The organism is Lentzea cavernae (genome assembly GCF_014653695.1).
In the GTDB taxonomy this organism is placed as follows: domain Bacteria; phylum Actinomycetota; class Actinomycetes; order Mycobacteriales; family Pseudonocardiaceae; genus Lentzea; species Lentzea cavernae.
On sequence record NZ_BNAR01000017.1, the window covers coordinates 115,343 to 167,446 of the forward strand.

Annotated in this window: 55 protein-coding genes and 1 pseudogene (1 of these 56 running past the window's edge); 16 read left to right on the top strand and 40 right to left on the bottom strand. The window is 69.0% G+C overall.

All coding sequences use genetic code 11. The annotated features are described in order from the left end of the window. Together IE307_RS37630 and IE307_RS37635 are read right to left on the bottom strand one after the other, a co-directional pair. Positions 1–823 carry the 5' portion of a putative bifunctional diguanylate cyclase/phosphodiesterase gene (locus IE307_RS37630; protein ID WP_229905476.1) on the bottom strand. Its footprint begins 1,190 nt before the window's first position, so the window shows 823 of its 2,013 coding nt (coding positions 1–823); its start codon is at positions 821–823; its stop codon lies beyond the left edge, outside the window. 174 nt (positions 824–997) lie between these two features. Further along, positions 998–1,816, bottom strand: coding sequence for an SAM-dependent methyltransferase (locus IE307_RS37635; protein ID WP_191304232.1), 819 nt, complete (start codon positions 1,814–1,816; stop codon positions 998–1,000). Positions 1,817–1,998: 182 nt separating this feature from the next. On the opposite strand from IE307_RS37635, the gene IE307_RS37640 reads away from it, so the two are divergent. Genes IE307_RS37640 through IE307_RS37650 form a run of 3 tightly spaced genes read left to right on the top strand, consistent with a single transcriptional unit; the run spans position 1,999 to position 4,657 of the window. Further along, a complete protein-coding gene (locus tag IE307_RS37640) occupies positions 1,999–3,321 on the top strand; it encodes a cytochrome P450 (RefSeq protein WP_191304233.1) in 1,323 nt (440 codons plus the stop codon). Positions 3,322–3,327: 6 nt separating this feature from the next. Continuing rightward, entirely contained in the window at positions 3,328–4,317 is a 990-nt protein-coding gene (locus IE307_RS37645; protein ID WP_191304234.1) for an alpha/beta hydrolase, read from the top strand. Between the two features lie 13 nt (positions 4,318–4,330). Then, a complete protein-coding gene (locus tag IE307_RS37650; protein WP_191304235.1) occupies positions 4,331–4,657 on the top strand; it encodes an MGMT family protein in 327 nt (108 codons plus the stop codon). 448 nt (positions 4,658–5,105) lie between these two features. On the opposite strand, the gene IE307_RS37655 is transcribed toward IE307_RS37650, so the two are convergent. The 11 genes from IE307_RS37655 to IE307_RS37705 all read right to left on the bottom strand — a co-directional run bounded on the left by IE307_RS37655 (position 5,106) and on the right by IE307_RS37705 (position 18,835). After that, positions 5,106–5,744, bottom strand: a complete 639-nt coding sequence (locus IE307_RS37655) for a sirohydrochlorin chelatase (RefSeq protein ID WP_191304236.1) — start codon at positions 5,742–5,744, stop codon at positions 5,106–5,108. After that, on the bottom strand, positions 5,741–6,832 hold the full coding sequence (locus IE307_RS37660; protein WP_191304237.1) for a uroporphyrinogen-III synthase: 1,092 nt from the start codon (positions 6,830–6,832) through the stop codon (positions 5,741–5,743). Before IE307_RS37660 ends, IE307_RS37655 begins: the two co-directional genes overlap by 4 nt. Further along, complete coding sequence (nirD, locus tag IE307_RS37665) at positions 6,829–7,140, bottom strand: nitrite reductase small subunit NirD (protein WP_191304238.1); 312 nt, start codon at positions 7,138–7,140, stop codon at positions 6,829–6,831. Before nirD ends, IE307_RS37660 begins: the two co-directional genes overlap by 4 nt. Further along, on the bottom strand, positions 7,137–9,593 hold the full coding sequence (gene nirB / locus IE307_RS37670) for a nitrite reductase large subunit NirB (protein WP_191304239.1): 2,457 nt from the start codon (positions 9,591–9,593) through the stop codon (positions 7,137–7,139). The genes nirD and nirB overlap by 4 nt, the downstream gene beginning before the upstream one ends. A 73-nt stretch (positions 9,594–9,666) precedes the next feature. Next, complete coding sequence (locus IE307_RS37675) at positions 9,667–10,968, bottom strand: MFS transporter (protein WP_191304240.1); 1,302 nt, start codon at positions 10,966–10,968, stop codon at positions 9,667–9,669. Between the two features lie 98 nt (positions 10,969–11,066). Next, a complete protein-coding gene (locus IE307_RS37680; protein ID WP_191304241.1) occupies positions 11,067–12,638 on the bottom strand; it encodes an FAD-dependent oxidoreductase in 1,572 nt (523 codons plus the stop codon). Beyond that, positions 12,635–14,554 (bottom strand): molybdopterin oxidoreductase family protein, encoded by a 1,920-nt coding sequence (locus tag IE307_RS37685; protein WP_191304288.1) that lies wholly within the window; start codon positions 14,552–14,554, stop codon positions 12,635–12,637. Before IE307_RS37685 ends, IE307_RS37680 begins: the two co-directional genes overlap by 4 nt. Before the next feature lie 105 nt (positions 14,555–14,659). Then, on the bottom strand, positions 14,660–15,457 hold the full coding sequence (locus IE307_RS37690; RefSeq protein WP_191304242.1) for a TIGR02569 family protein: 798 nt from the start codon (positions 15,455–15,457) through the stop codon (positions 14,660–14,662). A 133-nt stretch (positions 15,458–15,590) separates the two neighbouring features. Next, positions 15,591–16,763, bottom strand: a complete 1,173-nt coding sequence (gene moeZ / locus IE307_RS37695) for an adenylyltransferase/sulfurtransferase MoeZ (RefSeq protein WP_191304243.1) — start codon at positions 16,761–16,763, stop codon at positions 15,591–15,593. 79 nt (positions 16,764–16,842) lie between these two features. Then, complete coding sequence (locus tag IE307_RS37700) at positions 16,843–17,841, bottom strand: DUF3152 domain-containing protein (protein ID WP_229905477.1); 999 nt, start codon at positions 17,839–17,841, stop codon at positions 16,843–16,845. Between the two features lie 40 nt (positions 17,842–17,881). Then, complete coding sequence (locus tag IE307_RS37705; RefSeq protein WP_373306071.1) at positions 17,882–18,835, bottom strand: alpha/beta fold hydrolase; 954 nt, start codon at positions 18,833–18,835, stop codon at positions 17,882–17,884. Between the two features lie 127 nt (positions 18,836–18,962). Here IE307_RS37705 and IE307_RS37710 point away from each other — a divergent pair, with 127 nt between their 5' ends. Next, positions 18,963–19,592: a TetR/AcrR family transcriptional regulator gene (locus tag IE307_RS37710; RefSeq protein ID WP_191304245.1), complete on the top strand. Its 630-nt coding sequence runs from the start codon at positions 18,963–18,965 to the stop codon at positions 19,590–19,592. A 59-nt stretch (positions 19,593–19,651) separates the two neighbouring features. Here the strand turns inward: IE307_RS37710 and IE307_RS37715 are convergent, their stop codons facing one another. Together IE307_RS37715 and IE307_RS37720 are read right to left on the bottom strand one after the other, a co-directional pair. Beyond that, positions 19,652–20,437, bottom strand: a complete 786-nt coding sequence (locus IE307_RS37715) for an alpha/beta fold hydrolase (RefSeq protein WP_191304246.1) — start codon at positions 20,435–20,437, stop codon at positions 19,652–19,654. Continuing rightward, positions 20,410–21,297, bottom strand: coding sequence for an AurF N-oxygenase family protein (locus tag IE307_RS37720; protein ID WP_191304247.1), 888 nt, complete (start codon positions 21,295–21,297; stop codon positions 20,410–20,412). Before IE307_RS37720 ends, IE307_RS37715 begins: the two co-directional genes overlap by 28 nt. Before the next feature lie 62 nt (positions 21,298–21,359). Here IE307_RS37720 and IE307_RS37725 point away from each other — a divergent pair, with 62 nt between their 5' ends. Continuing rightward, positions 21,360–22,043, top strand: coding sequence for a TetR/AcrR family transcriptional regulator (locus tag IE307_RS37725; protein ID WP_191304248.1), 684 nt, complete (start codon positions 21,360–21,362; stop codon positions 22,041–22,043). A gap of 94 nt (positions 22,044–22,137) precedes the next feature. Here IE307_RS37725 and IE307_RS37730 read toward each other — a convergent pair whose 3' ends face one another. Further along, positions 22,138–23,304: an RNA-guided endonuclease InsQ/TnpB family protein gene (locus IE307_RS37730; RefSeq protein WP_229905478.1), complete on the bottom strand. Its 1,167-nt coding sequence runs from the start codon at positions 23,302–23,304 to the stop codon at positions 22,138–22,140. A gap of 112 nt (positions 23,305–23,416) precedes the next feature. Here IE307_RS37730 and IE307_RS37735 point away from each other — a divergent pair, with 112 nt between their 5' ends. Continuing rightward, positions 23,417–23,749: a DUF4873 domain-containing protein gene (locus IE307_RS37735; protein WP_191304249.1), complete on the top strand. Its 333-nt coding sequence runs from the start codon at positions 23,417–23,419 to the stop codon at positions 23,747–23,749. 57 nt (positions 23,750–23,806) lie between these two features. Here the strand turns inward: IE307_RS37735 and IE307_RS37740 are convergent, their stop codons facing one another. Then, complete coding sequence (locus tag IE307_RS37740; protein ID WP_191304291.1) at positions 23,807–24,031, bottom strand: DUF3107 domain-containing protein; 225 nt, start codon at positions 24,029–24,031, stop codon at positions 23,807–23,809. A gap of 43 nt (positions 24,032–24,074) precedes the next feature. Continuing rightward, positions 24,075–24,719 carry a ferritin-like fold-containing protein gene (locus IE307_RS37745; RefSeq protein WP_191304250.1) on the bottom strand — a complete coding sequence of 215 codons (645 nt, stop codon included), beginning with the start codon at positions 24,717–24,719 and terminating at the stop codon, positions 24,075–24,077. A 206-nt stretch (positions 24,720–24,925) separates the two neighbouring features. On the opposite strand from IE307_RS37745, the gene IE307_RS37750 reads away from it, so the two are divergent. Genes IE307_RS37750 through IE307_RS37760 form a run of 3 tightly spaced genes read left to right on the top strand, consistent with a single transcriptional unit; the run spans position 24,926 to position 28,783 of the window. Then, on the top strand, positions 24,926–26,557 hold the full coding sequence (locus tag IE307_RS37750; protein WP_373306075.1) for a DEAD/DEAH box helicase: 1,632 nt from the start codon (positions 24,926–24,928) through the stop codon (positions 26,555–26,557). 5 nt (positions 26,558–26,562) lie between these two features. After that, positions 26,563–27,897, top strand: coding sequence for an Rv3212 family protein (locus IE307_RS37755; RefSeq protein ID WP_191304251.1), 1,335 nt, complete (start codon positions 26,563–26,565; stop codon positions 27,895–27,897). 7 nt (positions 27,898–27,904) lie between these two features. Continuing rightward, positions 27,905–28,783 carry an alpha/beta fold hydrolase gene (locus IE307_RS37760; RefSeq protein WP_191304252.1) on the top strand — a complete coding sequence of 293 codons (879 nt, stop codon included), beginning with the start codon at positions 27,905–27,907 and terminating at the stop codon, positions 28,781–28,783. 241 nt (positions 28,784–29,024) lie between these two features. Here IE307_RS37760 and IE307_RS37765 read toward each other — a convergent pair whose 3' ends face one another. Then, a complete protein-coding gene (locus tag IE307_RS37765; protein WP_191304253.1) occupies positions 29,025–29,321 on the bottom strand; it encodes a hypothetical protein in 297 nt (98 codons plus the stop codon). An 854-nt stretch (positions 29,322–30,175) separates the two neighbouring features. Then, positions 30,176–31,015, bottom strand: coding sequence for a RecB family exonuclease (locus tag IE307_RS37770; protein ID WP_191304254.1), 840 nt, complete (start codon positions 31,013–31,015; stop codon positions 30,176–30,178). A gap of 42 nt (positions 31,016–31,057) precedes the next feature. Here IE307_RS37770 and IE307_RS37775 point away from each other — a divergent pair, with 42 nt between their 5' ends. Continuing rightward, positions 31,058–31,360 carry an ArsC/Spx/MgsR family protein gene (locus IE307_RS37775; RefSeq protein ID WP_191304255.1) on the top strand — a complete coding sequence of 101 codons (303 nt, stop codon included), beginning with the start codon at positions 31,058–31,060 and terminating at the stop codon, positions 31,358–31,360. On the opposite strand, the gene IE307_RS37780 is transcribed toward IE307_RS37775, so the two are convergent. The 4 genes from IE307_RS37780 to IE307_RS37795 all read right to left on the bottom strand — a co-directional run bounded on the left by IE307_RS37780 (position 31,357) and on the right by IE307_RS37795 (position 33,660). Further along, positions 31,357–32,028, bottom strand: coding sequence for a MarC family protein (locus IE307_RS37780; protein WP_373306072.1), 672 nt, complete (start codon positions 32,026–32,028; stop codon positions 31,357–31,359). The genes IE307_RS37775 and IE307_RS37780 overlap by 4 nt on opposite strands. Next, positions 31,982–32,839: a PHP domain-containing protein gene (locus IE307_RS37785; RefSeq protein ID WP_373306073.1), complete on the bottom strand. Its 858-nt coding sequence runs from the start codon at positions 32,837–32,839 to the stop codon at positions 31,982–31,984. The genes IE307_RS37780 and IE307_RS37785 overlap by 47 nt, the downstream gene beginning before the upstream one ends. Positions 32,840–32,875: 36 nt before the next feature. Next, positions 32,876–33,436: a PH domain-containing protein gene (locus IE307_RS37790; protein ID WP_191304257.1), complete on the bottom strand. Its 561-nt coding sequence runs from the start codon at positions 33,434–33,436 to the stop codon at positions 32,876–32,878. 65 nt (positions 33,437–33,501) lie between these two features. Beyond that, the gene (locus IE307_RS37795; protein ID WP_170067890.1) at positions 33,502–33,660 is read right to left on the bottom strand and encodes a hypothetical protein; all 159 of its coding nucleotides are present in this window, start codon (positions 33,658–33,660) and stop codon (positions 33,502–33,504) included. Positions 33,661–33,800: 140 nt separating this feature from the next. On the opposite strand from IE307_RS37795, the gene IE307_RS37800 reads away from it, so the two are divergent. After that, positions 33,801–34,214 (top strand): NUDIX hydrolase, encoded by a 414-nt coding sequence (locus IE307_RS37800; RefSeq protein ID WP_191304258.1) that lies wholly within the window; start codon positions 33,801–33,803, stop codon positions 34,212–34,214. Positions 34,215–34,242: 28 nt separating this feature from the next. Here IE307_RS37800 and IE307_RS37805 read toward each other — a convergent pair whose 3' ends face one another. Together IE307_RS37805 and IE307_RS37810 are read right to left on the bottom strand one after the other, a co-directional pair. Beyond that, positions 34,243–35,238 carry a DUF2332 domain-containing protein gene (locus tag IE307_RS37805; protein WP_191304259.1) on the bottom strand — a complete coding sequence of 332 codons (996 nt, stop codon included), beginning with the start codon at positions 35,236–35,238 and terminating at the stop codon, positions 34,243–34,245. A 1-nt stretch (position 35,239) separates the two neighbouring features. After that, complete coding sequence (locus tag IE307_RS37810) at positions 35,240–35,743, bottom strand: MaoC family dehydratase (protein ID WP_191304260.1); 504 nt, start codon at positions 35,741–35,743, stop codon at positions 35,240–35,242. A gap of 287 nt (positions 35,744–36,030) precedes the next feature. Between IE307_RS37810 and corA the strand changes: the two genes are divergently transcribed. Continuing rightward, a complete protein-coding gene (gene corA, locus IE307_RS37815; protein ID WP_191304261.1) occupies positions 36,031–37,110 on the top strand; it encodes a magnesium/cobalt transporter CorA in 1,080 nt (359 codons plus the stop codon). A gap of 139 nt (positions 37,111–37,249) precedes the next feature. Next, positions 37,250–37,627 (top strand): hypothetical protein, encoded by a 378-nt coding sequence (locus IE307_RS37820; RefSeq protein WP_191304262.1) that lies wholly within the window; start codon positions 37,250–37,252, stop codon positions 37,625–37,627. Here the strand turns inward: IE307_RS37820 and IE307_RS37825 are convergent. Beyond that, entirely contained in the window at positions 37,611–38,690 is a 1,080-nt protein-coding gene (locus IE307_RS37825; RefSeq protein ID WP_191304263.1) for a DUF2332 domain-containing protein, read from the bottom strand. The two genes, IE307_RS37820 and IE307_RS37825, sit on opposite strands and share 17 nt — an antisense overlap. Before the next feature lie 65 nt (positions 38,691–38,755). Between IE307_RS37825 and IE307_RS37830 the strand changes: the two genes are divergently transcribed. Beyond that, the gene (locus IE307_RS37830) at positions 38,756–39,427 is read left to right on the top strand and encodes a metallophosphoesterase family protein (RefSeq protein WP_191304264.1); all 672 of its coding nucleotides are present in this window, start codon (positions 38,756–38,758) and stop codon (positions 39,425–39,427) included. Next, positions 39,417–40,283: a ParB N-terminal domain-containing protein gene (locus tag IE307_RS37835; protein ID WP_191304265.1), complete on the top strand. Its 867-nt coding sequence runs from the start codon at positions 39,417–39,419 to the stop codon at positions 40,281–40,283. The genes IE307_RS37830 and IE307_RS37835 overlap by 11 nt, the downstream gene beginning before the upstream one ends. A 9-nt stretch (positions 40,284–40,292) precedes the next feature. Here the strand turns inward: IE307_RS37835 and IE307_RS37840 are convergent, their stop codons facing one another. Continuing rightward, complete coding sequence (locus IE307_RS37840) at positions 40,293–40,436, bottom strand: hypothetical protein (RefSeq protein WP_191304266.1); 144 nt, start codon at positions 40,434–40,436, stop codon at positions 40,293–40,295. Positions 40,437–40,453: 17 nt separating this feature from the next. Here IE307_RS37840 and IE307_RS37845 point away from each other — a divergent pair, with 17 nt between their 5' ends. After that, complete coding sequence (locus tag IE307_RS37845; protein WP_191304267.1) at positions 40,454–40,927, top strand: GNAT family N-acetyltransferase; 474 nt, start codon at positions 40,454–40,456, stop codon at positions 40,925–40,927. Between the two features lie 4 nt (positions 40,928–40,931). Here IE307_RS37845 and IE307_RS37850 read toward each other — a convergent pair whose 3' ends face one another. The 12 genes and pseudogenes from IE307_RS37850 to IE307_RS37900 all read right to left on the bottom strand — a co-directional run bounded on the left by IE307_RS37850 (position 40,932) and on the right by IE307_RS37900 (position 51,898). Then, positions 40,932–41,924, bottom strand: a complete 993-nt coding sequence (locus IE307_RS37850) for a hypothetical protein (protein ID WP_191304268.1) — start codon at positions 41,922–41,924, stop codon at positions 40,932–40,934. A 162-nt stretch (positions 41,925–42,086) separates the two neighbouring features. Beyond that, complete coding sequence (locus IE307_RS37855; protein ID WP_191304269.1) at positions 42,087–43,043, bottom strand: hypothetical protein; 957 nt, start codon at positions 43,041–43,043, stop codon at positions 42,087–42,089. A 95-nt stretch (positions 43,044–43,138) separates the two neighbouring features. Then, positions 43,139–44,026: an SDR family NAD(P)-dependent oxidoreductase gene (locus tag IE307_RS37860; RefSeq protein ID WP_191304270.1), complete on the bottom strand. Its 888-nt coding sequence runs from the start codon at positions 44,024–44,026 to the stop codon at positions 43,139–43,141. A 270-nt stretch (positions 44,027–44,296) separates the two neighbouring features. After that, positions 44,297–45,481: an ABC transporter ATP-binding protein gene (locus IE307_RS37865; RefSeq protein WP_191304271.1), complete on the bottom strand. Its 1,185-nt coding sequence runs from the start codon at positions 45,479–45,481 to the stop codon at positions 44,297–44,299. 8 nt (positions 45,482–45,489) lie between these two features. Continuing rightward, positions 45,490–46,335, bottom strand: a complete 846-nt coding sequence (locus tag IE307_RS37870; protein ID WP_191304272.1) for a carbohydrate ABC transporter permease — start codon at positions 46,333–46,335, stop codon at positions 45,490–45,492. After that, positions 46,335–47,291, bottom strand: coding sequence for a carbohydrate ABC transporter permease (locus tag IE307_RS37875; RefSeq protein ID WP_373306074.1), 957 nt, complete (start codon positions 47,289–47,291; stop codon positions 46,335–46,337). The genes IE307_RS37870 and IE307_RS37875 overlap by 1 nt, the downstream gene beginning before the upstream one ends. Continuing rightward, entirely contained in the window at positions 47,288–48,541 is a 1,254-nt protein-coding gene (locus IE307_RS37880; RefSeq protein WP_191304273.1) for an ABC transporter substrate-binding protein, read from the bottom strand. Before IE307_RS37880 ends, IE307_RS37875 begins: the two co-directional genes overlap by 4 nt. 167 nt (positions 48,542–48,708) lie before the next feature. Then, positions 48,709–49,269, bottom strand: coding sequence for a YflT domain-containing protein (locus IE307_RS47120; RefSeq protein ID WP_229905480.1), 561 nt, complete (start codon positions 49,267–49,269; stop codon positions 48,709–48,711). 204 nt (positions 49,270–49,473) lie between these two features. After that, positions 49,474–49,713, bottom strand: a pseudogene (locus tag IE307_RS47690) (barstar family protein); the annotation flags it as partial. Positions 49,714–49,724: 11 nt separating this feature from the next. Next, positions 49,725–50,432: a LamG domain-containing protein gene (locus tag IE307_RS37890; RefSeq protein ID WP_191304275.1), complete on the bottom strand. Its 708-nt coding sequence runs from the start codon at positions 50,430–50,432 to the stop codon at positions 49,725–49,727. A 58-nt stretch (positions 50,433–50,490) separates the two neighbouring features. After that, complete coding sequence (locus tag IE307_RS37895; RefSeq protein WP_191304276.1) at positions 50,491–51,093, bottom strand: hypothetical protein; 603 nt, start codon at positions 51,091–51,093, stop codon at positions 50,491–50,493. Positions 51,094–51,130: 37 nt separating this feature from the next. Beyond that, on the bottom strand, positions 51,131–51,898 hold the full coding sequence (locus IE307_RS37900) for a hypothetical protein (protein WP_191304277.1): 768 nt from the start codon (positions 51,896–51,898) through the stop codon (positions 51,131–51,133). Positions 51,899–52,104: the final 206 nt, after the last annotated feature.

The window sequence follows — 52,104 nt, forward strand, 5'->3', positions numbered from 1 at the left end:
ACTGCCTGTTCGGCAGGCCGGTCAGCACGTCGTGCAGCGACTGCCTGCGCAGTTCTCCTTGCAAGAGAGCAAGTTCCGTGTCGTCGTCCACCATCACGAGGACGTGGCTGGCCTTGCCGTCGTCGTCGCGCAGCAGCGACGCCGTCAGCGTGACCTTGGCGAGCTCGCCGTCGCCGCGCATGAGCTGCATCGGTTCGCGCTCGAACTCGCCGCGTTCGGAGAGAACGCGTTCCATCATCTCGCGGAACACGACGATCGAGGCCGGGGCGATGATCTCGACCAGGCGGGTGCCCGCGTCCGGCGGTCGTCCGATGATCGCGCCGATCGACTCGTTGCCCCACGCGAGGCGCCCGTCGAGGCCGACGATCAGGACGCCGTTGGTGGACGAGGACGCGATGCCCTCGAACTTCGCCTCGCTCTGGCGCCGGTCCCGTTGCGCGTCGTGGGCGGCCTTGAGCAGCGAGCGCTGCATGCTCTCCTGCTGGTCGAGGACCGCGCGGGCCCTGGCCGCGCTGAAACCGCACGTCAGCGCGCCCATGCCGCCGACGACGCGGACCGTGTGCTGGTCGCTCTCGCGGAACTCCGCCAGCGTGAGCAAGCCCTTTCCCAGCACGTCGACCGTGCGCTTGAGACCGGGCTCGTTCACGTAGCCGAGAGCGACGAGCCGTTCGCCGATCTCCTCGAAAGGAGCAGGGTCGAACGGTTCGCTGTGCAGCGCCGCGCACAATGCGTCGAGCTGGGCGCCCAGTTCGGCGTCCAGTTCATCCCTGCTCAGCGCGACTACGACAACGCTGCTGAGCAGGTAGCTCCACTTGCGCGACAAGGCTTCTCGCGCTCGGACGGCGGCGGTGTCCGATGGTGGAGCGGCATCGGGTCTTCGGCTCGGTTTCGTCATTCCCGTTGCCCTGTATGGGTTGGAGAGTGTTCGGCAGTCTACCTACCGGCAGTCGACGCCCACTGCGCCAACCGTGTGATCCTCCGACACTACAGCGTGGTTTCAGTCCTTACGACCGACCCCAGCGTACAAGAACATGTTCATCGACGCCTCGTCGGTGAAATCCCCTGGTCCGTCCGGGCGCCACTCCCCGCAGCCGACCAGACCGGGCTCCACCAGCGAGAACCCGTCGAACAACGCGCTGACCTGCGCGTGCGTGCGCATGTGCATCTGGTCGGCGCTCTTGCTGCGGTTCACCACCGCGGCGGCCTGACCGACGTTGTCACCGGTCTGGTCCTTCGCGACGTGCGTCATCACGAGGAAGCTGCCGGCGGGCAGCGCGTCGCGGTAGTGGGCGACGAGCTTCTCCGGACTGTCCTCGTCGGGCACCCAGTGCATCATGAGCAGCATCAGCAGCCCGACCGGTTCGTCGAGGCGCAGCAACCGCCGCACCTCGGGACTCGACAGCACGACCTCCGGATCGCGCATGTCGGCCTGCACGATGGCGGCGTTTTCGTTGTCGGACAACATCAATCGGCTGTGCGCGACGGCGACCGGGTCCTTGTCGACGTAGACGACGCGCGCCGCCGGGTCCCGTTCCTGCGCGACCTCGTGCACGTTCGCGACGGTCGGGATGCCGGAACCGATGTCGAGGAACTGCCGAATTCCGTGTTCTGCCAGGAAGTTCACCGCGCGGCCGAGGAACCGGCGGTTGAGCCGCGCGACGCTGGGCAGTCCCGGCACGAGCTTCTCGATCTGGGAGCCGACCTGCCGGTCGGCGGCGAAGTTGTGGGCGCCGCCGAGGATGTAGTCGTAGACGCGAGCCATGCTCGGGACGTTCGTGTCGATGCCTGTCGGAACCCAGTTCTGGGTCTCTGCCACGGGGAACACCTCTTCGGTCTTCGTGGCTGATCGGGGAAGACGCACGAGCTTAGTCACCCGGGCGGCCCGCGCACTGCACCATCAGAGTGACGCCGAACCACCCGATCAGGCACTGTCGTCTTCGCCCAAACGGCTCCTAGGGTGGTCCCCTTCCCATTCGGCCCAACTCCTCAGGAGTCCGAATGCCCGTCCCGGTGGCTCCCCACCGATGGCCGTTGCTCGGGCACACCCCGGCGATGCTCACCCGGCGCGCCAGGTTCACCGACACCCTGCACGAACGCGGTGACGTGGTGCGGCTCGACCTCGGTCCGCTGCACGCGCACTTCGTCACGAGTCCTTCGCTGACTCACGAAGTGCTGGTGTCGCAGGGGTCGAAGTTCCGCAAGGGCGCCATGTTCGACAAGTTCCAGCCGTACCTGGGGACAGGACTGCTGCTGTCGAACGGCGAGCACCACCTGCGCCAGCGCCGGCTGGTGCAGCCGGCGTTCCACCGCGAACGGATTGAAGCCTATGCCTCGACGATGGCTCGTGCTGCTGCTTCGTTGGCTGCGCGGTGGCGCCCCGGCGAGGTCCGCGTCATCGAGGACGACATGCAGGAGCTCGCGGTCACGATCGTCGGTGAGACGCTCTTCTCGACGGAGATCGGCAAACGCGCGGTCGCGGAGGTCCGCCGGTCCATCTTCACGGTCATCCAACAGGGCATGATCCGCGCGCTGTCCCCGTCGTTCGTGGAGAAGCTCCCGCTTCCGGGCAACAGGGAGTTCGACGCGGCCATCGCCCGCATGAAAGCCGTTGTGCTGCAGGTGATCGAGAGCTGGCGCGCGGACGGCATCGATCACGGCGACGTCCTCTCCATGCTGCTGCTCGCCAGCGAGGACGGCGCGGGCATGACCGACCAGCAGGCCTACGACGAGGTCCTGACCCTGCTGACCGCGGGCATCGAGACCACGGCGATCGCACTGGCCTGGGCCCTCTACGAGGTCGGCAACGACCCGGAGGTCGAACGCCGATTGCACGCCGAGGTCGACGCCGTCGTCGGCGACCGCGAGGTGACGTTCGCCGACGTGCCCTCCCTCACCTACACAACGCGGGTCGTGCAGGAAACCCTGCGCATGTACCCGATCTGGTTCGTCATGCGCCGCACCCTGACCGAGGTGCAACTCGGCGAAGCCACCCTCCCCGCCGGCGCCGAGGTGATCGTCAGCCCGCACGCGCTGCACCACGACGAGCGCAACTTCCCGTCCCCCGAACGCTTCTGGCCCGACCGCTGGACCCCCGAGTTCACCGCCGGCCTGCCCCGCGGCGCGTTCATCCCGTTCGGCGGCGGCAACCGCCAGTGCCTGGGCAACACCTTCGCGCAGACCGAACTCGTCATCACCCTCGCCACCATCGCCACCCGCTGGCGACTGGTCCCCACCCGTCCGGCGCGCGTGAAGTTCACCTCCGCGCCGTACCCGAACGGCCTGCTCATGAAGGCCGTCCCCCGCAACCAGCACGAGAGGTAGTCCCTCATGCGTCTCCGCCGGCTGTGCGCCGTCGCGCTGATCGCCACCGGAACCCTGTTAGCCCCGCCCGCGGCCTCCGCGGCCACGTCCTGCCAAGACGTCACGTACCCCGTGCGAATCGGCCTCACCCCGTTGGTGACGACGCAGGAAACCGTGGCAGGCAGGCTCTGCGTCCCCACCGGCGCCAAGACCGTGCAGGTCCTCATCCCCGGCGGCACCTACGACAGGACGTACTGGGACGTCGGCTTCGAACCGTCCACCCACTCGTTCACCCAGGCCCAGAACAAGGCGGGCTTCGCCACCCTCGCCCTGGACCGCCTCGGCACCGGCAGGAGCTCCAAACCCCTGAGCGCCCTAGTCACCGCCTCCACCCAGGCCAGCGCGGTCCACCAGGTCATCACCACTCTGAAACCCCGCTTCACCAAGGTGGTCGTCGCGGGCCACTCCATCGGCTCCGCGATGGCCCTGATCGAAGCGGCCACCTACCGCGACGTGGACGGCGTCCTGGTCACCGGCTTCACGCACAAGATGAACTACATAACCGTCGTCCCGGTGCTCGCCAACATGGTCCCCGCAGGCCTGGACCTCGGCTACCTCACCACGGCCCCGAACACCCGCTACAACGCGTTCCACAAACCGGGCCCGCTAGTCCCGGGCTCCATCACGTTCGACGAAACCACCAAAACCGTCTTCGCCGCAACGGAAGCAGTGGACACCATCCTGCTCAACACGGTGATCATCCCGGTCTCCCGCACCATCACCGTCCCGGTCATGCTCGTCGTGGGCAACGACACCCACTTCTGCAGCTCCGGCGTCCCCCTCATGGGCAGCGACTGCTCCTCCCCCGCCGCCCTCAAGGCGGACGAGGCCCCGTTCTTCCCGGCAACCCGCCGCCTCGACACCTACGTCCTCAACGGCTACGGCCACTCCATCAACTACGCCCCGAACGCCCCCGACTACCACTCCGCGGTCTCCCAATGGGCGAAGACCATCTAGCTAGACTCACGGGATGGACGAAGAGATCCACGAGCGAGTCCGCGACCTGATCAAGGCCATCCCCCGCGGACGAGTCGCGACGTACGGCGACATCGCAGATCTCGCGAAGGCCCCGTCACCCCGGCTGGTCGGCCGCATCCTCAACGAGGACGGCCACGACCTGCCGTGGCAACGAGTCCTCAAGGCCGACGGCACCTGCGCCCCGCACCTCCGCGAGACTCAACTCCAAATGTTGCACGAGGAGGGCGTGCCCAACCTCGACGGCAAGGTGAACCTGCGGGACTACCGCTGGGAGGCCGCCCGCAAGGAGGAGGCCGCCGAGCCACCCGGCCTCTGGTAGCCCCGGAGGCGAGCTCGACGCAGGCTCGCGGGCGTTCTCGGCGCAGCAAGGCGCTCCTACGCTGGAACCACAACCAGCCATCGCAACGGCACCCGCGCGGTGCCAACCGGTCAGCCGACAACGCAAAGGCAACCTCGGACGAAACCTGGCGTGGCGATGCGCAGCGAGCCGTCCGAACCTGCTGCCGACTGGGCAGCGGTGCACCCCGCTCATGGCGATTGGGGCTTGACCTTGAGGGGCGAGGTGCTACCCCTCATCGGGCACGGCCGGGCGCTTTTCAGCCCGGCTTTTCCGGCCGTCTCAGCGCCCCGCCGGAGGCTCAAGGTCAAGCCCCAATCGCCACCCCGTGATTCGTCCCGACCTGCAGGACCACCCTCGCAAGGCGACCCAGCCCCAGCGAACGCGACCAACCCCGCTGGAACCGGCGACAAACCAACACAAACCGGCTTCAAGCAGTCCTCAACACCCCACCCCGAGCCTCCCAATACCTCCGAACCAACGCCTCCACCACCAACGGATGCGCCCCCACAGGCTCAGCCACAACCTCCGCCCCGCACCGTTCCACAACCCCCTGAAACACCCCAGGCGCCAACAACCAGGAAGCAACCGCCACCCGCCCCCGAATCCCAGCCACCACCTCCCCCACCCGAGGCGAAGCAGTAGCCACGAACCCGACCCCAACAGCCCCCACCAACTCAGCCGCCCGCCGAACAGTCGCCAGCGCCCGAGCATCAGAAGATCCCGCCGCGGCAAGCACGACTGCATCACCGCGGCGGACACCTGCCTCCCGCAACCGATCCCGGACAGCGGGCACCGCGTCCAGCCCCAGGGGCGGCGTCAGCACCACACCATCTCGCCCCCCGATCTGCGCGGGAATGTCCACCCGAACGTGATACCCGGCAGCCAGGAACACCGGCACCACGACACAAGGCCCGTCTACAACAGACCGAACGTCAGGCTGCACCACATCGGCATAACCAACAACCACCGGTACATCCACAAAGGACTGAACCGCAGCAGCGATCGAAGAACACACAGCAAGCCCACGAGGATCACGCGTCCCGTGGAACGCCAGCACCAGCTTCATGCGGGCTCCATGGCCAGCCGGTACCCGCGCTTCACCACGGTGCACACCATCTGCGGCGACCCGAGAGCGGTCCGCAACCGCCCGATCGCCGTCTCGACCGCGTGCTCCTCCCCACCGGAAGGCAAGGCGGCCAACAGGTCCTGCCGGGACACCACACGCCCACGAGCAGCCACCAGAGTCCGCAAAACAGCCATCGGAGCGGGCGCAACGGGCCGGAGCTCACCGTCGATCACCACGGCCTGAGCTCGCATCTCCATGTCACGGGAAGCGATCCGCAACCGCAACGCCCGGGAAGGCAACTCCAAAGCCAACTCCCGCACCATCGACCCGATCCGCGACCGGGCAGGCTGCACCACAGGAATCCCGGCGGCCACCAACGGTCCGGCGGTGATCGCCCCGACCCCGACCACCAGCACGTCCCGCCGCAGAGCAGCGACCAAGGCACCAAAATCCGGCGCCGTCCGCAACACCGACGAAGCCGCGGGCGCCGAGGTGAACGTCAAGGCGTCCACCTGCCCGGCCACCACGGCGTCGATCAACCGCTGCAACGGCCCGAGATCAGCTGGCGGCTCCCACCGGTAGACAGGAATCTCGACAACGCAAGCCCCAGCAGCCGCAAGGGTGTTCACGAAGTCCGGCAACGGCTCACCGTGCAGCTGAACGGCGACCCGCTTGCCAGCAACACCCATCCGCAGCAGGTACTGCAGCAACTCGGCGTTCGACTCCGACGAAGGCGACCAGGTCTCGGTCAGCCCGGCCGCCCGCACCGCACCCTTCGCCTTGGGCCCGCGCGGCAGCACCACGGCGCCCTCCAGCGCGCGGTGCAACCGCGAAGCCAGCCCCCACCCCTCGGCGGCCTCGAACCAGCCGCGAAACCCAATGGCCGTCGTGGCCACCACGACGTCGACGGGGGACGAGACGAGTTCCAGCGTCGCGGCGTGCAGGGTCGCGTCGTCGGGCAGGGGGACGATGCGCAGGGCGGGGCCGTGCAGCACCGCGGCGCCCTTGCGTTCCAGCAGGGCGATGAGCTCGTCGGCGCGGCGGGCCGCGGTGACGCCGATGGTGAAGCCCGCCAGCGGTCCCGTCACGTCAGCTCCACGACACCGTCGCGCACGCGCACACCATGCACGGTGACGGAGACGTCCGGCTGGTCCAGGCACTTGCCGGTCGCCAGTTCGAACGCCTGCTTGTAGACCGGTGACACCACGACGGGAACACCGCCGCGGTCGCCCACGATGCCGCGGGACAGCACGGCGGCGCCGCTGAAGGGGTCGATGTTGTCCAGGGCGTGCAGGGCGCCGTCCGCGGTCAGGAACACCGCCACCTGCGAGCCGTCGGGCAGCAACGCGGCGACGCCCTGTTCGGGACGCAGCACGTCGAAGTCGCAGACGATCACCTGACTACCTCCGGGATGCCCAGGGAGACGGGGACGCGCTGACCGCGTTCCGCGCGGAACGAGATCGTGGGGTCGGGGACGCCCGGCGCGTTGACGAACGAGGTGAAGCGCGCCAGCTTCTCCGGGTCCTCCAGCACACCGCGCCACTCGTCGGCGTAGTCGGAGACGTGCGACGCCATCGCGGCCTCCAGGTCGGCGCAGATGCCGAGCTTGTCGTCCACGACGACCTCGCGCAGGTGGTCGAGGCCTCCGTCGAGCCCTTCCAGCCACGCCGCGGTGCGCTGCAGGCGGTCGGCGGTGCGGATGTAGAACATCAGGAACCGGTCGATCACGCGGATCAGCGTCTCGGTGTCCACATCGGACACGAGCAGGTCGGCGTGCCGGGGTGTGAAGCCGCCGTTGCCGGCCACGTACAGGTTCCAGCCGTTCTCGGTGGCGATGACGCCGAAGTCCTTGCTGCGCGCCTCGGCGCACTCCCGCGCGCACCCGGACACGGCCGACTTGAGCTTGTGCGGCGACCGCAGACCCCGGTAGCGCAGCTCCAGCTCGATCGCCAGGCCGACGGAGTCCTGCACGCCGTAACGGCACCAGGTCGTGCCGACGCAGGACTTCACCGTGCGCAACGACTTGCCGTAGGCGTGCCCGGACTCGAACCCGGCGTCGACCAGGCGGCGCCAGATCTCCGGCAACTGGTCGACGGTCGCGCCGAACAGGTCGATGCGCTGACCACCGGTGATCTTGGTGTAAAGCCCGTAGTCGCGGGCCACCTCGCCGATGACGATCAGCTTCTCCGGCGTGATCTCCCCGCCGGGGATGCGCGGCACGACCGAGTAGGTGCCGTTGCGCTGCAGGTTCGCCAGGAACTTGTCGTTGGTGTCCTGCAACGACACCTGCGCCTCGCCGAGGATGTGCCCGTTGCCGAGCGACGCGAGGATCGAGGCCACCGCGGGCTTGCAGATGTCGCACCCGCGTCCGGTGCCGTGCTTCGAGACCAGGTCCGAGAACGTCGTGATGCGCGTCGCCTGGACGATCTCGAACAGCTCCGCACGGGAGTGCGTGAAGTGCTCGCACAGCGCCTTGGACTGCTCGACACCGCACTCCGTCAGCAGCTTCTTCAGCATCGGCACGCACGAACCACAACCGGTGCCGGCCTTCGTGCACGCCTTGAGCTCGGCCACGTCGCACGCCACACCGGACTGGATGGCGTCCGTGATCGTCTGCTTGGTCACCGCGAGACACGAGCAGACCTGCGCGTCGGCAGGCATCTCCACGTCCACGGCACCGCCGGGCTGCAGCAGTGCGGCCGGAACCTCCTTGCCCACCAACGGCCGCAACGACAGGTAGGAGGAGGCGTCGCCGACGAGCACGCCGCCCAGCAGGATCCGGGCGTCGTCCGAGACCACGAGCTTGCTGTAGGTCCCGGCGACCGCGTTGTTCACGACGACTTCCAGTGCGCCTTCAGTGACAGCGTGCGCGTCGCCGAACGACGCCACGTCGACCCCGAGCAGCTTCAGCTTCGTGGACACGTCGGCGCCGGGGAACACCCGCGCACCACCGGAGAGCTGGTCCGCGACCACCTCGGCCATCGAGTAACCGGGAGCGACGAGCCCGTAGGTCACGCCCTCGACCGCCGCGCACTCGCCGATCGCGAACACGTGCGGGTCGGACGTCCGGCAGGCCGCGTCGACCAGGTAACCCCCGCGGGGCCCCAGCTCCAGGCCCAGGTCGAGGTCGGTGCGCGGCCGGATGCCGGCGCTGAACACCACCACGTCCAGGTCGAGCTCGAGACCGGAGGCGAGCTTGGCGATCAACCGCGTCCCGTCGCGTTCGATCGAGGAGGCGGAGGTGCCGGTGTGCACGGTCAGGTCGAGCTTCTCGACCAGCCGCTTCAACAGGCCGGCGCCGCCGTCGTCCACCTGGATCGGCATCAGCCGCGGCGCCAGCTCCACGACGTGCGGCGACACCCCCATGCCGCGCAACGCGTTGGCGGCCTCCAGTCCGAGCAGGCCGCCGCCGAGCACCATCCCGGACTTGCGGCCCGGCCGGTCGGCCGCCTCGACCGTCGCCCGGATGTCGTCCAGGTCGTCGATCGTGCGGTAGACGTGGCAACCGGGCAGGTCGCGGCCCGGCACCGGCGGCACGAACGGCACCGAGCCCGTCGCCAGCACCAGAGCGTCGTAGGAGATCTCGACACCGGAGGCGCCGACCACGACCCGGCGGTCGCGGTCTACCGAGACGACCTTCTCGCCGAGGCGGAGCTCACACCCGCTCAGCGCGGGCAGTTCCAGGTCGGCGGAGCTCCAGGTGTCCACATAGGACGAGAGTGCGACCCGGTCGTACGCGGGGCGGGATTCCTCGCCGAACACGACGATCCTCCACCCGGAGTCGCGCAGGAGGTCGGTGAGCCGGTGGCCGACCATGCCGTGGCCGATCACGACCAGGGTTCGAGTCATCGGAGTCCCTCCTTCCGCCCGGAATCGTCACCGGGCGGTGTGTCGTGCCAAGGTCAGCTGTGTGTCCGCGCTGTTAAACGCCCGCGTAGGCCAGTGACGGCCGCGCCGCGAAGACGGTGCGCCGCAGGTAGAACCACCAGGTCGTGACCAGGCACAGCCCGTAGAACACGAGGATCGCGGTCAGCGCGGGGGTCAGGGTCTTCGAGCCCTCCAGCGAGAACTTGAAGACCAGGTTCACCAGCACGCCACCGGCCGCGCCGATCGCGCCCGCGATGCCGACCACGGCGGCGGCCTGGCGCTTGGCGGACTTGTCGTCGTCGGACTGCGTGCGGAAGATCGCCGGGATCATCCGGTACGTCGAGCCGTTGCCCACACCCGCCAGCACGAACAACGCGATGAACGAACCGAAGAACAGCGCGAAGTTCCGCGAGTCCACGCTCACGATCACACCGACGGTGCCCACGGCGAGCCCGAGGAACGTCCAGAGCGTCACCTTCGCGCCCCCGACCCGGTCGGCCAGCCACCCGCCGAACGGACGGGCCACCGAGCCGATCAGCGCGCCGAGGAACGCGAGCGCCACCCATCCCTTGTGGTCCACGAAGCTCAGCTTGATCAGCGACGGGAACGCGAACGAGTACCCGATGAACGACCCGAACGTGCCGATGTACAGGAACGACATCACCCACGTGTGCCGGTTGGACAGAGCCAGCCGGTACGACTGCCCGTCCGGTTTGGCCTGTGTGAGGCTGTTCATGAAGAACCACGCGAAAGCCGTGGCCACCACGATGAACGGCATCCAGATCACCGCCGCGTAGGCCAGGTTGATGCCGGTGCCCCACGAGATCACGAACGGCACGACGAGCTGCGTGATCGCGACGCCGAGGTTGCCGCCGGCGGCGTTCATCCCGAGCGCCAGGCCCTTCTTGCCCTCCGGGTAGAAGAACGAGATGTTCGCCATCGACGACGAGAAGTTGCCGCCGCCCAGGCCCATCGCGGCCGAGGTGAGCAGGAAGAACCAGTACGGCGTGCCCGGCGTCGAGACGGCGTAGGCGAGCATCGTGCACGGGATCAGCAGCAACCCGGCGCTGATCGTCGTCCACAACCGCCCGCCGAACTTCGGCACCGCGAACGTGTACGGCACCCGCAGCACCGCGCCGACCAGGTTCGGCACGATCAGCAACCAGAACTGCTCGCCGACGCTGAAGTCGAAGCCTGCGGAGCCGAGGCTCACCACCACGATGCTCATCAGCACCCACACGCTGAACCCGAGGTTCTCCGCGAAGATGCTCAGCGCCAGGTTCTTGCGGGCGATCCGCTTGCCGGTGGACTCCCAGAACTCGGGCTTCTCCGGTTCCCAGTGGTCGATCCAGCTCATCAACGTCCTCCACGGGGTTCTACGACTGCGAAGAACCTAAGAACCGGGCATTACCAGGGCGTTCTGGCCGATGACGGCGGAGACAACTCCACCGCACATCACGCCGTGGCGGGCTGTGAGGCCCCGAGCCAGTCGAGCAGCCCGCACACCGCGTCCTTGCACCCACCACAGCCCGTCGTCGCCCTGGTCGCCTCCGCGAGCTGCGGCAACGACTCCGCGCCCGCCCGCCAGGCCGACACGATCTGTCCTTTGGAGACGGTGTTGCACCGGCAGATCACCGCGCTGGACGGCAGATCGGCGGGCGACGCGGCCTCGGCGGGCAGCGCGCGGCCGAGCAGGAGCGCCAGCCGGTCGGTCGGCGCGGGGATGCCGCGGTCGTAGAGCTGGGTGATCGTGGCGGCCGCGTCCGGTGCGCCGAGCACGATCGCGCCCGTCACCCGGTCGTCGCGCAGCACGAGCTTGGCGTACCGGCCGCGCGAGGGTTCCTGGAAGCACAGGACTTCCGAGTCCGGGCAGTCGACGTCGGTGTGCACGTCCCCCAACGCCGCGAGGTCCACGTCCCGTGCCTTCAACCGCGTGACCACGGAAGTCCCCCGGTATCGGGCGGCGGGATTCGCGCCGGTCAGGCGGTCCGCGAGCACGGCGGCCTGGTCCCACGCGGGCTGCACCAGGCCCGACACGGTGCCGGGGTGCTGGGCGCAGTCGCCGATCGCGTGGATGCGCGGGTCGCTGGTGCGCAACGCGTCGTCCACGACGATGCCGCGATCCACCGTCAGGCCCGCCGCGACCGCGAGCGACGTCTCCGCGCGCACACCAGCGGAGACCACGACGAGCTCGGCGGGCACGTGCGAACCGTCGTCGAGGATCAGGCCGTCACCGGGGAGGTACTTGGCGGCCAGGGCGTTCAGCCGGAACTCGATGCCGAGCCGGCCGAGCGTGCGGGCCAGGACGCCGCCGGCGCCGGGGTCGAGCTGGCGTTCCATCAGGTGGCCGACGGGGTGGACGACGGTGACCAGGCAGCCGCGTCCGGCCAGGCCGCGGGCGGCCTCGATGCCGAGCAGGCCGCCGCCGAGGACGGCGACCGGCATGCCCTTCTGGGCCCTGGTCTCGATCTGGGCGCAGTCGTCGAGGGTGCGGAAGGCGACGACACCGGGGGCGAGCTCGCCGTCCTCGGTGAGGCCCTCGGCGGGCGGGACCCAGGGGGTGCTGCCGGTGGCGAGGACGAGGGCGTCGTAGGGGATGGACTCGGTGGCGGGGCCGGGCGCGGAGGCAGCCGGAGCTTGGTCGGCGGTGGCAGGGGTGGCGGCCGGAGCGGCGGCAGCGACGGCGGGAGTGGCAGCTGCGACGGTTGCGGCGGCGGAAGGCGTTGCCGGCGTGCCGGGAGCGGGCTTCCGCGCAACTGTCACGGAGCGCGAGGCGCGGTCGATCTCCACCACCTCCCACCCCACCCGCAGGTCGACGTCGTGCTCCGCGGCCCACCCGTCGTCGTGCAGCCGCGTGGACTCCGGTGTCATCGCCCCCGCCACCACGGTCGACAGCAGCACCCGGTTGTACGCGGCGTGCGGCTCGGCGCCCACCACCGTCACCGACACGTCCGGGTCGCGGCGGCGCAGCTCGTCCGCCAGCCGTGCCCCTGCCATGCCGTACCCGACGATCACGACTCGCCTCATGCCGGCTCCAATCGCACAGCGCAGACCTTGAACTCGGGCATCCGGCTCGTGGGGTCGAGCGCGGGGTTGGTGAGCAGGTTCGCCCGGCCGTCACCGGGGAAGTGGAACGGCAGGAACACGGCGTCGGGGCGCATGCTGGGCACGCACCGGACCACCGCCGTGACCGTTCCCCTCCGGGACACGACGTGTGCGGGGCCACCGGCCACCAAGCCCGCCCGCGTCGCCGTGTCGGGGTGCACCTCGACGTACATCTCGGGCACGGCGGCGAGCAGTTCGCCGATCAGCCTCGTCTGCGCGCCCGACTGGTAGTGCTGCAACACCCGTCCGGTGGTGGCCTGCAACGGGAACTCCTCGTCGGGAGGCTCGGCGGGGCCGCGGTGGTCGACCGGGACGAACCGCGCCAGCCCGTCGGCGTGCGCGAACCGGTCGAGGAAGAGCCTCGGCGTGCCGGGGTGGTCGACCGACGGCACCGGCCAGTGCAGCTGCTCGGACTCCAGCCGCTCGTAGGTGATGCCGGAGTAGTCGGAGGGCCCGCCCGCGGACGCGCGGCGCAGCTCCTCGAAGACCTCCTGCGGCACAACGGGAAAACCGTTCGGGACACCGAGCCGCGTGGCAAGGCCGTGCAGCAGCTCCAGATCGCTGCGCACACCCGGTGGCGGGTCGAGTGCCTTGCGGCGCCTGATGATCCGGCCTTCGAGGTTGGTCATGGTGCCGTCCTCCTCGGCCCACTGCGTGACCGGGAACACGACGTCGGCCATCGCGGCGGTCTCCGACATCACGAAGTCCGCCACCACCAACAGGTCCAGCGCCTTGAACCGATCGACCACACCGGACGCGCGGGGCGCCGACACCACCGGGTTGCTGCCGAACACCAGCATCGCCCTGATGTCGTCGGCCATGAGCAGCTCGTAGGCGCTGCGGCCCGGACCGGGGAGCGAGGTGACACCCCAGACGTCCATGACGTGCCGCCGTGCGGCGGGATCGTCGATCTTGCGATAGCCGGGCAGCTGGTCGGCCTTCTGCCCGTGCTCGCGGCCGCCCTGGCCGTTGCCCTGCCCGGTCAGGCAGCCGTAGCCGGAACCGGCGCGGCCGGGAAGTCCCAGCGCCAGCGCCAGGTTGATCCACGCCGAGACCGTGTCGGTGCCGGACGCGTGCTGCTCGCTGCCGCGCCCGGTCAGCACGTACGACCGGCCCGCCAGCATGTGCACGGCGGCGCGCTGGTCGGCGGCGGACACGCCTGTGACGCGTTCGGTCTGCTCGGGCCACCACTGCGCGGCGATCCGCCACGCGTCGTCGAACCCGGAGGTCCGCGAGGTGACGTACTCCTTGTCGATCACGCCCTCGATGACCGCCGTGTGCAGAAGACCCAGTGCCAGCGCCAGATCCGTGCCGGGCGCGGGCTGCAGGTGCAGCGTCGCGCGCTCGGCGGTGGGCGTGCGGCGCGGGTCGACGACGATCAGCCGCGCGCCTTCGAGGTGCCGCAGGAACGGCGGCATCGTCTCGGCCGGGTTCGAGCCCGCCAGGAGCACGGTGTCCGCGGAACGCAGGTCCGTCAACGGGAACGGCAGCCCGCGGTCCAGTCCGAACGCCTTGTTGCCCGCGGCCGCGGCGGAGGACATGCAGAACCGGCCGTTGTAGTCGATCTGCGAGGTCTTCAGGGCGACGCGGGCGAACTTCCCGAGCGCGTAGGCCTTTTCGTTCGTCAGCCCGCCGCCGCCGAACACGGCGACCTCGTCGGGCTCGTACCCGGCGACGCGCGAGGCCACGAAGTCCAGCGCCTCGTCCCACGACACGGGCCGGCCGTGCAGCAGCGGAGTGGTGAGCCGGCCGGGATGGCGCAGCAGCTCGCCCGCCGTCCAGCCCTTCTGGCACAGCCCACCGGGACCAGGAGTCACCTGGCCGTCGATGACGCTCATGGAGCACTGCAGCGCGCAGTAGGGGCAATGGGTCACGCCGCTGACGCTAGGAAGCCCGCGTTAACCCGATGCTCCGCAATGTTTCGAACCTGCTAATTGGCCCGCTCAGAGCATGGACGAGACGTGGTGAGCCGCACGTTCCAGACCGGCGAAGGACTGCGGCGTCGACAACGGGTGCAACGCGTGCACGGCCAGGCGGAACAGCATCGCGCGCAGCAGCGCCTGCTCCCACTCGGCCTGGTGGCTCCACCGGTGGAAGAGCCCGGAGTCCGCGCCGCCCCACGCGACGGCGTCCACCGCGATCACGGCCGCGGCCCACTCGGCGGGACGCCAGTAGGCGGTGAAGTCGATGACGGCCGGCGGCGCGTTGCCCGCGAACAGCACGTTGCCGAACAGGTCCCCGTGCACGACCTGCGGCCTGATGTTGAGCGGCTTGCGCCGTTCCTTCAACAGTTCGAACAACCTGCCGCCGAGGTCGGCCTCGAGCGGCACGTCCTCCTCGTCCCACGCCTTGCGGTCGGCGACGGCGAACACGTCCGTGCGCGCGTCCAGGAAACGGGGCTTGGGCAGCTCGGCCGTGGCCTGGTGCAGGCGCTGGGCGACGGCGATGACCTCGTCGTGACGCGCCTCCGCCCGGCCGGCGAGGAACTTGGTGGCGGACCAGCCGCCGACGACGTAGCGGCCGTCGGTGGAGCGCAACGGTCTGCCGATCCGGAGGTGGTGCACGTCGAGACCGTCGAGGGTCTTGGCGATCCAGGTGGCCTCGGCGGGCTTGGGCGCCGGCCGGATCGTGGCGTCGCCGCACCGCCAGGCAGGACCGCCGTCGATGAGCTCTGGTTCGGCGTCACGTGCCCCGAACGCCGCACGCACGTGCGCTGGGGGCGGTTCGGGGGACCGGGTCACGGTCGGGCACGCTACCTGCTTAGACCGTCCGGGTGGTGGATCACGACACGCCGTGGTTCGCGCCGCCACTCGAAAAGCCGAACGAGTGACGGGTGCGTTCGGGTGCCGAAGCACCCGAACGCACTCACGACCGTTAGTACGTCGGCAGGCTCGGGTCGACCTCGCGGGCCCACGCGAGCACGCCGCCACCCACGTGCACGGCGTCCTTGAAGCCCGCCTGGTGCAGCGCCGCGAGCGCCTCCGCGGAACGAGCGCCGGACTTGCAGTGCAGCACCAGCGGCTTGTCCTGCGGCAGCTGCGAGAACGCCTCGCCCGAGAGGATCTTGTCCTTCGGGATCAGCACCGAGCCCGGGATCTTGACGATCTCGTACTCGTGCGGCTCGCGCACGTCCACCAGCAGGAAGTCCTCACCGGACTCCTGCTTGTGCTTGAGCTCGAGCGGCGTGATCGTGTTGCCCGCGGCCGCCTGCTGCGCGTCCGTGGACACGACACCGCAGAACGCCTCGTAGTCGATCAGCTCGGTGATCTTCGGCGACTCCGGGTCCTTGCGGATCTTGATGGTCCGGTAGGACATCTCGAGCGCGTCGTAGACCATCAGGCGGCCCAGCAGCGGGTCGCCGATGCCCGTGAGCAGCTTGATCGCCTCGGTCACCATGATCGAGCCGATCGACGCGCACAGCACACCCAGCACGCCGCCCTCGGCGCACGACGGGACCATGCCGGGAGGCGGCGGCTCCGGGTAGAGGTCGCGGTAGTTGAGGCCCTGGCCGTTCGGGGCGTCCTCCCAGAAGACGCTGACCTGGCCCTCGAACCGGAAGATCGAACCCCACACGTACGGCTTGCCCAGCAGCACCGCGGCGTCGTTCACCAGGTACCTGGTGGCGAAGTTGTCGGTGCCGTCGAGGATCAGGTCGTAGTCGCGGAAGATCTCCAGCGCGTTCTCGGAGTTGAGGTGCGTCTGGTGCAGGATCACCTTGACGAACGGGTTGATCTCGGCGACCGAGTCGCGCGCCGACTCCGCCTTGGGGCGGCCGACGTCGGACTGGCCGTGAATGACCTGGCGTTGCAGGTTGGACTCGTCCACGACGTCGAAGTCGACGACGCCGAGCGTGCCGACCCCGGCCGCGGCCAGGTACAGCAGTGCCGGGCTGCCCAGGCCGCCCGCGCCGACGACGAGCACCTTCGCGTTCTTCAGCCGCTTCTGCCCGTCCACCCCGACGTCCGGGATGATCAGGTGCCGGCTGTAGCGCGCGACTTCTTCCTTGGTCAGCTCCGCGGCTGGCTCAACGAGCGGCGGAAGCGCCATGCTGGTCCTCCTCGACGAATGTCTCCGTGTCCGAGACAACGTCTACCCTGCCTCGACTCTTCCCGGTTGGAAAGCTGTCTCAGCCTGCGGGAAACGCGTTCGGCTTGCACACCTTGCCGTCGGCCGGCACGACGTCCTGCCCGGCGTTGAGCTGCGAGACGAAGTCGTTCGAGACGCCGAACGTCTGCTGCATCATCACGGGGGCCGGGGCGTCGTTGTCGGGGCAGGCCGCGTGACCGCTGCCCAGGGCGTGCCCGACCTCGTGGTTGATCACGTACGTCCGGTACCCGGCCAGGTCGGAGCCGTAGACCATGGCGCCGCGGACCCAGCGGGCGACGTTGATGATCACGCGCTTCTGCTGGGAGTTGAAGCAGGAGGTCTCGAACGGGATCTCCTTGCCGCAGAGCGTGTGCGTCGTCTTCGTGGTGCTCAGCGACACGACGAAGTCCGGGTTCTGGTTGCCCTCGACGCGCTGCAGCGCGACCTGCTTGGTGCCGACCCAGCTGCGCGGGTCCGACAGGATCCCCTCGACCGTGCGGGCGAACGCCGCCGCGTCGTCGTTGTAGTCGGCCGGCTTCACCCCGTCCTCGATGGCGATCGCGTACTTGCGGAACTTCGGCGCGTTGCCCTCGCCGACGCGGGGGCCGGCGCCGGCGACCACCTTGAACGTGCCGACGCCGTCCTCGGAGAACGCCGGGCCGCCGGGCAGCTCGGCGGTCGGGATGTTCAGGACGGGCTTCTTGCCGGGCACCTCGGACGCGGGGGGCTCGGGCGCGCTCACGGGCGTCTCTGCGGCGTTCGTGCCGCCGGCGGTGCCCCCGGTCACGGGCGTCTTCGGCTGGATGGTGTCGAGCACCACCAGGGCCGTCAGCACGAGCAGGACCGGGATCGCGTAGATCCGCCACCCGTAGTTGGCGACGAGCTTCTTGACGCCGCGGGGTTTGCGGGGGCGCCGCATCGCCTGGGTCGCGTCGGGTTCCCAGGCGGCCGCGAGCGGTTCCGCGCTGGTCCGGCGCTCGCCGCGGCGGTAGCGGTCAGCGGGCGGAGCAGGACGTCCTCGCTCGGGGGCGCGATTCACGTCGACCAGGGTCCCACATCCCCCGTATGCCCGTCGTTCGTCACCATGCGTGCCGGTCGACCGCCTCCCACATGCCCAGCACGGCCCTCGCCACGGTGGCAGGCCGTTCCATCTGGGCGACGTGGCCGGTCCTGGGGAGCACCAGCAGTCGTCCCTTCGGCAACGTCCGCGCCGTCCGCGGCGCCTTCCGCACGCTGACGAGCCGGTCGTTCTCCCCCCAGAGCACCAGGGTGGGCGCCTTCACCAGCGGCAGCAGCCGCCACAGCGACTTCGCCCCCGGCGTGAGCCAGCTCTGCATCAGGCCGACCGTGCTGCGGTTGAGCGCCTGCCCCGCCCACCGCTGCCGGGCGCGTTCCTCGTTCTCCTTGATCGACTCCTCGATGCGGTTGTCCGGGACGATGTCGGGGTCGGCGAAGCAGAGCTCGAGCATCTGCCGGGTGCGCTGGTGCGGGGTCAGCTTCGCGAGCTCCCGGCGCACCCTGGCCCCGACGAGCGGCAGGACGGCGAGCGCCATCCGCGGGTCGGACATGCGGTCGAGGCGCGGCCGGAAGTCCGGGACGGCCGGGGAGACCAGGGTGAGCGTCCTCACGAGGTCCGGCCTGCTCGCGGCGACGATGACCGAGATCGCGCCGCCCATCGAGTTGCCGAACAGGTGCACGGGCTGTGAGAGCGTTTCCAGGTACTTGGTCACCGTGCGGGCGTGCGTGGTGAGGCTGAAGTCGTACCCCGGGATCGGCTCCGACCGCCCGAACCCCGGCAGGTCGATCGAGTGGCCGGTGACGTGGTCGCGCAGCTGCGCCGCGAGATCTGTCCAGTTCGTCGAAGACCCGCCAAGACCGTGCACGTACACGGCCTCCGGACCGTCTCCCGGCGTGTGCCTGACGTGCACCTCGTGGCCGTCCACCTGCTGGAACTCTCCGGGCCACGGCATTTGCGACGTGTCCAGCGGCGGCAGCGCGACCGTGGACAAAGGGGCAGGAATCAGGGTGCTCACCGAACCAGGATGCGGGAAAGAACGCCGAGATGGTTCCCGGAGACGGGCTACCAGCGAGTAAGGTTGCGCACACGGCTCGGTCTGGCAATCCCTCTCCGACGGCCGGATCACTCGTGCTGGAGGCACCATGACGGAGACGGCGCAGAGCGCACCCGCTGGAAGGGGCGTTCGACTGCCGCGCACCGCCCGCCGCGCGCAACTGCTGGCAGCGGCGCAGGACGTGTTCGTCGCCAACGGCTACCACGCCGCGGCGATGGACGAGATCGCCGAACGCGCGGGTGTGTCCAAGCCTGTGCTGTACCAGCACTTCCCGGGCAAGCTCGAGCTCTACATGGCACTGCTCGAGTCCCATGTGGACGAGCTGGTCGGGCGCGTGCGCACCGCCATCGGCTCCACCACGGACAACAAGCTGCGCGTGCGCGCCGCCGTGGCCGCCTTCTACGACTTCGTGGACGGCGAGGGCCAGGCTTTCCGCATGGTGTTCGAGTCGGACCTGCGTTCGGAACCCTCCGTGCAGGCCGCCGTCGAGCGCGCCACGACGGACTCGGTCGACGCGATCACCGAGACCATCACCGCGGACGCCGGGCTGGACGAGGAACGCGCCCGCCTGCTCGCGGTCGGGCTCGTCGGGCTCTCGCAGGTCACCGCGCGGTCGTGGCTCGCCGACAACCGCCGGGTGCCGAAGGAGGACGCCGTCGCGCTGATCTCCAACCTGGCGTGGCGCGGCATCGGTGGCGGTTTCCCGCTGCACCACTGATCTCACGAGAAAGGGCCCGCGAGTCGCGGGCCCTTCTTCGTGCGGTCACATCGGCGCTGTCACATCAGGGCGGCTATCCGTCTGGCCACGTCCCCGGAGCGTTCCAGCGGCAGCATGTGCCCGGTCTTCGGGTAGATCACGAACTCCGCCGAGGGCAGCGCGTCGGCCAGCACCCGCGAGTGCCTCATGGGCGTCAGCACGTCCCACGACCCGGCCATGACCACGGTCGGGATCTCCGACAGCACCGCGAGCGCCTCCCGCCGCTGGTGCAGCGTCAGCTCCTCGCGGATCCCGACGAACGCCTCACCGGACGTGTTCCCGGCCATCGCCGCGGCGGCCCGCACGTCGGCCCAGCGCGGACGCCGCCCGAACGTCACCCGCAGGCCCGGCGCGAGCACGCGGCCGAACCCGACCTTCGGCCGCTTGACCAGCCACTTGCCCGCGAGCCGTTCCACGCCGCTCTGCCGCGGCAGGTTGCCGCACGAGGTGGCGATCAGCGCCACGCCCGACACGCGCTCGAACAGCTCGGGGCGCTGCTCGGCCAGCGCCATGATCGTCATGCCGCCCAGCGAGTGGCCGGCGAGCACGATCCGCCCGGTGGGCACGTGCTTGTCCAGCACGGCCGCCAGGTCGTCGGCCAGGTCCGCGATGGTGCCGGTGCCCGTGCCGGCCGAAAGCCCGTGACCGCGCACGTCGTAGCGCACGACCCGGCCGGGCAGTGCGGCGGCGACGCGGTCCCACGTGGTGAGGTCCATGGTCCAGCCGTGCAGCAGCACGGCGGTCACGTCGGAGGACGCGGGTCCCGACGTGACGACGTTCAGCCGAGCAAGAACGAGCGACGCCATGAGCGCATCCCCGGCCTTCCCACGAGTCCGGCCTCGTTCAGGAACGTCATGATCCGCTCCCCGGACCAGCGGATGGTCTCCTGGAACTTCGGGTTGGCGAGCGCCTGGCGGTGGGCCTCGCGCACGTCCAGCCCGACGGCGGCGTACACGTCGGGGTTGATGATCGCGCGCGTGATCATCATTGACACGAACCCGACCAGCCACTTCTGGTACGGCTTCTCGTAGCCCTTGAGCTCGTCCACGCCGCGCAGGAGCTCCTCGCGGGCGAACCGCACGTGACGGGCCTCCTCGAGCACGTGGATGCGGTTCACCATCCGCACGATCGGCTGGATGGTGTCGTCGGTCATGGCCTCGCGCTGCAGCCGGTCGAGGATCTCCTCGGCGACCAGGATCGAGCCGTACATCGCGGGGCCGTAGCCGATGATCGGCAGCAGCTTGCCCAGGCGGTGCGTGTGCTTCGTGGGCCCGTAGGCGGGGCAGCCGATCCGCTCGACCAGACGCGCGAACATCGTCGAGTGACGGCACTCGTCGGCGACCTCGGTCAGCGCGTATTGGGCGTGCCGCGTGGTCGGGTCGGTGTTGTAGACCATCTTGACCAGCATCTGCATGAGCAGCAGCTCGAACCACAGGCCGACGGACGCGATGGACGCCAGCTCGTGCTTCGACAGCTCGATGCGCTGCTCCTGCGTGAGCGTGTCGTAGAGAGGCGTGCCGTAGAGCGAAATGCGCTGTTCAGGGATGTAGAAGAGGCCATCGACCAGAGGTGCGGACCAGTCGATGTCCACCTCGGGGTCGTAGAACTTCTCGGCGGACGACTTGAGCAGCCGTTCCGCGGTCTTCTCCCGATCGGCGACCCTCATCGGTTGACCCTCCCCGGTAAGTGTTACTTGAGGTAACGGTTACTTCTGGTAGCGTGCGTCACATGGCACGCACTGTCAAGGGGCCGGACGCGCGACGTGAGCGGTGGAAGGGTCACCGCGAGCAGCGCAGGGCGGAGTTCGTGGAGGCCACGATCGCCGCGGTCGCCAAGAAGGGCCCCGACGTGGGCATGGACGACGTGGCCGCGGAGGCCGGCGTCAGCAAGCCCGTGCTCTACCGGCACTTCACCGACAAGTCCGACCTGTATCTGGCGGTGGGCCAGAAGGCCACCGAGCTGCTGATGGACCGCATGGGCCCGGCACTGCTCGCCGACGGCCCGATCCGCGGCCGCATCGCGGGGATCGTCGACGCCTACCTGTCGGTGATCGAGGAGAACCCGAACCTCTACAAGTTCGTGGTGAAGGGCTCCTTCGTCGACCGCCCGGTGGAGAAGGACCTGGTCGCGGAGGACAAGAACCTCATCGCGACCACGCTGGCGCGCATCCTCGGCGACTACCTGCGCTCCTTCGACATGGACTCCGGCGGCGCCGAACCGTGGGCGCACGCGCTCGTCGGCATGGTGCAGAACGCGGGCGACTGGTGGCTCGACCGCCAGACCATGTCCCGCGCGAACCTCAGCGACTACCTCGCCACGCTGATCTGGCACGCCATCGACGGGCTGCTGCGGTCGGCGGGCATCCAGGCGGACCCCGCACAGCCCCTCACCCCTTTGCGATTGGTGGATTGACGGCCACCCATCGTCCTGCGATTGGTGGACTGTTGGCTTCCCCCCGCTCGACGGCGGAGACGTGTCGGGTTCACACCAGGCGATTCCTGCTTCTTCACCCTCGGTAGGGAGGTTCCGACAGATGCCTCACCAGTTCACGCTGGGTCGGTCTCACACCGTCTCCACAGGCAGCAACCGCCAGCCCGGCGGCCAGGATGTTCTTCGCCGCGTTCACGTCACGGTCGTGGACGTCCCCACAAGGACACTGCCATTCCCGTACGTTCAACGACATCACACCTACCCGATGTCCACATTTCGAGCATATTTTGCTCGAGGGCAGCCATCGGTCTACCACGATCACTTGGCGACCTCGCCACGCGGCCTTGTATTCCAGCAAACGACGCAGCTGCGACCACGAGGCGTCGGCGATAACTCGTGCAAGCCGGCGGTTGCGCAGCATGCCTTTGACGTTCAGATCCTCGATCACGATCGTTTGGTTCTCACGAACGAAGCGAGTCGTCAGCTTGTGCAGGAAGTCAGTGCGCCTATCGGCGATACGCGCGTGCAAGCGCGCAATCTTGCGTCCCGACTTCTCTCGGTTGTTCGAGCCCTTCTGCTTCCTGGCGTGGAGGCGCTGCGCCCTGGCGAGGCGCACCCGCTCTTTTTCCTCGTGCCGTGGGTTCGCAATTTTCTCCCCAGTGGAGAGCGTCACCAACGCCGTCACCCCAGCATCCACGCCTACAGCGGAAGTCGTGGGGGCATGATGCTCCACGAAGTCATCCACGAGCATCGAAACGAACCAACGTCCTGCACGATCCCTGCTCACCGTGACCGTCGACGGCATCGACCCGACAGGCAGAGGACGGGACCACACGATCGCCAGCGGCTCGGACATCTTAGCCAGCGTCAGGCGGCCATCACGCCAACGGAATGCCGACCGCGTGTATTCGGCAGCAGCACGAGACTTCTTCTTCGACTTGAACCGCGGATACCGAGCACGCTTGGCGAAGAAGTTCGCGAACGCTCCATGCAGGTTCCGCAAAGACTGCTGCAACGGGACACACGACACTTCACTCAGAAAGGCAAGGTCTTCCGACTTCTTCCAACCCGTCAGCATCGCAGAAGTGTCGCTGTACGAGATGTTCCGCTGCTCGTCGCTCCATGCTGCAGCTCGGACTGCCAAGGCCTTGTTGTAGACCAGACGTACACACCCGAATGTGCGCGTCAGCTCCGCAGCCTGCACGTCCGTTGGATAGAAGCGGAACTTGAAAGCCCGCTTCACCAGCAACCTCCCCACAAGTCCACATTCTTGCACCAGGCACTTGTCTCCGATCTACCGGGTTGATCGGATCGTCTCTTCCTCAAGGCCTGCACAACCGCGAATTGGAGTGTCGATGAGCGAGCACGAGCACGACGAAGAGGGCTACACGGGTCCGGCGACGCTCGTCTTCGCCGCCGGCAAGACCGGGGAGGCCGCCGAGGTCGCCGTCGAGGTCGAGCTGCGGGGCTACTTCCAGCCGATCGACGGCCGTTATCACTGGTACGGCCGCGTGAAGTCCCACGACGACGTCACGAGCCGGGTCGAGGGCGGCGCGCGCACCGCGCTGCTGCGCACCCCCACCGGTGAGGCCGAGGGGACGCTCACGGACCAGGACCCGTGGGGCCGCTACCGGGTCGGCGGCACGTCCACGCCGCCGTACAAGATCGAGGAGCCGGTCGAGCACTGAGCGCTCACGGAAAAGGCCCCGGTCGTGATGACCGGGGCCTTTCTCCGTTCTGGCGACTCAGGCGCCGAACCCGACCTTGCGCGAGTCCTGCGGGCCGATCTCCACGTACGCGACGCGGCCAGCGGGCACGACGAACCGCGCACCCTTGACGTCCACCAGCGACAGCACGCTGGACTTGCCGGACACCGCGTCCGCCACCAGGGACTCCACCTCGGACGGGTTGAGCTCACTGGTCACGACGAGTTCGCGCCCGCTGTCCGCGACGCCGATCCTGACCTCCACGCTGACCTCCGTGCTCAAGAGAAAAATCTAGGACCGAGCCTACCTAGCCCAGACCCAGCTGCGTCATGCGCCGCGCGTGCGACTGCTGAAGCCGGCGGAACAGCTGACCGATGCCGGCGAGGTCCCCGGAGCCCCTGACGATCAGCTCCGAGAGGCCGTCCCGCTCCGCCACCACGTACTGGGCCTGCGTCAACGCCTCGCCGAGCAGCCGCCGGCCCCACAGCGCGAGCCGGTCGCGGACCCTCGGATCGGACTCGACGGCGGCCAGGACTTCGCGTTCAGCGAACGCCGAATGGCCCGTGTCGGCGAGCACGTGGAGCACGAGCTCCTTCGTCGGCTCGTCTTCGAGCCACGTCGCCACCTCGCGGTAGAAGTCGGCGGCGAGCCCGTCGCCCACGTACGCCTTCACGAGCGACTCGAGCCACGACTTGGGGCTCGTCGACTCGTGGAACGCGTCAAAACCCTTCACGAACGGCGCCATCGCGTCCTCGACGGCGATGCCCTCCGCGGCCAGGTGCTTCTGCAGCAGCGTGAAGTGGCCGATCTCCGCTGCGGCCATCTGCGCGAGCGCCGCGCGTCCCGCCAATGTCGGCGCCGTGCGCGAGTCCTCCGTCATCCGGTCGAAAGCCGAGAGCTCGCCATATGCAAGCGCTCCCAGAAGATCGACAACACCCTCCGCAACACCCATGAGACCGAACTCTAGTGGTCAAATGTGTCCTGCCAGGTAGAATGGGGGCCGGACGCCCGGCGTGACGAGTGTGACGACCACGCTGAAGCTCAGATCTTCTTCCTGGGCAGGCGCAGAAATGGTGCGCGTACACCTTTCCCGCAGCTGATTCTCCAAGCGCGGTCGAGAGGCCCGGCAGGGCTCGTACGCGCTTGGTACGAGAGAGGCTGATCACCCTGACCGCTGAAGTAGAAGCACATCTGGACCCGGTTCTCCTGGAACACAGCGAGGCCGGAGTCCCCGAAGACGACACGTCGCACCCGTTGCTGGCAGACGCCCCGGTTGCACCCACTTCCCCGTCGTTCGCCGAGCTCGGCGTGCGTGAAGAGATCGTCAAGGCGCTCAGCGAGGCCGGCATCGAACGGACCTTCGCGATCCAGGAGCTCACCCTTCCCATCGCGCTCGCCGGTGACGACGTCATCGGCCAGGCGCGCACCGGCACCGGCAAGACCCTCGGGTTCGGCGTGCCGCTGCTGCACCGCGTCGAGATCCCCGGCGACGGCACCCCGCAGGCCCTGGTGGTCGTGCCGACCCGTGAGCTGTGCCTGCAGGTCGCGCACGACCTGACCGACGCGGGCAAGCACCTGGACCTGAAGGTCGCCGCGATCTACGGCGGCATCCCGTACGAGCGGCAGATCGCGCAGCTCCGCAAGGGCGTCGACGTCGTCATCGGCACGCCCGGCCGCCTGCTCGACCTGGCCGAGCAGCGCCACCTGGTGCTCGGCAAGGTCCGCATGCTGGTGCTCGACGAGGCCGACGAGATGCTCGACCTGGGCTTCCTGCCCGACATCGAGCGCATCCTCACCATGGTCCCGGACGAGCGGCAGACGATGCTGTTCAGCGCGACCATGCCGGGCCCGATCATCACGCTGGCCCGCACGTTCCTGAACCAGCCGACGCACATCCGGGCCGAGGAGAACGACGCCGGCCAGACGCACGAGAACACCTCGCAGTTCGTCTACCGCGCGCACTCGATGGACAAGCCGGAGATGCTGGCCCGCGCGCTGCAGGCCCGCGACCGCGGTCTGACCATGGTCTTCGCCCGCACCAAGCGCACCGCGCAGAAGGTCGCCGACGACCTGACCGAGCGCGGGTTCGCCGCGGCCGCCGTGCACGGCGACCTGGGCCAGGGCGCGCGCGAGAAGGCGCTGCGCGCGTTCCGCAACGGCAAGGTCGACGTGCTCGTCGCCACCGACGTCGCCGCGCGCGGCATCGACATCGACGACGTGACGCACGTCATCAACTACCAGTGCCCCGAGGACGAGAAGACGTACGTCCACCGCATCGGCCGCACGGGCCGTGCCGGGCGCACGGGTGTCGCCATCACGTTCGTCGACTGGGACGAGACGCACCGCTGGGCGTCGGTCAACGACCTGCTGGGCCTCGGCCAGCCGCTGCCGGTGGAGACGTACTCCACGTCCGACCACTTCTTCCACGACCTGGGCATCCCGTCCGGTTCGACGGGCCGGTTGCCGCTGAGCCACCGCACCCGCGCGGGCCTCGACGCCGAGGAGGAGGAGAAGCTCGACACCGGCAAGCGCAAGCGCCGCACCAGCACCAGCGGTGGCCGCCGGACCGGCTCCTCCCCCGCGGGTGCCGAGCAGGCACCGGAGGCGAGCGAGGAGACCAGGCCGAAGCGGTCCCGCTCGCGCACGCGCAGCCGTGGCGGCGTGACGGCGGAGGGCGAGCAGGCGCAGCCGTCGGCCTCCGAAGGCGCCGAGAAGTCGGCCTCCGACAAGCCGCGCAGGCGCCGGCGTCGCCGAAGCTCTGCCGAACAGGCCGCTCCTTCGGCAGACTGATCACCATGTCGTCCCCCGGTTCCGACGTCACCGACGTCGAGGACGTCCTCGACGAGCCCGCGCACGAAGCGGCGCCGCCCGTCGAGGAACGTCCGCCCGCCCGGTCCTGGCGCACCCGCGCCGACTTCGTCGCGGTCGCGCTGATCGCGGTGGTCTCGATCATCGCGTCCGTGCTGACCTGGGCGTTCAGCGATGCTCGCGCCACGACGTCGGTCACCGGGCCGTCGTCGTGGGCGCCGCTGCCCGAGGTGGCGGCGCTGCCGCCGTCGCTCGCCGAGGTGTGGCGGGCTCGGAGCGGAGCGTCGTTGGCGCCGGTGGTCGTGCAGACCCCGTCGAAGGACACCGGCGAGGAGAAGCCCTCGACGGTCGTGACCGGCGACGGCGGTGAGGTCACCGGGCGCGACCCGCTGACCGGGGACGTGCGGTGGACCTACAAGCGCGACCTGTCGCTGTGCGTGGTGAGCGCCGCGTGGGGCAGGGCCATGGCCCTGTACTCCAAGGGCGAGAACTGCTCGGAGCTCACCTCGCTCGACGGTGTCACCGGCGAGCGGCGGGCGCAGCGAAACGGCGACGCGGAACCGGGCACGGCGCTGCTCAACGAGGGTTCGCACCTGATCACCACCGGCTCGAAGTTCGTCGAGGTCTACCGCCGCGACGACCTGGTGCGCTCGCTCGAGTACGGCAGCCTGCGCGCGATCGTGAACCCCGGCAAGCAGCCGCGCACCGGCTGCACGTACGGCTCGGTGGCCGTCACGTCCGGCAGGTTCGCGATGATCGAGCGCTGCCCGGACGACGCGTCGGACCGCGTGACGATCCTCAAGCCGAACCCGGACAAGTCCGACGAGCCGAAGGTGTTCGGCAGCTCCGTCACCGGCGCGAAGAACGCCCAGGTCGTCGCCATCACGGGCAAGCTCGTGGCCGTGGCCGTGCCGAACCCGAGCCGGCTGCTGATCTACGACGCCGAGACCGGCAACCAGGTCAGCGAAGCGCCGATCGACGTCCCCGAGGCCGACTTCACGGACCCGCCGAACCACGTGTCGCGCGTCTTCACCACCAAGACGAACGCCTTCTGGTTCAGCGGTTCCCGCACCATCTCGCTGTCGCTGGAGACCCTCACTCCACTGTGGACCGCCGAGGGCACCCTGGGCGCCGGCACCACCCTCGCGGGCCGCGCCGTCGTCCCCGTGCAGGAAGGCCTGCGCGTGTACGAGCAGGCCACCGGCGCCGTCGTGGGCACGATCCGCCTGAACCGCGAGGGCCACACAGGCCCTGTGCAACTCGCCACAGCAGGTCCGGTCGTGCTCGAGCAGCGTGGCGAAACCCTGGTCGCACTGCGATAGTTCAGGCGTGTACTCGCAGATCAGCCCGCACCGGGCGCACCGCGTCGACTTCCAGGGCCGCTACGGCACGATCGCGGCCCTGCGAGCCCCGGCCAAGGGCGACGACACGATGCGCACCACCGTGCTGCTGGTACCGGGCTACACGGGGTCCAAAGAGGACTTCGCCCCGATGATCGACCCCATCGCGGACGCGGGCTTCGAGGTGGTCGCCATCGACCTCCCGGGCCAACAGGACTCCGAGGGCCCCGACGACGAGGCCCTCTACCGCCCAGGCCCCCTGGGATCAGTGCTGGCCGAACTGATCGGCAAAACCGCGGCGGACGGCCGCAAGGTGTTGCTGCTGGGCCATTCCTACGGCGGCCTCGTCTCCCGCGCCGCGGTGTTCGCCGGCGCCCCGATCTCCGGCCTGACCCTGCTGTCCACGGGCCCGTCGGAACTGCCGGCGGGCGACCGCCGCACGGTGCTGGACGTCGGCGAACACGTGCTGGCCGAACAGGGCGTCGAGGGCACCCAAAGGCTCAACGAGCTCCGCTCCCAGCAGAACCCGGCGTACGCCGTGCTCCCGCAGGAGCTGAAAGACTTCTACCGCACCAGGTTCCTCAAGTCGAAGGCCGCGGCCCTGCTGGGCATGGGCAACGGCCTGCGCTTCGAACCGGACCAGGTGGCCAAGCTCGGCCGCGCCCTCCGGTCTTCCGGCACGCCTTGTCTGGTGGTGTGCGGAGATGCGGACGACGCGTGGACGCCTGCCTCCCAGCGCGACATGGCGGAGCGGCTGGACGCGGACTTCGCGGTGCTGCCGGGTGTGATGCACTCGCCGAACACCGAGGCTCCGCTGGACCTCATCGCCACGCTCCTGCCGACGTGGAGGGCCTGGCTCACGTCCTGAGCACCCCACTGGGTGAGCTTCCGGTGGGCTGCGTGGAGGCCTCGGCTGCGTGCGTGGGTGCGCGGCTTCGCGGGGTGGACGGTTGGACGGTCACCCGCGTCTTGGCGTGATCACAGACGTTCTGGCTGTCGCGCCGGGCGTGGATAGCGCCTGGCAGTGGTGACAGTCGCGGGCAAACGGCTCGTAGGCCGCTTGCCCGCAGGTTCGTGCGAGACGTGCGGCCGAACAACTCAGGGGCGACTCAGGCCCACCAGAACGTCCACAGCGTCGCACCGCTCACGACCAGCACCACGAACGAGGCGACCGGCGCCTTCCAGTCCGCGTACCGGTCAGCCACGATCTGCGCCGCGACCACCAGCAACGCCGCCACCACGTGCGCGACGACGGACAACGTGCCCGGCCCCGGCAGGTCGCGGGAGTTCGCGTAGAACTGGACGCCGATGTTCCCCAGGGCGAGCAGCACCAAGCCCACCGCGAGCACACCGCTCACGGCGCGCAGGATTCCGTAGGTCCGCGACGGCCGCTTTGCTGCTTCCACTTCCACTCCGGCCACCCTACGGGTCCGGGGGCACGCAGGCAGTCATGACCCGGACGGCCTTGGCACCGCTACGACAAAAGCCGCACTCCAGGCACCCTTCCAGCGCCGTCGGAGCCTGCCACCCGAACCACCGCCGGAGCTCGCCGCCCGAACTCGCCGCACAAGCTCCGGGGGAGACCGTCGGCAAATCCACCGCCCAAGCCCCCGCAGGAGTTCACCAGCCGAATCCACCGCCTAAGCCCGCCGGCTGAACTAGCCGCCTGAACCCTGCCGACTGAGCACGCCGCCGAAGCCCGTCATCCGAACTCGCTGCCGAGCCTGCCGCCCGAACTCACCGCTCAAGCCAGCCGCCCGAGTCCGCCGCCACCTGGGCCCGCCGCCAGAACACCATGCCCGAGCCAGCCATCCAAGCCGTCATCCAAGCCCGTCGTCGGAACCGGTCGCGAGAGCCACCGCCGCAGCCCTCAGCCGAAGCCGGCCGCCCGAACTCGCCGCCCAGACCTACCGACGGCGCCCGCCGCCCAAGCCCGTCGTCGGAACTCGGTGCCCGAGTCTGCCACCCGAGTCTGCCGCCCGAACTCGCCGCCCGAACTCGCCGCCCGAACTCGCCGCAGAAGGCCCACTGCCTCAGCCCGCCGTCCGAGCCCGCCGTCCGAGCCCACCGTCTAAGCCCGCAGTCCGCCGTCCGAGCCCACCGTCCGAGCCCGCCACCCAAGTCCGCAGTCCGAGCCAGCCACCAGCGCCCCACTCCCGAGCCCGCCGCTCCCCCGCGCGCCTTCCTCATCACGCAACGCCAAACCCACCCCACCAGTTCCCAGCTATCCACAGCCCCCCGAAGTTATCCACAGGGGCACCTACGGCGCCAACAACGCCCAAGGCTCCAACGAAGGCGCCGCCGCCTGCCCCTCCGGACAACTCCGCCGAAAATCGCACCACTGACACTGCCTCCCGGTAACCGGCGGAAACAGAACCTCCTGATCCCCACCAGCCTTCAAGGTCTCGGTAGCCAGATCGATCTCATCCGCCGCCTCCTCAGCCCGGCGAACGTGCCGAGCCAGCGACTCCTCCGTGTGCTCCCAAGCTGCGACCGAGCCAGAGGGCAAGTGGTGCAGCTCAACACGACGACAAGGTTTGCGGAGGGTTCGGCGGGCAGCGAGGGCGTACAAGGCCAGGGCCTGGGAGCCGCGGGCGTCGTCGGAGGTGAGGACGTGGCGGCCGGTCTTGTAGTCGACGATGACGAGTTCGCCGTCGCGGTGGTCGATGCGGTCCACCCGGCCCTCGGCGACGATGCGGTCGGTCGGGGAGGAGACCCAGCGTTCGACGCCGAGTGGTTCGAAGTCGACGTCCAGGGCGGAGACGTACTCGTGGACCCAGCCTTGGGCGCGGGTGCGGTATTCGGTGGCCTGGTCGACGTCGCGGAAGCCTTCTGACTTCCACTGGCGGTTCAGCAGCGCCACGGCCTGGTCGGGGGTGCGGCGGTCCGGGGGCAGGTCGAAGAGGGCCTTCAGGGCGTTGTGCACGACTGCGCCCAAGGTGTTGTGGGCCCAGGCGCCGCCGCGGGGTGGGGAGGGGCGGTCCAGGTAAGCCATGCGGAAGCGGCGCGGGCAACTCGTCCACGTCGAGAGCTTCGCGGGGGTGACGCGCACGAGCCGGCGGGGGGCCGCGGTGCCGAAGTCGAAGCCGAGTTGTTCCACCCCAACCAAGTTACTCAGCACCCCTGACAGAAAATGCACCGCATGGAGATCTGGCACAACCCCCGCTGTTCGAAGAGCCGCGCGGCGAAGCAGCGCCTGGACGACGACAACATCGCCTACACCGAACGGCGCTACCTCGACGACGTTCCGTCCGCCCAAGAGCTCGACCACGTTCTGAAGCTCCTGGGCAAGGAGCCGTGGGAGATCGCCCGCACCAAGGAGGCGGCGTACCCGGCGACGTTGGAGCACGATCGCGCGAAGTGGATCGAGCACATGGTCGCCAACCCGAGCCTCATCGAGCGGCCGATCGTCATCAACGGCGACAAGGCGCGCATCGAGCGTTAGACGCCCGAGGTGATGAAGCCCTGCACGGAGGACGCGACGAGTTGCACGGCGATTGCGGCCAGCAGGAGGCCGGCGATCTTGGCCATCAGCAGGATGCCGCTCTCCTTGAACACCTTGATGAGCAGGCCGGCGGATCGCAGCGTCCCCAGCAGCACGAGGTGCACGGCCACGATCGCCGCGGCCAGCGCGAAGTAGGAGCCCCAACCGTCGGCCTGGCGGACGAACACGATCGTCGCGGCGATCGCGCCGGGTCCGGCCAGCAGGGGCGTGCCCAGCGGCACGAGGGCGATGTTGACGTCTTCGACCTCGGGGTGGTTGGTCGCGCCCTTGCCCGTGAGCAGGTCCAGGGCGATGAGCAACAGCAGCAGCCCGCCCGCACCCTGCAGGGCGGGGATGCCGATGTGCATGTACGCGAGGATCGAGTTGCCCGCGACGGCGAACAGCGTGATCACCAGGAACGACACCAGCACGCCCTGCCGCGCCGCGCTCTTGCGGGCCTCGCGGGACTTGCGGCCCACGAGCCCGAGGAAGACGGGCACGGTGCCGGGCGGGTCCATGATCACCAGCAGCGTGATCGAGGCCTCGATGAACAACCGCACGTCGAACACGCCGAGCACCGCCCTATCCGACGAGGATCTTGCAGCCTGTCGCCCTCTCGGCCAGAGCATCCAGCATCTCCGGCGCCGTCGTCTCCGCGCCGAGCCGCACTGTCTTGTTCGTGCCGTGGTAGTCACTCGACCCGGTGACGACGAGGCCCAGCGAGTCGGCCAGCGACCGCAGTGACCGGCGCGTCTCCTGGTCGTGGTCCGGGTGGTCGACCTCGACACCGGCCAGACCGGCCGAGGTCAGGTCGCGGACGACGTCGGGCGCGACGACGGGGCCGCGGGAGCGGGCGAAGGGGTGGGCGAGCACGGTGACGCCGCCGGCCTCGGTGATCATCTCGATCGCGCGCTCGACGGGGGTGTCGGTGCGGCCCACGTAGTACTGGCCGCCCGTCAGGAACGTCGCGAACGCCTCGTCGACCGACGTCACCACGCCGGCGCGGATCAGTGCCTGGGCGAGGTGCGGGCGGCCGGCCGGGGCGTCGAACGGCAGGCGGGACATCAGGTCGACCGGGTCGATCGGGAAGCCGTCGGCCTGCATCATCTCGGCCATCTTCTGCAGCCGCGAACGCCGTTCCTCACGCAGGCGTGACTGCTCCTTCATGAGCATGGCGTGCGTGGGGTCGTACAGGTACGCCAGCAGGTGAACGGTGATGGTGCGGCCGTAGCCGTCGGCGGAGGAGCACGAGAGCTCGGCGCCGCGCACGAGCCGCAGGCCCGACGGCAGTGCCGCCTCGGCCTCCGCCCACCCGGCCGCCGTGTCGTGGTCGGTGATCGCCACCGCGTCGAGCCCCGCGAGGGACGCCGCCCTCACCAGGTCGGCGGGGCTGTCGGTGCCGTCGGACTCGGACGAATGGGTGTGCAGATCGATGACCACGTCGTCCAGTGTGGACGACGTGGTGCACGACCGGTGTTACGGGACCATCTTCTTGCCGCGCGCGGCGCGCTGGGCCTTGATCATCGAGAACCGCTCGGCCTGGGCCTTCTTGTCGCCGAAGGTCAGTTCCGAGATGGCGTCGTAGACCTCTTCGGGGTTCGGCAGGAACTCCAGGCGGTTGAGCGCCTGGATCTGACCTGCGGACTCCACGATGAGCGTGCCGTAGCCGAGCATGCGCCCGCCCACGGTGCGTTCGTAGGTGAGGTCGGTGACCTTGGTGATGGGCATCATCGCGACCTTGGTCTCGAAGACGCCCGAGGTCAGCATGAAGCGCTTGTCGGTGACGACGATGCGCTCCACCCACCACTCGATGATGAAGTACGCGACGCGCAGCAGCACGAGCAGAGCCCCGTACCAGAGCACGTTCTGGATGATGGTCGCGTCCGCCGGGAGCAGGTACGAGATCATCATGAAGCCGGCGAGCAGCGCCGCCGCCTCCAGGACGTCCCAGATCAGGTAGGACCAGTGCCTGCGCACACGGATGACCCGACGCTCGCTCGGCAGGAGGTAGTCGTCCGGATCACGTGGTGCGAACATGCGGCTACCAGCCCTTTCCTGATGCCAGCCCGTGCTCGGTCCTGCTCCTGGGCGAACCCGGGGAACTAGAACAATTGTCGCACGAAGGTGATCAGGGCCTCAGCCGCAGTTCGCAGCGAGTTGAGGATGTTCTGCACGAGTTGGGCCGCCTGCTGGGGCTCGGCGATGAGGAAGAAGAGCAGCAAGGCGATTCCAGCGAAAGTGAGAATCTTCTTCAAGTTCACGGTGTCCACCCCGTCCGCGTCGCACCCGTTTGGCGCCGTTCGTGACCGTTGTACAGCACGATTCAGCACCTTGGGAGATTTGTACCGCAGCCGGGGTAGCGGACAGCACCGCCGTTCCGGTGTGACTACGCTTCGTGATCGTGACGCCCAGCAGCAAGCGCACGATCCGTTGCGTCGGAGCCGTCGTCCATGACTCGTTCGGGCGATTACTGCTCGTGCGACGCGCCAACCCGCCTGGTGAGGGCATGTGGTCGATACCAGGCGGGCGCGTGGAGCCGGGTGAGACCGATGAGGCGGCTGTGACTAGGGAACTCGTCGAGGAGACGGGACTCTCCGTCACCGTCGGACGGCTCGTCGGCCACGTGGAGCGACCGGCCCCGGACGGGGTTTTCCGGATCTTCGACTACGAATGCCAGGTCACATCGGGTGTGCTCCGAGCGGGCGACGACGCATCGGATGCCGCTTGGGTGGACAGTGCGACCTTGCACACACTTCCCACCACGGACGGCCTCGTGGAAGCGCTCTCCGACTGGAACTGCCTGCCCAGGGGCTGAACAGGGTTCACGCGATCGAGGCGAGCGTTCAGTGCCAAACGAGACGCTGCCCGTGGGCCTCGGTGGTCGCCAGAACCGTCGTCTCCACGCCTGAATCACCGAATCGGACCAGCCGCAGCTCACCGGCCTCGTGCGCGGCCCACCAGGCAGGTCTGCCCAAAGCCGACAAAGCAGGCGCGAGGTCGAGGCCGGACCCGCTCGTGATGACGACGAGCGGTGCGTCGATCGGCTCGACGGCCTTGGCGAGGTCCGCGACCGGGTCACCGGTCACCAGGCGTGGCGGGTTCTTGCGCAGCACCCCGCAGGCGACCCCGAACAGCCGCAGCCGTTCCGGTTGGTCGGCCCACACGCAGGCCTCCAGCCACGCGTAGGCGTCCTCGTCGGCGAGGTCGGCGGGCGCGACGCCGATGCCGGCCTTCGCGGCGACCTTGACCGTCTTGGGCAGCTTCGGCAGCGCGGCGCCCGGAGCGAGCTCCAGCGCGCAGTGCAGCCCCAGCGCGGCCTTGGCCGGGCCGGCGACGAGCTGGCCCGCCTCCGCGGTCTGGTAGCGGTACGAGTACTGGTCGAGGCCGAGCAGCAGGCCCGCGGTCGTCGCGGCCTCCACGAGGCCGATCGGCCCGCCCGCCTGCTTCGCCGCGGCCACGACGGCCGGGTAGAGCAGTGCCGCGCGCTTCACCTCGTTGGTCTGGATCACCTGCGAGCTCACCAGTGCCCGCACGCGGTCGGCGCGTTCGAGCAGGAAGTCCCGGAACAACGGCCAGGTGCTCTCGTCCGCGCCGTACGTCCCGCCGAGCGACGGGTAGTAGTTCGAGAGCCGGTGGAACGGCTCCGCCTGCACGAGCCGGTGCGCCGCCGCCAGCAGGAGCTCGCCCGTGGCGTTGTCCTCGCCGGCGGCGGTCAGCAGGTCGGCGACCTCCGGATCCTCGGCAGCGCGCGACGCCAGGTGCTCGTAGAGCGGCGAGATGGCCGAAGCCTCCTCCGCGAACGCGCGCAGACGCTGCTGTGCCAGGTCCAGAGAAGTCACTTCACTCCTTGGGTTCAGGGCGCCCCGGCTGCTCGCCACCGCGGGCGTCGCCGTAGGACTGCTTCGGCACCATGACCTTGCGCCTGAAGACGCACACGACCGTGCCGTCCTGCTTGTAGCCGCGGGTCTCCACGTAGACCACGCCCCGGTCGTCCTTCGACTTGGACGGCGTCTTGTCGAGCACCTCTGTCTCACCGTAGATCGTGTCACCGTGGAACGTGGGCTTCACGTGCCGCAGCGACTCGATCTCGAGGTTCGCGATCGCCTTGCCGGAGACGTCGGGCACGGACATGCCCAGCAGCAACGAGTAGATGTAGTTGCCGACGACGACGTTCTTGCCGAAGTCCGTCGTGTTCTCCGCGTAGTTCGCGTCCATGTGGAGCGGGTGGTGATTCATGGTGAGCAGGCAGAACAGGTGGTCGTCGTACTCCGTCACCGTCTTGCCGGGCCAGTGCTTGTAGACCGCGCCGACCTCGAACTCCTCGTAGTACCGACCGAACTGCACCGCGCCTCCAGCTACGTGTGATCGAGATCTGTCCCAGGTGGGGAGACAGTCTTCACACGGAGGGAGTACCCTCGGCAACCGGTGTGTGAGGATTTCCACCACCGTCGACTTCGCCCCGAGGAGGTGAGGACCCCTAAATGAGCAAGGACCCCCACCCTGCCAGTACCAAGCGCGTCCTCACCGAGGTGGCCTTCTAGCTCCGTCTAGAACGTTCCAGTTCCACCGGGTCAGGACGCCCGTCGTGCTTTCGCACAACACGCCGGCGTGTGTACCTGGAGGAACTCACCATGCCCAGCCTGCCCTCGATCCGCGGACGAGGCTCCCAGCGCGGCCCAGCGGGGCAAGCTCCGCACGTGCCCGTCCCGCTGTCGCACTACGTCGTCGACTGCGCGGTGTACGTGGACGGCAAGCGGTTGCCCGGCCGGTGGACGCACACCGACGCCGTCAAAGAGGTGCGCAAGCGCAAGGACGGCTTCGTCTGGATCGGACTGCACGAGCCGGACGCGGAGCAGATCGAGGGCATCGCCGAAACGTTCGGACTGCACGAGCTCGCCGTCGAGGACGCGGTGCACGCGCACCAGCGCCCGAAGCTCGAGCGGTACGACAACACGCTCTTCATGGTCTTCAAGACCGTTCGCTACGTGACGAACGAGCACCCCGACACCGCCAACGAGATCGTCGAGTCCGGCGAGATCATGGTGTTCCTGGGCAAGGACTTCGTCATCACCGTGCGGCACGGCAACCACTCCGGTCTCTCCAAGCTGCGGCACGTGCTGGAGGCCGACCCGGAGCGCCTGGAGATCGGCCCGTCCGCGGTGATGCACGCGATCGCGGACCAGGTGGTCGACAACTACCTCGAGGTCACCGATCACATCGAGGACGACATCGACCGCATGGAGGAACGGGTCTTCGCGCCGCGCACCGAGGTGAGCGCGGAGCAGATCTACATGTTCAAGCGCGAGGTCGTGGAGCTGCGCCGCGCGGTCATGCCGCTCGCGAACCCGTTGCGGCGCTTGGCGGAGGGCTACACGCCGCTCATCCCCGAGCAGGTGCGGGCGTTCTTCCGCGACGTCGACGACCACCTCACCGAGGTCTCCGAGCGCGTCACCGCGTTCGACGAGCTGCTGACGACGCTGGTCGACGCGACGCTCGCGAAGATCACGCTGCAGCAGAACACCGACATGCGCAAGATCACCTCGTGGGTCGCGATCATCTCCGTGCCCACCATGGTCGTCGGCGTGTACGGCATGAACTTCGAGTTCATGCCCGAGCTCAAGTGGAGGTTCGGCTACCCGCTGATCCTCAGCCTGATCCTCATCGCCTGCCTGACCCTCTACCGAATACTGCGCCGAAATCGCTGGCTCTAGTCCCGATCTCGCCTGCTTTGTTCGTTGTAGAAGAGGTTTGTCATGACCAGAATCCTCACCAACATCCGCTTCTGGATCCTCGCGTTCCTGCTCTGCTGGATCACCACCGTGTTCGTGCTGATCAGCGGAACGCCCTGACGTGCGCGCACGGCTGAGGAACATCCGGTTCTGGCTGCTGGCGCTGCCGATGGGCTGGATCGTGATGGTGTTCGTGGCCGTCGCGTTCTGGCCGGAACCGGGTGCCGCGTCACCGGACGAGCTCGCCTCCGAGGTGACCACCGCGTTGCGGGCACACGACTTCCACAAGCTGGAGCCGTTGCTCGCGGTCGGCGGCGAGGACGTCGCGAAGTCCACCGCCGACCACTTCCAGAGCGCGTCGGTGGAGCGCGGCGCCTACCGCGACGGCGCCGTCGTCGTCGAGTACACGCATGCCGGCACGCGTGCGGAGTTCCGGTTGCCCGTGGAGACGCGGGACGGCCGGTACGTGATCAACCCGGTGCTCACCCCCAGGGGCTGACGTCCCAGGTGAACGGCGTGCCGTGACCGGCGCCGTGGCCGAGGTTCAGCGAGATCCCGGCCGGCCACAGCTTGAGCAGCAGCTCGAACCGGTAGTCGTCGTCGGTTCTGCGGGGTTCGAAGACCAGCAGCGCCAGCGGTGCCGCCGGTGTCGCCTTCGCGGCCGCGTCGGCCAGCACGGCCCTGCCCATCGCCCTGTCCGCGGGTGAAACGTACTGCCACACAACGGAATGCCACACGACGGTGAGCACTCCGCGTTCGGCGCGGGCGAGCTGTCCCGCCAGCCATTCCGGGCCCGGCGACTGCTCGACGCGCACCGGGTCCGCCGCCGCGAGGTCGAGCGCGTCTCTGAGCCTGTTCCACCTCTCGAGCTGGTCCGCCCAGACGAACGAGCTCAGATGCAGCCGTCCGTCCTCTGTGGACACGTCGACCGGGTGGAGGTCGCAGCCCGCCCTGCCGACGACGCGCAGCCGGTGCCCCAGGTCGGCCGGCGGCCTGCCGGTCCACCCGGGGTCGAGCACCAGCGGGCTGTCCGGGTCGCCGAGGACCGTGTCCCCGAGCCGGTAGCCGACGTGGTGCGGGCGCAGGTTGAGCCCGCCGCTCGCGCCGACCTCCAGCAGTCGCACGCAGAACGGCACGTGCCGGCCGGCGGCTTTCGCGGCCTCCTGCGCCGCGACCACCAGGCCGCCGTAGAGGGGTGCGCTGCGGCCGGGTTCGTTGGTCTGCACGACCGTGGCCTGGACGCGGTGCCGGAGCAGGCCGGTGTGCTCGGCGAGGGCGGGCAGCGCGTCGTCCCACAGCGCCGGCAGGTCCGGCCGGCCGCCGGCGGTCGGGTAGTGCTTCGCGAGGCCCGGCGCGCGGCCTTCGAGCACGAGGCGGTGGACGGCGCCCGCGAACCGCAGGCCGGGTGCCGTGCCCGCCCGGTCCCGCTCGGAGCCCGCCATGATCTTGCTCGTGACGCCCCCGGCCGCGAGGTCGGCGGCGGCGTCGGCGAGGAGTCGCTGGGTCAGCGGACTGCGGTCGCGGCAGCCGTGGGCGGCCGCGGCGAACAGCTCGGCAAGCACGGTGTTCACGCTAGCGGCGGCGCTGTGTCCCGTCATGGGGTGAAAGACCTGATTACGCTGCTGGAATGGCTCGGGTTCTGGTGGTCGCGGACGAGGTCGTCGAACAGCTGTGGACCGACAAGGTGTTCCAGCACGCCGACGTGGACCTGGTCCTCGCGGCGGGCGACCTGCCGTTCGACTACCTGGAACACCTGGCCAACGCGCTGGACAAGCCGCTGGTGTTCGTCCCCGGCAACCACGACGTCGACCTGTCGGGCTACTCGAACGTGCGCGGCCTGTGGACCAAGTCGGGTGTGCCGGTGCGCTGGCCAGGTCCAACCGGTGCGGTGAACGCGGACGAACGCGTGGTCGACGTCGCCGGGCTGCGCATCGCCGGTCTCGGTGGTTCGATCCGCTACAACAAGGGCCCGAACCAGTGGACGGAACGGCAGCAGGCCCGCCGTGCCCGCCGGGTGTCCCGGCTGGCCGGGTGGCGCAGGCTGCGGGACGGACGTGGCGTGGACGTGCTGCTGACCCACTCACCGCCGCTGGGCTGCGGCGACGAACCCGACGGCCCGCACAAGGGCTTCGACTGCCTGCGCGGACTCGTCTCACGGCTGCAACCGTCGTTCATGCTGCACGGCCACATACATCCGCACGGAGTCGTGCGTCCCGACCGCACGCTGGGAACCACGCGCGTGGTCAACGTCGTTCCGTTGAAGGTGCTGGACATCCCCGGAGGACACGATGAGAGGTGACACGGGTTTCCCCGCGGCCGACGCCGAGAACGACTTCCAGCGAGCCCGCCGCAGCCAGGTGATGTCACGGCTCGCGACCTGGCTGCGCCGCGAGCCCGACGACGTCAACATCATGCTGCCGTTCCACGAGGTCGTGGAGGCGCTCGGCATGGCGTCGGAGAAACGCCTGGGGCTGCAGACGATCCGGCTCGACTCGATCGTGGGCAGCGTCGACCGCACCCGCGACTTCGACCGCCGCTTCCGCCCCACCTCCAGCCGCGTCCGCGAGCGCTGGCAGCGCCTGGCCCTGGCCGCGCGCCGGGGCGAGAGCGTGCCGCCGATCGAGGTGTACCGCGTCGGCGAGCTGCACTTCATCATGGACGGCCACCACCGCGTCTCGGTGGCGCACGCCCTGGGCCTGGCGGTGATCGACGCGTACGTGACGCAGGTGATCACCCGGATCAACTCCTCCGGCATCCGGTACCGCGGCGACCTGATCGTGAAGGACTACCGGCGCCTGTTCCTCGAACGCGTGCCGCTGAGCGGCGAGGCGCGTGCCGCCGTCGTGCTGTCCGACCCGTGGCACTACGCCCAGCTCGGCGAGCACGTCGAGGCGTGGGGGTTCCGGCTCATGCAGGACACGGGCCAGTTCCTCGACCGCGCCGAGGTCGCCCGCCGCTGGTACGCCGACGAGTACAAGCCGGTCGTGGTCATGCTGCGGCAGGCCGACATGGTCAGCGACAGGACCGAGACCGAGGCGTACATGTGGGTCGCGGCCGAGCGGTACCGGCTCATCCGCACGCACCGGTGGGACGCCGACGTCATCAACGCCGTGCGCGAGGAAACCCGCTCGCACGGCAAGGGCGCGCGTGGCTAGTGGTGTGGCTCAGAACGTTGCCGGTGTGTTCGTGGTCAGACGGGTGTGTCGTGGTGCCTCCCCCACGCCCTCGTACTGGTGGTACGGGGGCGTGGGGGAGGTGCCGCGACGGACCCTGCTGAGCGCGGACACGCCGCCCACGTTCTGTGTCACACCACTAGCGTGCCAGCGTGACCGATCTTGTGACCGCACGCCTGATCCTGCGCCCGTGGACCGAGTCTGACGTGAAAGCCGTCGTACAGGGGGTGCGGGAGCCGTCGTGGGCCGCCGACTTCCCGGCCGAGGGCGACACCGTGATCGTGGGCGTGCTCGTGGACAACCCGGCGTGGCTCTCGCCGTTCGGCCACCGCCTGATCATCGAGCGGGCCACCGATGAGGTCGTGGGCTCGCTGGGGCTCTTCTGGCCTCCTTCCGACGGTCGTGTGGAGATCGGGTACGGCGTGGTGCCCTCACGCCAGGGGCGCGGTTACGCCTCGGAGGCGACCGCCGCCCTGGCCGCGTTCGCGCTGCGGTGGGACGACGTGCACGCCGTCCACGCCAACGTCGAACCGTCCAACCCGGCCTCCGCCCGAGTGCTGGAGAAGGCGGGCTTCAGCCGGTACGCGAGCACCGGTGAGCTGATCAGCTACCAGCGCACGAGCTGACCGCTCACCGGGGCGCCACGCGCGGCGCGTCTGCGTCCGGGAGCGGCCGCGCCTGGTCCAGCACCTCGTCGGTGTACTTGTCGAGCAGCCGCGTGCCGATCTGCTGCGCGTACCCGAAGATGACCGCCCACAGCAGCAGAGCCGCCGCCGACGGGATGCCGATCAGCCCGCTGGTGACGCCGGCGCCCAGTGCCAGGATCCCGACCACCGCCAGCGCCGCACCGAGCATGATCTTGATGAGGGCCTGGTACCCGATCATCACGTACGGCGAGAGCGACGGCCGGCGGCGTAAGAGCAGGACCACAGCGGCCAGGACCGCGCCGAACGCGCCGAGCACCTGCACGAGCCAGACGTCCACACCGGACGCCTTCACCGAGCCGCCGGGGCACACCGTCGGCAGCGCGTTCTCCTTCGGGTCGACGCAGAGCGGGATGATGCCCGGCTTCACGATGCCGACGACCCCGAGGACCGTGTTGATCACGAACAGCACGAGGGACGCGGCGATCAGCTTGTTGCGCAGCGCGCGGGACCCGGCGTGCGCGAAGTCCGAGTTGTCGTAGGCGGCGCGCAGGGCGTCCACGACGATCGCGCGTTCGACCGCGGGCGCGAACTCCCCCGGCCGCAACGCTTCCAGGGCACGGCGGCGCGGATCGTCCTCATCGAGGTACTGCGCCACCCGCGCCCGCAGACCCGGCAACCGCCCCAGGAAACCGCGCTCGGCCGAGATCGTCGCCACCTCGGCCTCGTGCAGGGCGCGCCAGGCCCGTTCGATGTGCCAGCCCGACCACCACGACGGCAGCATGCGCCACCACGGCTCGCGGGCGTTGAGCATCGCCTCGACGACACACGCCTGCTCCTCGGCCGTGCGACGCCACACGTCGCCCTCCGGATCCACCGGATCGGACGGGCCGAGGGCAGCCAGATCCGCGCGGACCCGGTCCAACCGGGACTGCACGACGAGTCTCCAGTCGGTGACTCTGGGTTTGCGCTCGGCCATGTCCCGATGGTGACAGGCAGGTCTGACAATTTCGGCCACCATCCGTGTGACGTGCGCAAACGTCACCAGAACGCCGCATCTGCGCGCACCGTCGAACGCAAGGCCGATAACTGTCCGTGGGCATCCGCGGCGACGACTGGACCGCCCCTGCCGCCTCCGGACCTACCCGGCGGAGGCGAGCGCGTGAGCCTTGCGGAAGCGCTCGGCCGGGTTGCCGAAGTAGCCCCAGGGCCACCGCATCACGCGTTCCCCCGCCCGGGGCAGGTGCCGGGCGAGCCGGTCGGCCGCCCCGACCTCGTAGTAGTACACCGCGAAGATCTGATGCGCCCACAGGGAATGTGGCTGACCGCCGGCGCCCGCGAGCAGACGGTCGGACGCGGCATCGACCTCGGCGCGCTGCTTCTTGAGGTAGCCGGTGGTCAGCACCTGCCACGCCTGCGACAGCCGGCCGCCGCTCGACGTCCTCTTGAGGTGCACCTCGACGTGCGCGATCGGGACCAGGGACAGCAACGGGTGTCCGTCCGGCAGGCCCGCGACGCCGGAACGGGCGAACGCGAGCATCTCCTCGTGGCTGCCGTACCACTTCAGGGCCGTCGACTGCAGGCGGCGCAACGTCGCGTTGACCAGGTCCGGCACCCGCTTCACGACTTCGGCGTAGACCTCGGCGGCCTCGCCGCGATGGGTGGGAGCGCCCAGTGCCACGGACATCAACGCGGCCCACGGCGCCACATCTCCGGGGTCCAGCGCGGCGGCACGGTGAAGCGTGTCGCGCGCACGCCGGGTGTACGTCACCAGGCCGTCGAACTGCTCGTCGCTCGTGTCCTTCGCCCATGCGCCGCCGCGCGATTCCCAGCCCGCCGTGCTCTGCGCGACACCGAGCAGCAGCAACAGGTTCACGTCGTCCGGCCGTTCCTGCCCGGCGGCGAACAGAGCGGGCAGCACGGCGTTGCCCGCGGCGCCGAGCACGTCCACCGCGAGCTCACGGCGGTACGGGTCGTCACGGGTGGCGGCGAGGAAGCCCAGGGCGGGCTCGAGGTCACCGGACACCAGCGCGACGACCGCCCGGAGCAGTTCGTCGTCGTCGAAAGTGGTGTCCACGTAAGGGGGAAGCTGAGGCACGGGCGGAAACTAACACCGCGTCAAGCACGGCTGTCCGCAGTTGACCAGCAGGGGAAGCGCCGCCCAGGGCACCGGACGACGCCTCCCCCACCCGCTCAGGCGGTCTGTGAAGGCTCCACCAGCGCACGGAGCCGGGGAGGCATCCTCTTCTCCAACCCGTACGGTTCGAGGTGCGCCTGCAACACGCCCGTGAACGCCCGCTCCACCGAAGCGGTGTCCCAGTTGTCGCTCTCCAGGATCGGCTGCTTGAAGTACGGCTGGCCGACGATGTGCAGCTGCCTGCCGTTGCACCGGATGACCTGCCCGGTGATGCCCTCGGCGCGGTCGGAGAGCAGGAACAGCACCAGCGGCGCCACCTTGCCCGGCGTCCGGTCGGCCGGGATGGCGCGCAGGGAGCGTTCGGACTTCCACACCATCCGCGTGTGCGCGACGGGGCACACGGCGTTGACGCGGATGCCTTCGGCCTCCAGGTCGAGGGCCCACGAGTAGCTCAGGGAGGCCACCGCGCCCTTGGTCGCCGAGTAGGTGGCGAGCTTGCGCTGGCCGAACGACGCGCCGGAGGAGATGTTGATGATGGAACCGCCACCGGTGGCCCGCATCGCGCGCATGGCCGCGATGCCGGTGTAGATGACGCCGAGGACGTTCACCTCGACCACGTGCTTGATGGTCTCGGGGTCGTCCTCCCACGGCGCGGTCTCGTAGTTCAGGCCGGCGTTGTTCACCAGGCCGTCGACGCGGCCGAACTCGTCCAGGCAGAGGTCGACGATCTTGGCCGCCTCGCTCGGGTCCGCGACGGTGTGGTTCGAGGCGACGGCGCTCCCGCCGAACTCGCGGATGTGCTCGGCGACCCGTTCCGCCAGATCACCGTCGTTGTCGTTGACCACCACGGACGCTCCGGCGAGGGCGGCGTGCATGGCGTAGGCCTCACCCAGTCCTCGGCCCGCCCCGGTGATGACGACAGCTTTTCCGTCCAGGATCCCCATGGCACGCTCTCTTTCACTCGGGCGGCGGTTCCCCTGACCCCCCTGTGGTCCTGTACCCGCCTTCGTCCAGCGTGCTGAGGTTCCGAAGCGGTGCGGGACACGTTTCGATGAGATGTCGCTGCCGAGCGCCCAATGGCGAACCGAGTTCGGCCCGGCAGTTTCGCCGCACTGATCGGCCCATCAGGACAGAGGACTTTGGACCTCACTCGATCGAGTGACACGGAAAGGCCGCCCTCCCCGCGTGGGGAAGGCGGCCCGGAAAACGAGAATTCACCGTTCCGTGTAGGTCAGGTTCCTGCCGCTGGACGGGTCGAAGAGCTGCACCTTGTCCGCGTCGAACCAGATCTCCGACGAGCCGCCTTCCACCGCGCCGGACGCCGAGGACAGGCGCGTCACGAGCGAGATGCCGTCACCCGGCACGTCGTCCGATCCCGCGTCCGCCGCGAGCTCCTGGAGCTCGGCCGAGGCCGCCTGCTCGCCCGTGAGGTTGAAGTAGGCGTACTTGTCCGAGCCCATCGACTCCAGCACGTCCACCTGGGACGTGAACTTGCCGCCCGCCGACAGCTTCGCCGGCTCGACCAGCGACGCGTCCTCGAAGTGCTCGGGGCGGATGCCCAGGATCACCTCGCGGGGCGCGTCGGCGCCCTCGATCAGCTGCCGCACCCGGTCCGTCAGCGTGACGTCGCCGATGACCGACCGCAGCGCGCCGTTCTCGAGCGTGGCCGGCACGAAGTTCATCGACGGGGAGCCGATGAAGCCCGCGACGAACAGGTTCGCCGGCTGCTCGTAGAGGAACTGCGGTGCGCCGATCTGCTGCACGACACCGCCGCGCATGACGACGACCCGGTCGCCGAGGGTCATCGCCTCGGTCTGGTCGTGCGTCACGTACACCGTGGTCGTGCCCAGCTGCTTCTGCAGGCGCGACACCGAGGTGCGCATCTGCACGCGGAGCTTGGCGTCCAGGTTGGACAGCGGTTCGTCCATGAGGAACGCCTTGGGGCTGCGCACGATCGCGCGGCCCATCGCCACGCGCTGCCGCTGGCCACCGGACAGGTTGGACGGTTTGCGGTCGAGGTGTTGCGAGAGGTCCAAGATCTCGGCCGCCTCCTTGACCTTCTTCTCGACCGTGGCGTTGTCGACCTTGGCCAGCCGCAACGGGAAGGCCATGTTCTCCTTCACCGTCATGTGCGGGTACAGCGCGTAGGACTGGAACACCATCGCGATGTCGCGGTCCTTGGGCGCCTTCTCGTTGACGCGCTGCCCGCCGATGCGCAGCTCGCCGTCGGTGATGTCCTCCAGTCCCGCGATCATGTTGAGCGTGGTGGACTTCCCGCAGCCGGACGGTCCGACCAGGATGATGAACTCGCCGTCGGCGATCTCCAGGTTGACCTCCTGGACGGCCAACGCGCCGTCCGGGTACCGCTTGGTCACCTTGTCCAGAACGATCTCTGCCATTGGTCAACTCACCCCTTGACGGCGCCGGAGGTCAGGCCGGCGACGATCCGGCGCTGGAAGAACAACACGAAGAGGATGATCGGAATGGTGATCACGACGGCGGCCGCCGCGATCGACCCGGCCGGGTCCTCGAACTGCGAGCTGCCGGTGAAGAACGACAGCGCCACCGGCACGGTCCGCGACTGCTCGGTCGAGGTGAGCGAGATCGCGAACAGGAAGTCGTTCCAGCAGAAGATGAACACCAGGATCGCCGTCGTGAACACACCCGGCGCGGCGAGCGGCGCGATGACGCGACGGAACGCCTGCCCCGGCGTCGCACCGTCCATCTTGGCCGCCTTCTCGAGCTCCCAGGGGATCTCGCGGAAGAACGCCGACAGGGTGTAGATCGCGAGCGGCAGCGCGAACGTGATGTACGGCAGGATCAGGCCGGGCCACGTGTCGAACAGACCGAGCGAGCGCTCGATCTCGAACAACGGGGACACCAGCGAGACCTGCGGGAACATCGCGATCAGCAGCGAGACGCCCACCAGCAGGTTCTTGCCGGGGAAGTCCAGCCGCGCGATGGCGTAGGCGGCCATCGTGCCGAACACCACGGCGATCGCGGTCGCGATGATCGCGATGCCGATGGAGTTGAACAGCGCCCGCGTGAACTCCGACGTCGAGAAGATGTTCTGGTAGTTCTCCAGACTCCACTCGCGAGGGATGAAGTTGCCGTCCGCCAACGTCTCGGACGACTTGAACGACAGCGACACGATCCACAGCACCGGTACCAGCGCGTAGATCACGACGACCGTGTTGAGAACGCCCCAGCCCCACTTCTTGGCCGGGGTCTCCGCTCCTCCGATGCCCGCCATCAGCGCTTCCCTCCGTCGTCACTGCCGGGGGCAGCGGTGCCGAAGAGCTTGATGAACACGAACGCGATGATCGCGACCATGATGAAGATCAGTACCGACATCGTCGATCCGATACCGAGGTTCAAGCCCTTGATCAGGTTGTTGTAGGTCAGCATCGACACCGACGACGTGCCCTGCGAGCCCGCGGTGAGCACGAAGAGGTTGTCGAAGATGCGGAACGCGTCGAGCGTGCGGAACAGCAGCGCCACCAGGATCGCCGGCTTCATGATCGGCACGGTGATCTTGATGAACCGCTGCCACCCGCTCGCGCCGTCCATCGCGGCGGCCTTGAGCAGGTCGTCCGGCACCAGCGCCAGGCCCGCCATCAGCAGCAGGGCCATGAACGGCGTGGTCTTCCAGATCTCCGCGAGACCCACGACCATCAGCGCCGGGATCTTCTCCGTGAGCACGGGATCGCCCCCGAGCGCCTCGGCGAGGTAGCCGGTGCCGGGCGTCCAGGCGAAGCGCCAGGAGAACGCGGCCACGACCGTGACGATGCCGTACGGGATCAGCGTCGTCGTGCGGACGATGCCCCGGCCGACGAGCGCCCGGTGCATGATCAGCGCGAGCGACATGCCCAGCACCAGCTCGACCGCGACCGTGACGACGGTGAGCAACACCGTCACCCACACCGCGTTCCACCAGTACGGGCTGCTGAGCACGGTGATGTAGTTGTCGAACCAGATCCACTCGGTGCGGTCCGGGAACTTCAGGTCGAACCTCTGCATCGACAGCAGCAGCGAGTAGAGGATCGGCCAGCCCGTCACCGCGACCATGGTGAGCGCGGCGGGCGCGCAGAGCAGCCAGCCGAGCCTGCGCTCGGCCCGCTTGCCCTCGCTCAGCACCTTCTTCTTCGGCGCGGCCGGAGCCGGTGAGGCACCTGTCGTCGCCGTGTCCTGCGTCGTCGTCTGACTCACGGCAGCACCCCCTTCGAGTCGAGAGCGTCCTGCAGTTCCTTGCGCAGCCTGTCCGCCGTGGCCTGCGGGTCGATGCTCGCGGGCGGCGACAGGATCGTGGAGATCACCGTCGAGACGTTCTGGTAGGCGGGCGTGCGCGGCCGCACGCTCGCGTTCTTCAGCGTCTCCTTGATGTCGTCGCGCATCGGGTACGCCTCGGCCATCTCGGGTTCGTCGTAGACGGACTCGATGGTCGGCGGCACACCGTCCTTGAGCGCGGCGAGCTTCTGGCTCTCCGCGCCGCGCAGGCACAACACCGCGTCGAACGACTGGTCCGGCTTCGTGGTGTAGTTGCTGACGGCGTAGTTGATCCCGCCGACGGTGACCTTCGACTGCTCACCGCTGACCGTGGGGTACGGCGCCCACTTGAAGTTCTTCGCGAAGTCCGGCTTCTTCTGCGCCGCCGCGTAGACGTACGGCCAGTTGAGCTGGAACGCCGCGCTGCCGCCCTCCATGGCGAGGCGCGCGTTGTCCTCGGCCGCGTTGGAGAACGACGGGTCGATCGCCTTCGACGTGGCGAGCTTCTTCAACGCCGCCAACGCCTGCACGGCCTTGTCGTCGACGATGGCCTTGGTGCCGTTCTCGTCGAGGATCGTGCCGCCGTTGGAGTTGACGAGGGTGTTGTACAGCACGACGAGCCCCTCGTACTGCTTGCCCTGCGCGACGATCTGACCGGGCTTCCCGTCCGCCACCAGCGCCTCGGCCATGGAGATCATCTCGTCCCACGTCTTCGGCGGCGTGGGAACCAGGTCTGAGCGGTACCAGAGCAACTGGACGTTCGTGTTGTCCGGGGCCCCGTACAGCTTGCCCTCGTAGGTCGCCGTGTCGAGCGGCGTCTTCAGCGTGCCCGTCTCCACCTGCGACTTGACGGAGCCGGTGAACTCCTTGATCCAGCCCGCCTTCGCGAGCTCCGCCGTCCACGTGACGTCGAGCCCGAGGACGTCCATGCTGTCGTCCTCGGCCGCGAGTCTGCGCACCATCTGTTCGCGCTGACCGTCCGCCTCACGCGGCAGCTTGTTGTAGACGATGTTGTACCGCCCGCCGGCCTTCGCGTTGCACGCGTCGACGATGGCCTGGAAGTTCTCCTGGGGGTACTTGTAGACGTTCACGGTGATGCCTTGGTCGCCAGACCCGCATGCCGTGAGGGTTCCCGCCGCGAGCATCGCGGCTCCCACTCCGGCCGCGAGTCGATAGCGCCTTGTCGCACCCATCGGCCCTGCCTCCTTCCCGACTGCACGGAGGAGCCAGACCGCAGCGCCCGGCACCTCGTCGTGCCACCGGCCGCACCGGGCGGACCGGTCAACCGAACCTAGGCCCGGTGATCAGGAGCCGCAACCAAGGGAAGCAACGATTCAGAACCAATGGTCTTATGTGAGCCTTAAGAACTCGGGTTCACGGGACGCATCGCGAGCCTCGCGAGCAGGTCACGGCCCTTCTCGGCCGATTTCGGGTCGCAGAGCACGTCATACCGGTTCGCGACCAACTGGGACGCGGACTGGAAGTCCCTCTTGCCCTTCGCCGACCCGTACCCGACAGCCGCGAACACCAGACCGAAGAACACACCGGTGATCAGACCCGTCAGCACCGGCCCGATCGTGACGCCAGGCTCAGGGCTGAAGAGCGTCAGCAGCAGCCCGACGAACAGGCCGAACCACGCGCCGCTCGCCGCGCCCGTCATCAGCACGCGGCTCCACGTCAGCTTGCCGGTGATGCGTTCGACGAGCATCAGGTCCACCCCGACGATCATCACGTCTTGGACGGTGAAGTCCTCGGTGGCGAGGTGGTCGACCGCGCGCTGCGCCTCCTCGTAGGTGGCGTAGGAGCCGATCGGCCACCCCGTCGGCGGCGTGGGCAGGCGGGGAGGGACACCGGGCCGGTTCGGGCTGGCGAACGGACTCGTCACGGGGACCACCTCTGTCGGACGCGCTGATCGTTCCATCCTGCCAGTGCCCGGTGTGGCGTGCCGACACGCCTGCGGGTGTTTTGCCGGTTTCACGCCTCGGCCTGGTGGAGCGCGAACACCTCGTCGTGGGTCAGCACCCGGCCAGCCACCCCCCAGTACGGGTTCGACCGGCCAGGTGTTGTCCAGGCGCCACGCGAAGCGAACGACGAACCTGTGCCCTGACGGGCGGGGAGCATCCCTTTCCATCACGTCGGAGAGGACCTTCGCGATCTTCCCGTAGACCTCGTCGCCGAGCAGCTCCCTGCTGACCTCGGAGTCCACCCACACGAGCTCCACTGGACGTTCGACGTCAGTGCTGAGGCGATCCCACAAGGCAGACAGGTTGTTGCCGTAGTACGGCCCGAAGTCGAGCGGACCGGCAAGCGCGTCGTGAACCGCTTGCTCAGTCGCCATCGACTTCCCGTCGAGCACCACTCTCATGATCGCCGGTTTCACGCCTCGGCCTGGTGGAGCGCGAACACCTCGTCGTGGGTCAGCGCCCGGCCGAAGAACCGGACCTCGTCGGCCGCACCGGGCCAGAACCCGGTCTGGGCTCCCGCCTTCCGCGCCGCGCCGAGGGCGAGGCCGCCGGTGCCGTTCCACTGCGCGTTGATCGTGCCCGAGCCGACCAGGCTGCCGGACTCGTACAGGTAGGTGGTCCCGCTGTCCGCGTCGTGGACGCCCACGACGTGCGTCCACACACCGGTCTCCGCCGGGATCGCCGAGGTGGCGGTCGCGGTGACCGGCGCGGCGTCGGTGTCGGCCTCCGCCATCTCGAAGTACCAGTTGCCGAGGTGGTCGCGGTCCTTCAGGTAGCCGAGCGAGAAGCGGCTGCTGCGCTCGCCGTCGGCGCTGACAGCGGTGAACCCGCACTTGCGGGCGGTGCACTCCGTGGCCAGGTTGACCCACGCCGACACGGTGAAACTGGTGCCCGTGTCCACGGCGAGCGGAGCGGACACCGTGCCGCCGGAGAAGTCGAGGCCGCTGCCGGCCTTGCCCGGCCCGAACGCGACGGCGCCGGACAACGTGCCGGTCGCTCCCGTCACCGAGTCGACGGTGGTCGTGCCGGACGCCTCGTCCAGCCCCCAGTGGCTCGCCACCGGCGCGTCGGCCTGAACGGCACCCGCCGTCAGGCACAGCGACATGACGGCAGCCGTCATCGCCAGAACTCCACGCATGAATTCCCCCAGGTAGAACGGTCAGGACGGAGACCTTAAGTCATCCAATCGCGAACGCAAGGGAAAAACGGTGGGCGAAGGCGCGGTACGAGCGGGCGTACACGTCCCTGCTGTCCGCCACCCGCTCGTGCTCCTTCTTCAACACCTCACCGGCCGCCCCCGCATCGCCGTTCAGCACGTGGATGATCGCGAGCTTCCGCGCCCGTTCGAAGTCGAGCAACGACTCGGGCTTCGCGACGAGCTCACGCGACAACGCGTCCCACTTCGCATGCTTGTCGATGTAAGGCTTCCCGTGCTTCAAGAACGTTGACACCAAAGAAGAAGCGACAGAAGCGTGGTCACCGCCGGGCGCGAAGTTCCAGTGCCACACGGGTTTCTCGCCCATCAACGCACCGAGAGGCGTCGAAACCAGAGGCGTGGTGGGGATTCCGACTCCCAGCGCACGGCAGACCTCGTCGTAGCGGCGGAAGCAGACGCCCACCAGAGGGGTGAGGTCCAGAGCGCCCGACAGGCCGAAGCCGAGCCAGCCCGAAACGCCGTCGCCGCGTTCCTGGAGCCAGACGTGGCCGCGGCGGACGAAGCCCGTGGGGCGCAGGGCGGTGTCCACGGCGACGAGCGCGTCGGTTTTCAGGGAAGGCCTCACGGACGACAGGGTCCCAAACGATGGCGGATCTCGCCTGTCAGTGCAGTACCGGGCTGAGGAACTCGGTCAATTTGCGCACCACGTCCGGCGGGACCTCGTCGAGGTGCTCGGTGAGCTGCAGGAGGATGCGGCCGCCGCCCAGGTTCTCGACGGAGAAGCACGGTGCGGTCGCGGAGACCTCTTGCACGCCACCCAGAGCGGCGACTTGACGTGGTCCGAGCAACGTCGCCCAGTGCGGGCCGCGGGAGAGTTCCGCGGCCATGAAGAGGGATTCGTCCAGGCCCACGCCGACGGCGACCTCGTGCGCCGTCCGCACGCCGGCGCGGTCCAGGGTGATCCAGCCTCCGCAGGCCTGCGCCAGGGTGGCGCCCGAGCGAAAGGCCGAGAGCCAGTCCTGTTGCACGACATGGGAGATCCAGCCGCCGAACAGGGAGCGCGAGGCCGTGACGACGATCTGGTGGGGGAACGCGGGGTCGTCCTTCAGCAGGATCTCGGCGCTCCAGCCGTCCTCGACGAGGGGAACGCCCTGGGAGTCGAGCTGGACGAGTTGCACGCGCAGGAACGAGGGCAGGTCCTCGAGGGCAGCCGACCACGACGGCAGGGTGAACTCGCCTGAGGAGAGCAGCAGGCGGGCGTAGCCCGGCGGGCCCCACGGCGTCGTGTCGGAGGGGTGGTAGTCGCGGGCCACGGACACGAGTTCCTCGATCGAGGCCGGGCAGAGGGGGGCGAGCAGGTCGGTGAACACGCCACCGAACCAGCTGGCCAGGGCGGGACGGTCGACACCGGAGAACGTGTCCAGCTCCATGCGGACCACGTGTGGCGGCGACACAGGTCTAGGAAGGGTCAGATCTGTGCTCAAAGTGAGCGAACCTTATGACCCGGGGAGAGAAACCGTTAGGGGCCAGTCCCGTGAAAGATTGGCCCCGAACGGGGGAACATCAGGACAGGGCCTAGGGCGTGTCCTGTGGATCTTCACCTGAGGTGCAGGACGATGCAGGCCAGGATGATCTC

Coding starts and splice junctions, on each gene's coding strand:
- IE307_RS37900 (WP_191304277.1), bottom strand. CDS start 51,898: ATGGAGCTGGACACGTTCTCCGGTGTCGACCGTCCCGCCCTGGCCAGC.
- IE307_RS37790 (WP_191304257.1), bottom strand. CDS start 33,436: ATGTTCGCACCACGTGATCCGGACGACTACCTCCTGCCGAGCGAGCGT.
- IE307_RS37830 (WP_191304264.1), top strand. CDS start 38,756: ATGGCTCGGGTTCTGGTGGTCGCGGACGAGGTCGTCGAACAGCTGTGG.
- IE307_RS37780 (WP_373306072.1), bottom strand. CDS start 32,028: ATGCTCTGGCCGAGAGGGCGACAGGCTGCAAGATCCTCGTCGGATAGG.
- IE307_RS37645 (WP_191304234.1), top strand. CDS start 3,328: ATGCGTCTCCGCCGGCTGTGCGCCGTCGCGCTGATCGCCACCGGAACC.
- IE307_RS37685 (WP_191304288.1), bottom strand. CDS start 14,554: ATGAGCGTCATCGACGGCCAGGTGACTCCTGGTCCCGGTGGGCTGTGC.
- IE307_RS37890 (WP_191304275.1), bottom strand. CDS start 50,432: ATGACGGCTGCCGTCATGTCGCTGTGCCTGACGGCGGGTGCCGTTCAG.
- IE307_RS37680 (WP_191304241.1), bottom strand. CDS start 12,638: ATGAGGCGAGTCGTGATCGTCGGGTACGGCATGGCAGGGGCACGGCTG.
- IE307_RS37745 (WP_191304250.1), bottom strand. CDS start 24,719: ATGGGTGTTGCGGAGGGTGTTGTCGATCTTCTGGGAGCGCTTGCATAT.
- IE307_RS47120 (WP_229905480.1), bottom strand. CDS start 49,269: ATGGAACGATCAGCGCGTCCGACAGAGGTGGTCCCCGTGACGAGTCCG.
- IE307_RS37735 (WP_191304249.1), top strand. CDS start 23,417: ATGAGCGAGCACGAGCACGACGAAGAGGGCTACACGGGTCCGGCGACG.
- IE307_RS37725 (WP_191304248.1), top strand. CDS start 21,360: ATGGCACGCACTGTCAAGGGGCCGGACGCGCGACGTGAGCGGTGGAAG.
- IE307_RS37655 (WP_191304236.1), bottom strand. CDS start 5,744: ATGAAGCTGGTGCTGGCGTTCCACGGGACGCGTGATCCTCGTGGGCTT.
- IE307_RS37870 (WP_191304272.1), bottom strand. CDS start 46,335: ATGGCGGGCATCGGAGGAGCGGAGACCCCGGCCAAGAAGTGGGGCTGG.
- IE307_RS37880 (WP_191304273.1), bottom strand. CDS start 48,541: ATGGGTGCGACAAGGCGCTATCGACTCGCGGCCGGAGTGGGAGCCGCG.
- IE307_RS37715 (WP_191304246.1), bottom strand. CDS start 20,437: ATGGCGTCGCTCGTTCTTGCTCGGCTGAACGTCGTCACGTCGGGACCC.
- IE307_RS37640 (WP_191304233.1), top strand. CDS start 1,999: ATGCCCGTCCCGGTGGCTCCCCACCGATGGCCGTTGCTCGGGCACACC.
- IE307_RS37865 (WP_191304271.1), bottom strand. CDS start 45,481: ATGGCAGAGATCGTTCTGGACAAGGTGACCAAGCGGTACCCGGACGGC.
- IE307_RS37860 (WP_191304270.1), bottom strand. CDS start 44,026: ATGGGGATCCTGGACGGAAAAGCTGTCGTCATCACCGGGGCGGGCCGA.
- nirB (WP_191304239.1), bottom strand. CDS start 9,593: ATGACTCGAACCCTGGTCGTGATCGGCCACGGCATGGTCGGCCACCGG.
- corA (WP_191304261.1), top strand. CDS start 36,031: ATGCCCAGCCTGCCCTCGATCCGCGGACGAGGCTCCCAGCGCGGCCCA.
- IE307_RS37755 (WP_191304251.1), top strand. CDS start 26,563: ATGTCGTCCCCCGGTTCCGACGTCACCGACGTCGAGGACGTCCTCGAC.
- moeZ (WP_191304243.1), bottom strand. CDS start 16,763: ATGGCGCTTCCGCCGCTCGTTGAGCCAGCCGCGGAGCTGACCAAGGAA.
- IE307_RS37675 (WP_191304240.1), bottom strand. CDS start 10,968: ATGAGCTGGATCGACCACTGGGAACCGGAGAAGCCCGAGTTCTGGGAG.
- IE307_RS37835 (WP_191304265.1), top strand. CDS start 39,417: ATGAGAGGTGACACGGGTTTCCCCGCGGCCGACGCCGAGAACGACTTC.
- IE307_RS37775 (WP_191304255.1), top strand. CDS start 31,058: ATGGAGATCTGGCACAACCCCCGCTGTTCGAAGAGCCGCGCGGCGAAG.
- IE307_RS37720 (WP_191304247.1), bottom strand. CDS start 21,297: ATGAGGGTCGCCGATCGGGAGAAGACCGCGGAACGGCTGCTCAAGTCG.
- IE307_RS37850 (WP_191304268.1), bottom strand. CDS start 41,924: ATGGCCGAGCGCAAACCCAGAGTCACCGACTGGAGACTCGTCGTGCAG.
- IE307_RS37650 (WP_191304235.1), top strand. CDS start 4,331: ATGGACGAAGAGATCCACGAGCGAGTCCGCGACCTGATCAAGGCCATC.
- IE307_RS37710 (WP_191304245.1), top strand. CDS start 18,963: ATGACGGAGACGGCGCAGAGCGCACCCGCTGGAAGGGGCGTTCGACTG.